The following is a 53,596-nucleotide window of genomic DNA, read 5'->3' on the forward strand; positions in this document are numbered from 1 at the left end:
CGCTCGGCCCGGGCGACCTGGAGGTGGCCGGCTATCCCGTCGGCACCGCACCCGCGGGCGTGGTCGCCGAGCCCGACCTGCTGCTCGGGCGCGTGCTCGCCGGCGCGGTGCGCCCCGGCGAGCCGCTGACCGACACCCGGCTCGTCGGGCCCGGGCTCACCACCCTGCTCCCCCGGAGCCAGGTGGCCGCCCCGGTCCGGCTGGCCGACCTCGCCGTAGCCGGGCTGGTGCGCACCGGCGACCGCGTCGACGTCCTGGCCACCGCTCCCGGTGCCGCGGAGGCCGAACTCCTCGCCGACGGCGTGCTGGTGCTCGCGGCCGGCGGGTCGGGCGAGGACCCTGCCGCCGGTCTGCTCCTGGTGGCGGTGGACCCCGCCACCGCGGCCCGCCTCGCCGCCGCGGCGACGACCGCGACGCTGACCGTCAATCTGCCGCCACCGTGACCGTCGCCGGCGCACACCGCACGCGGTTGGATGACGTCCATGATCAAGGGATTCAAGGACTTCCTGCTCCGGGGCAACGTCGTCGACCTCGCGGTCGCCGTCGTCATCGGCGCCGCCTTCACCGCGGTGGTGGGCCAGTTCACCGCCTCGTTCCTCGAGCCCCTGATCGGGCTGCTCGGCGGGGGCGGCCTGGACGGAGGCACCTTCACCGTCGACGAGCAGGTTTTCGACTGGGCCGCCTTCATCAACGCGGTCATCACCTTCGTGCTCACCGCGGCGGTCGTCTACGTCGTCGTCGTGCTGCCGATGAAGTCGATCATCGAGAGGCGCAAGCGCGGCGAGGAGGCCGGCCCCGCCGAGCCCACGCAGGTCGAGCTGCTCGTGGAGATCCGCGACCTGCTCCGTGCGCAGCAGGGCCGCGGGCCCGGCACGGACCCCTCCGGGCCAGGGACGAGCTCGCTGCCTGGGCAGCTCTAGTCGGAACCCCAGTGCGGGGGCCGGTCCTCGAGATAGCGCCGGTCGTCGTCGGAGGGGTCGCCCGGCCGCTCCCCCCAGCCCACGTCGCTGTCGTCGGGTGCCCGGCGCGTGGCCGGCGGCGGCCCGTCCGCGGCGGGGTGTCCCGCGGGCGCCAGCGGCCGGCCCAGCCCCTCCAGGACCCGCGCCGACGGCAGGGCCGCGAGCACCGCGCCCGGGACGGCGAGCTTGCTCCCCCGGGTGCCCGAGCCGACGACGACGAGGTCGGCCGCGGCGACGGCGGCGTCGACGAGCACCGGCCAGGACGACGGCAGGCCGACCGGGGTGATGCCGCCGTAGGCCATGCCGCTCTCGGCGACCGCGACGTCCTGCGGGGCGAACGAGGCCTTCCGCGCGTCGAGCTGCCGCCGTACCAGCCCGTTGACGTCGGCCCGCGTGGTCGCCAGCACCAGGCAGGCGGCCATCGTCGTCTGCCCGGCCCGGCGAGCGGCGACCACCACGCAGTTGGCCGACGCCTCCGCCGGCACCCCGTAGGCCTCGGTGAAGGCGGCGGTGTCGGCGAGGTCGTCGTCGATCTCGGCCACCCACGCCGGCCCGGCCAGCCCGCCGAGCGCGGCGGCCACCGGCGGCCCGAGCAGCTCGGGATGCTCGGTGGCGGGCAGCCAGGACAGTGTTCCCAGGACGGGCGGAGTCGGCACGCGTCGATCCTGCGCCACGCCGGTCGGCCCCCGCAGCCGGGGTCCCGTGGGCGAATACCGGCTGGAGACCGTCGGACCCAGCCGCCAGGATGTGCCCATGATCGGTCAGCTGCACTCCGTCGTGATCGACGCCCCCGACGCGCACGCCCTGGCCCGCTTCTACGCCGACCTGCTCGGGATGGAGGTGAAGGGGAACCCCGGTGACGACTGGGTGGTCATCACCGGCGCCGGCTACCGGATCGCCTTCCAGCAGGCGCCCGACCTCCGGCCGCCGGACTGGCCCGACCCCGCGCGACCGCAGCAGTTCCACCTCGACATCCGCGTCGCCGACGTCGACGAGGCCGAGCCGAAGGTCCTGGCACTCGGCGCCCGGAGGCTGCCCGGCGAGGGCGGGGACTTCCGCGTCTACGCCGACCCGGTCGGCCACCCCTTCTGCCTGGTGTGGGACGCGTGACCGACGAGCAGCCGCCTCCCCCGCCGGCCTTCGTGGCCGCCATGGGCTTCCGGACGGTGGAGAAGAGCGGCACCCGGGTGACCGGCACCGCCGAGTTCGGCCCGGAGCAGCACACGCCGTGGGGTGTGGTGCACGGCGGCGTCTACTGCGCGATCGTCGAGACCGCGGCCAGCATCGGGGCGAGTGAAGCGGTGCGCGACCAGGGCCAGTTCTCCGTCGGCGTCAACAACGACACCGACTTCATCCGGTCGATGACGGCCGGCCGGGTGGACGTCGTCGCCCAGCCCGTGCAGCAGGGCCGCACCCAGCAGCTGTGGCAGGTGACGCTCACCCGCGCCGAGGACGGCAAGCTCGTGGCCCAGGGAAAGGTGCGGCTGCAGAACGTGCCGCTCCCGTCGGCCTGATCAGCCTGCCCCCGGCCTGGTCAGCGGAGCACGGCGGGGTCCAGCACGACCCGGAACAGCGCACGCGGGTCCTGCAGCGTGGCCGGGGGGCGGGTGGCCGAGCGTGGCACCACCCGGTCCCACCGGGCCGGCCGCCGGTGCGGGAGCAGCTCGCGGCCCTGGAACAGGTAGTCGCCCACGACCTCGCCCAGTAGCAGCCCCGCCCCGTGCTCGACGGGCAGCGCCACGGGGTCCCCGGGCCGCAGATCGTCGAGGAACGCCGACAGCTGGCGTAGGTCCTTGGCCGGGCGGCGGCCCGAGATCTCCTTCGACAACGCCCGCAGTTCGGCCGGGTCGAGCCCGGTCGCGTCGACGTCGATGCCGGACTGGGTGCCCAGTCCCACCACGCCGGCGGCCAGGCAGGCCCCCAGCTCGTTGTGCGACCGGGGCCGGACGACCCACACCCGCACGCCCTCGGGCTCGGGTTCCGTCGGGACGTCGTCCGGGCCCGGCCACAGGTAGGGCAGGTCGTCCGGCTCGGGGCCGAACAGCTCGGTGAACCGGGCCCGGTAGAACCCCGGGTCCTTGGCGACGAGGTTCGACCGGTGGGAGCGGTGCAGCTCCTCGTTGCCGATCCACGAGGGGAGCAGCCCGGCGGCGGCGAGCTCGGCCTGCGACCGGCCGACGACCTCGGGGGCGAACTCGCCGATCAGCGACTCGGTGGTGTCGGCGAATCCGCGCTCCCGCCAGACCCGCACCATCGCCAGCCCGTAGCTGACCAGCGCCGGGGTCCGGCCGCGCCACATGGTCACCGCCGGGTGGCTGGCCCACCCGTAGTCGGGCAGCTCGAGGGCCCGCAGGATCTGCAGCGTCTCCACCCGCTGCTTCCCCAGCCGCGGCGAGTCCAGCAGCCGCGCGCTCTCCTCGAAGTCGGCCACCGGCACGAAGGTCTGCATCGCGCCGCTTCCTGCCCTGTCGCGTGTGCGGTCAACCGCCGAGCGCGCGGAGCGCGGCCTCCCAGCGATCCCGTCGCTCGGCCTCGGACTGGTCCCACCAGGCCGGTCCCCGCTCCCCCAGGCCGGTCTTCGCCAGCTGCACGCGGGCGCGGGCGGCGGCCACGGCGTCGTCGTCACCGGCGGCGTTCCGCACCGCGGACCGGGCCACCCCGAGGTGGTGCAGCAGCCGTCGGCGGACGTCCTCGGGCAGGGCAGGGTCCGCCGTGCGCCACCGGCGCCCGTCGACGACGACGTACCGGCCGTCGTCGGTGCGCTCGACCTCGCGGGTCATCCGGCCAGGCGGGCGGCGAGCGCCGGCAGCACCTCGCCCAGCGGCGCGTCGACCCGGACGTCGGCCTTCCCGTCCCCGCGGGTCGGCCCGACGTTGACGATCGCCACCGGGATCCCGAGCTTCGCCGCGTGCAGCACGAACCGGTAGCCGCTCATGACCGTCAACGAGGATCCGAGCACGAGCAGGGTGCCGGCCTGCTCCACCAGCGAGAAGCAGGCGTCCACGCGGTCGCGCGGCACCGTCTCGCCGAAGAACACGACGTCGGGCTTGAGCAGGTCCTCACCGCAACCGAGGCACCCGACCATCACGAAGCCGTCCAGCACCTCGTCGGGCAGCTCGGCGTCCCCGTCGGGATTGATCTCCTCGACCCGGGGACCGAAGTGGGGGTTCGCCGCCCGCAGCCGTTCGTCGAGCGCCGCGCGGCCGGCGACGTCGCCGCAGCCCAGGCACACGGTGCGGTCCAGCCCGCCGTGCAGCTCGAAGACGTCGGTCGCACCGCCGGCCTGGTGCAGGCCGTCGACGTTCTGCGTGATCAGCCCGCCGAGCAGCCCCGCGGCCTGGAGCCGACCCACGGCCCGGTGCCCGTCGTTGGGCCGCGCCTCGCGCATCTGCCGCCAGCCGACGAAGCTGCGCGCCCAGTACCGGTGCCGGCCACGGGGATCCCGGGTGAAGGTCTGGTACGTCATCGGGGTGTGCCGGCGGAGGCTGCCGGTCGCGCCCCGGTAGTCCGGGATCCCCGAGTCGGTGGACAGGCCCGCCCCGGAGAGGACGACGACGTCACCGTCGGCCACCAGGTCGGCCAGGGCGTCGAGCGAGGAGCCGACGGCGGGTGGTGCGAGGGTCACCGGCCCATGGTCCCCGCCGATCGGCGTCCGCGCCGGGATCAGCCGGCGGCGAGCTCCGCGTCGAGCCGGGTCAGCAGGTCGGCGTACACCCGGGCCAGGCCCTTCGGCGCGAAGGTGCGCTCGAAGAACCCGCCGATGCCACCGGCCCCGCTCCAGGTGGTCCGCACCCGCACGGTGCTCACGCCGGCGTCGGCCTCCGCGACCGTCCACGTGGTGACCATCGAGGAGTTCCGGTCGGTCTCCACGAGCGTGCCGGCAGCGGGCTCGGTGACGTCGATCAGCTGGTCGCGGACCCGCTTGGACGTCGCGGCGAACTTCCAGTGCACCGTCGTGCCGGCGCCCTGCCCGCCGCTGTCGACCCGGTACTCGCTGAACTGCACCGGCAGGATCCGCGGCCGCACCGCCTCGTAGTCGGCCAGCGCCGCGCTCACCCGCTCGGCAGATGCTCGGACGATGGCCTCGGAGGTCGCGACTACCTGACTCATGCCCACCATCCTCCCGCGCCGCGGGATGCCCCGGTCACGCGGTCACCACTTCGCGCGGGGGGAACAGCCGGCCGAGCACGTCGGCGAGGGTGAGCACTCCGATGACCGATCCGGCGTCGACGACGACGGCGAGGTGGTTGCGGGTCTCGCGCATCGCCTTGAGCGCGGCGTGCACCGTGGTGTCGGCGCCCAGGCTGAACACCGGCCGGGCGAAGTCCGCAGCCGGCGCCTCGTCGGCCGCGGTCAGGGTGTCGCGGACGTGCACCACGCCGGCGATGCGGTCACCGTCGCTGGTGAGGATGCGCAGGTGGCCGGTGCGCCGGGTGGCCGCCCGGACCTCGCCGGCGGTGGCACCGACGGGGACGGCGGCCAGCGGCGTGGCCGGGTCGACGAGGTCGCGCACGGTGAGCTGCTCGAGCTCCAGCACCCCGGCGATCTGCGTGGAGAAGCTGGCGTCCAGCGCACCGACGTTCGCCGAGTGCTCGACCAGGTGCCGGAGCGCGTCGGGGCTGTGGCCGACGGCGAGCTCGTCGACGGCGTCGACGCCGACCCAGCGGAGCAGCCGGTTCGCGGCCGAGTTCAGCCCGCGCAGGAGCGGCCGGAAGATGGCCATGAACCCGCGCATCGGGACGGCGAGGAGCGTGGCCGAGCGCTCGGGGTGGGCGATCGCCCACGACTTCGGCGCCATCTCGCCGACGACGAGGTGGATGAAGGTGACGACCAGCAGGGCCAGCACGAACCCGACGACGTCGGCGGCGACCAGCGGCAGCCCCCAGTCCTGGAACAGCGGCGTCAGCCAGTGGTGCACCGCGGGCTTGCTGATCGCACCGAGCGCCAGGGTGGCTGCGGTGATGCCCAGCTGCGAGCCGGCCAGCAGCAGCGTCAGCTCCGCGGAGTTGCGCAGCGCGGCACGCGCGGCGCGGCTGGTGGGGGCGGCCTCCTCGAGGCGGTGCCGCTTGGCGGCGAGCGCGGCGAACTCGACCGCGACGAAGAACGCGCTCAGCGCGACGATCACGACGGTCGCGCCGACGACGACCCAGGGGTTGTCGCTCATCGGGAGGTCTCCTCGGGGCTGACCGCGTCGTCGGCGGGGGCGGTGCGGTCGGGCAGTTCGAGGCGGACGCGGGAGGGCACGTGCCGCTCGACCTCGAGCACCTCGATGCTGAGCAGCCGCGGCTCGGGCTCGTCGGCGTGCACGAGGTCGCCCGGGTCGGGCGGCAGGTCGACGGTGAGCCGGGTGCCGGCCTCGGGCAGCGTGCCCGCGACGGCGATGACCAGCCCGGCGATCGTCTCGTAGTCGCCGCGGGGCAGGTCGACGGCCAGGGCCCGCTCGACCTCGTCGACGTGGACGTCGCCGGGCATCTCCCAGATGCCGTCGCCCTCGACCGGCACGTACTCGGGGTGCTCGTCGTCGTGCTCGTCGGTGATCTCGCCGACGAGCTCCTCGGCGAGGTCTTCCAGGGTGAGCACCCCCGCGAAGCCGCCGTACTCGTCGATCACGCAGGCCATCTGGTCGCCGGTGTCGGCGAGCTGGCGCAGGGCGTCGGGCAGCGAGGTGAAGGTGGAGACGATGAGGCAGGGGCGGGCCATGGTGGTCACCCGGGCGCCGTCGGGCTCGGTGCTGGTGAGCAGGTCCTGGAGGTGCACCACCGACACCACGTCCCCGGTCTCGGTGTCCATGACCGGGTAGCGGGAGTGGCCCTGCGCCATGAGGCCGCGCAGGTGGCCGATCGTGTCGGTCGCGGAGACCGTGCCCACCCGGGGGCGCGGGATCATCGCGTGCTCGACGCGCCGGTTCGGGAAGTCGAGGATGCGGTCGAGCATCATCGACAGCTCCGCGGGCAGGTTCCCGCTCTCCCGCGAGTCCTCGAGGATGTGCTCGAGGTCGCGGGCCGTGGCGGCGTGCTCGACGTCGTGCACCGGCTCGATCTTGAGCGCCTTGAGCAGCAGGTTCGACGCCTGGTCGAACACCCAGATCAGCCAGCCGAACAGCTTCAGGTAGAGCACGGTCGACGTCGCCAGCCAGAGCGCGACCGGCTCGGGCTTGGCGATCGCGAGGTTCTTCGGGAAGAGCTCACCGAAGAGCATCTGGACGAGGGTGGAGAACAGCAGCGCCAGGACGGCGCCGATGCCGACGCTCACCCCGGCGGGCACGTTGACGCCGCCGAGCAGCCCGCCCAGCGACTGCCCGATCAACGGCTCGGCGACGTAACCGACCAGCAGCCCGGTCACGGTGATGCCGAGCTGGGCGCCGGAGAGCATGAACGAGGTGCGGCGGGTCACCGTGAGTGCCCGCGTGGCCGCGGCGTCGCCGGCGGCGGCGCGGGCGGCCAGCGCCGAGCGGTCGACGGCCATGTAGGCGAACTCCTGGGCCACGAAGTAGCCCGTGACCGCGGTGATCGCGAGCACGACGAGCACGCCCAGGAGGAGCGAGAGGACTTCCGTCACCGGCCACGCACCCCCTCACCGGTGGAGGGAGTCGTGGCCCGGGGACTGTGACTTGTACTCATGGCTCTCTTCGACGAGGGGCGCCGACGTGCGGCGGATGCGGGGTCAACGCACGGACCCGCCACCGCGTTCCGGCCCGCTCGGCTTCCGCCAGATCGAGACGTGGCTCTCGCTGTCCCCGGTGAACGGTTCTCCGCTCCAGTCGGCGGTCCGGCGCTCGAACTCCAGGCCGGCGAGTTGCGCCATGAGGTCGCACTCGGCCGGCCAGATGTAGCGGAAGTTCGAGGCCGAGTACCGCACGCTCCCGTCGTCCCCCTGCCGGACGTAGTGGTGGGAGGTCCCCTGCTGCGTGACCAGGTCGTAGGTGTCGAAGCCCACGTGCCGTCTGCCCACGTGGAAGGGCACCGCCGCCTGCCCGGGCGGGAGGCGCCGGATGCCGGGGACCCACAGCTCGACGACGAAGCGCCCGCCCTGGCCGAGGTGGCGGGCAGCGTTGCGGAAGCAGGCGACCTGCTCGGCCTGGGTCCGCAGGTTCCCGATGCTGTTCCAGACCACGTACACGAGGGAGAACTCGCCCGGGACCGCGCTCGTCGCCATGTCCCCCACCACCACCGGGACGTCGTCCCGCTTCCCGCGGAGCTGGTCGGCCATGGGCGCGGACAGCTCGATCCCGCTCACCCGGACACCGCGGTCGGCGAGCGGGACGGCGACCCGGCCGGTGCCGATCGCGAACTCCAGCGCCGGCCCGTCGCCCGCCAGCCGCGCGAGGAGGTCGACCGCCGGGTCGAGCACCTCCGGCGCGAACATGTGGGCGGCTTCCTCGTCGTAGCGGCCGGCCGTGGCCGCGTCCCAGACGTCGCTGCTCGTCACGGACCGCAGCGTGGCCCTCGCAAGCGGCCGGAGCCACCGAATTGCCGCGCCGTCCCCAGACGGGTGCCCCCGGCAGGATTCGAACCTGCGACACACGGTTTAGGAAACCGATGCTCTATCCCCTGAGCTACGGGGGCCTCGGCCACTGGTGCCGCGAGACCGACGTCGCAGAGGCTATCCGGTGGCGATGCGGGAACCCGCCCCCGACCCGACTCGTCGGTATCGGGGAGAGACGAACCGGTTTCCACGCGTTACCGTTCGGGGGCACACGTCGAGCTCCGGCAACGTCGCCGGGGGTCACGGAAGGTGGATCGCACGCATGGAGACCACGGTGGTCGACGTCCCCGAGCGGGGACGCTTCGAGATCAGGCAGGGCGAGCGGGTCCTCGGGCTGGCCAGCTACCACGTCGACAACGGACAGATGACCCTCCCGCACACCGAGGTGGACCCCTCCATGGGTGGGCGGGGCATCGGCACGACGCTGATCGCCGGGGTCCTCTCCGCCGCTCGCGAGCGCGGGCTGACCGTGCTGCCGTACTGCTCCTTCGTGCGGCACTACATCCAGCAGCACCCCGAGCTGATCGAACTCGTCGCGGTCGACGACCGCCCGCACTTCGGCCTGGAGACCGCCGACCGCTGATCCGGCGCCCGCGGGGAGCACCTACGCTTCCGCGGATGCCCGAAGGTCACACCCTGTACCGCCTGGCGCGGGAGCAGTCGGCCCTGTTCGCCGGCCGGCCGGTGCACGTGACCAGCCCGCAGGGCCGGTTCGACGCGGGTGCCGCGCTCCTCGACGGCCGGGTGCTCGACGAGGTCTTCTCCTACGGCAAGCACCTCTTCGCCCGGTTCGGCGGCGACAGCCTGCACGTGCACCTGGGCCTGTACGGCACCTACACGACCGGGTCGGGCACCCCGCCCCCGGCCAAGGGCGCGCTGCGCATGCGCTGGGAGGCCGACGGGCCCGACGGCGCCGGGGTGTGGACCGATCTGCGCGGTCCGACGGTCTGCGAGGTGCTGCCCGCCCCCGAGGTGGCGGCGATCCTCGACCGGCTCGGGCCCGATCCCCTGCGGCCCCGTGCCGACGGCGCCCGGGCGCACCGCCGGATCGCGGCCAGCCGGACGCCGGTCGGCGCCCTGCTCATGGACCAGTCGGTCCTGGCCGGCGTCGGCAACGTCTACCGGGCCGAACTGCTGTTCCGCCACCGGGTCTCGCCGTTCCGTCCCGGGCGCGCGGTCGACGACGCCCTGTGGGCGCAGATGTGGGCCGACCTGGTGACCCTGCTGCGGGCCGGCGTCCGCATGGGCCGGATCGTGACCACCCGCCCCGAGGACCGCACCCGCCGCCGCGGAGCAGTGCAGCGCGAGGACGCGCACTACGTCTACCGCCGGACCGGCCTGCCCTGCCGCGTCTGCGGCACCGAGGTCCGCACCGAGGTCATGGTCGGACGCAACCTGTACTGGTGCCCCACCTGCCAGGCCGTCTGAGGGGCTCCCGTCCCGGCTGGGGCGCAGGTACCTTCGCGGGGATGAGCACGGGGACGGCACGGCGGGCGACGCGACGCGTCGTGGTCCTGCTCGCCGCTGTCGCTGCCGTGCTGGCGGGGGCGGGTCCCGCGGCGGCCGCGCCCACCGAGGTGGGCGTCGACATCTCCTACCCCCAGTGCGACGCCGACCTCCCCGAGGACCGCGCCTTCGCCGTCGTCGGGGTCAACGGCGGGATCGCCACCCTCGCCAACCCCTGCCTGGCCGAGCAGCTCGAGTGGTCACAGGACTCCAGCGGGGCGGCATCCGGTCAGCCGGTGACGCAGCTGTACCTCAACACCGCCAATCCCGGGCAGATGATCGAGCTGGTCACGACGTGGCCCGCCCAGGGCGCGACGCCCTACGGGGACTGCGAGGGCGGGAACTCCGCCGCCTGCTCGTGGCGCTACGGCTGGGAGCGCGCCCGCTCCAGCGTCGTGCGGTTCTTCCTGCCCGCGGCGCGCGAGGCCGGCATCGACCCCCAGCCCGGCCAGTACGTCTGGTGGCTCGACGTCGAGACCACCAACACCTGGCAGGGCGGCACGGACGACGCCCGGGCGCGCAACCTCGCGGCGCTGGAGGGCATGACCGCCTACCTCGACACCTGGGGCGCCGTCGTCGGCGTCTACTCCACCCACAAGCAGTGGCGGCAGATCGTCGGCACCGTCCCGGCCGACAGCCCGCTCGCCGGGCGGCGCAGCTGGCTGGCCGGGTCGGTCACCGCGGACGAGGCGGCGGTCGCCTGCGTGCTCCCGCCGCTGCTGCCGCGCGGCCCGGTGACGCTGAGCCAGTACGTGCCGGACGACCTCGACCTCAACCGCTCCTGCCGCTGAGGCCGGGCGCCCGGCGGATCAGACGGCGCCCTTGCCGGCGTCCCCGGCCGGCAGCGGGGTGAGCCGGCGGATGTCCGGAGCGGCGGCGAGCTTGCCGGCCAGGGCAGCGCCCAGGGTGGCCAGCGGCTCGGCGGTGCCGTGCACCTTCATCGCGTCGGCGCTCTCCCAGCGCTCCACCATCACGAACGCGCCGTCGGCCTCGTGCAGGGCGTACAGCTCGCAGCCGGGCTCGTCGTGCACCTTCGGGACGGCGGCCAGCAGCGCCTCCCGGACGGCGTCGACAGCATCGGGCTTGGGGGTCAGGGTGGCGACGACGACGATGGACATGGAGGGGCCTCCTCGAGCGACGATGATCGGGAAACCGGGCGCGCGCTCTGGTGGAGTGCCCCCGGCCGGGACAGGATGCCAGTCGTGGTCCTCGACGACGCTGCCCCTCCCCCGTCCACCGACCGTCCCCTGCGGGTGGCGATCATCGGCGCGGGTCCGGCGGGGATCTTCGCCGCCGACGCCCTCACCCGCCAGACCGACGTCCCGGTGGCGATCGACCTGATCGACCGGCTGCCCACGCCGTTCGGCCTGGTCAGACACGGCATCGCGCCCGACCACGCGAAGATGCGGGCGATCCGGGAGACCCTGCACCGCAGCCTCGACCAGCCGCTGGTCCGCTTCGTGGGCAACGTCGAGATCGGCGTCGACCTCTCCCTGGACGAGCTGCGCCGGCACGTCGACGCGGTCGTCTACACCTACGGGGCGGCGCTGGACCGGCGCCTGGGCATCCCCGGCGAGGAGCTGCCCGGCAGCCTCGCGGCCACCGACGTCGTCGCCTGGTACTGCGGGCACCCCGACGCCGACCGGACGCGGGTGGAGGCCGCCCTCGCCGGAGCCCGCTCGGTCGTGGTCATCGGAGTGGGCAACGTCGCGCTCGACGTGGCGCGGGTCCTGGCCCGCACCCCGGAGGAGCTCGAGCCCACCGACATGCCGCAGCACGTCCTCGACGCGCTGGCCGCCGCACCCGTCGAGCAGGTGACGGTGCTCGGCCGCCGCGGCCCGGCGCAGGCCTCGTTCACCACTCAGGAGCTGCGCGAGCTCTCCGACATGGCCGGGGCCACGGTCCTGGTCGACCCCGTCGACCTGGAGCTCGACCCCGGCAGCGAGGAGCGCGCCGCGGCCGACCGCGTGGTCGGCCGCAACCTCGGGGTGCTCCGCGGCTGGGCCGAGCACGCCCTCGACGCCGGCCGCATCCCGCTGCGCCTGCGCTTCTTCCGGCGCCCGGTGCGCCTGCACGGCGACGATCGGGTCACCGCCATCGAGATCGAGCGCACCGCGGTCGACGGCGACGGCCGGGCCGTCGGCACCGGCGAGCTGGAGGTACTGCCGGCCGACCTGGTGGTCCGCTCGGTGGGCTACCGCGGCACGCCGCTGCCCGGGCTGCCGCTCGACGAGGGCAACGGGACGGTGCCGCACGACGGCACCGGACGGGTGCTGCGCGACGGGCGCCCCTCGACCGGCGAGTACGTCGCCGGCTGGATCAAGCGCGGGCCCACCGGTGTCGTGGGGACGAACAAGCACGACGCCCGGGAGACGGTGGACGCCCTGCTCGCCGACGCGGTCGACGGCACGCTGGCCGTGCGCGGGGACGTCGACGACCTGGTGACGACGTTGCAGGCCCGCGGGGCCGAGCCGGTGCTCCTGGAGGACTGGCGGGCCATCGACGCCGCCGAGGTCGCGCTGGGTGCCAGCCGTGGCCGGGCCCGCACCACGATGCACGAGCGCGAGGCCCTGCTCGCCGCTGTCCGGGCGGCAGCCCCCCGCTGATCCGGACGGGTCGCCGGGAGGGGTCAGCCGAGGGCGTCGAGCAGGCCGCGCGCGGTCGTCTCGTCGGCTGCGGCGACGAACCGGATCGGCGCCCCGGCGTCCGGCCGGAGACTCAGCGGCCGCCCGTCGTGGGTGAGGGCGGTGCCCCCGGCGGCCAGGAGCACGGCCAGCCCGCCGGCCACGTCGTGCACGGTCGTGCCGCGGCGGTCGGCGTCGTGCCAGGCGGCAGCCGCGCCGTCGGCCACCAGGCACAGGTCGACGGCCGTGCACCCGGAGCGACGCCGGGCGCTGCCCGGCCGGGTGCGCACCGGCACGCCGTCGCGGCGTGCGCCGAGGGAGCACACCGCCGACCAGCGATGCCCGGAGGACAGGTCGGCGACCAGGCCCGCGACCGGCCGGCCCTCGTGCACGAGGGCAGCCGAGAACACTCGCGGCCGCACGCCGGCGACGGCCTCCCGGGTGGCGAGGGCGATCCAGGGCCGTCCTCCCGGCATCGCCGGGTCGCCGGTCCCCTCGTCGAGCACCGGCAGGCCCAATGACCCGAGGACGTCCCTCGCCGCCTGCGCGGGCCCGGTCTCGACCCGCGTGGCAGCGAGAGCGGCGAGGTGCACGAAGCGCACGGCCAGCGGGGCCCCACCCGACGGCGCAGGCACCGGGACGCACCGGTCGCTGGCCTCGTGCCGGACGCGCTGGCACCCCCAGCCCACGGCGGCGGCGAGCACGTCCGGATGGTCCAGGGGCACGCCCGCCCGGCGCACCACCACCGCCTCGGCGGTCGCGTCGTCCGGCCGGTATCGGCGCAGCAGCACGACCTGGCCCTCGGCACCGACCACGGCACCGACCAGCACCCGGGTCCCCGGCTCCAGCAGCGCCGGTGTCAGCGCGGGCGCCGACATGCCCAGCGCCTCGCCGACGGCCTCGAGGTCCGCTTCCGTGGCGGCCCGCAGGCCTGACCTCTCAGGCACGGCGGTCCACGGGGTCCGGGCTGTCGACCATCGCTGGGGACACCCCAGCAGTATCCGTGAGCGGGGTGACCGGGCTCACACGGGGGCCCCCGGCCGGCCCGGTGACCGGTCAGCCGAGCTCGAGGCCCCGCAGGGTCTGCGCGGCGAGCTGGTCACCGGCCTCGGCGCCGAGCCGGAACTGCTCGATGGCGCCGTCGTAGTCGCCGCGGTCGGCCAGCAGCACCGCGAGGTTCTGGTGGCAGTAGACGTCGCCGGCCGCGATCCCGGCACGGAACGCCTCCTCCGCGGCCTCGTCGTCCCCGAGGTCCTCGCGGTAGAGGTTGCCCAGGGGCAGCCAGGCCACCTGCTCGCCGAGCTTGGCGCCGCGCTCGAGCACCGCGCGCGCCTCCGCCCCCCGGCCGCTCTCCCGCAGCAGGTGCGCGAGGTCGGTCCGCGCCGCCGGGAAGTGGTCGGCCCCCGCACGCAGGTCGGCCTCCAGGGCGGGGTCGAGGGTGGCGCAGAACCGCCAGCAGGCGACGACGGCGGCGGCCTCGGTGTCGCCGGCTGCGGCGATCTCCTCGGCCACGGCCAGCGCCTCGTCGCGCTCGCCCTGCTCCCGGAGCAGGAAGGCCAGCTGCAGACCGCCCTCCAGGTCGCCGGCGTCGGCGGCCCCGCGGTAGGCGCGCATGGCACCGGCGAGGTCGCCCAGGTCCTCGAGCACCAGGCCGAGGTTGCGCCAGGCGTCGGCCTCGCCGCCGGCCAGCGCCACCTCGTAGGCGTCCACGGCCTCGTCCCACCGGCCCTGCGCCGCGAGGGCGTTGCCGAGGTTGAAGGCGGCGACGGTGTCGCCCTTCTCGGCGGCTCGGCGGAAGCACTGCTCGGCGTCGGCGTGCCGGCCGGCGTCGGCGAGATCGCAGCCGAGGTCGATCAACGCGTTGGTGTCCCCGGACGCCCGCAGCCGCCGGAGGCGCCTGTCGAGGTCCTCGGTCATGCCGCAGATGATCAGCCGCACCGGGGCTCCAGCGCGTCCCCCCGCGGGGGAACCTCACCCCAAGGAGAGGGGGTCAGCTGCCGAAGGCGTCTCGCCAGGCCGGCAGCAGGGTGCTCCGCGTCCACTCCAGGTACGGCTCCTGCTGGTCCCCGCCGATCTGGACGAGGGCGAGATGGGTGAACCCGGCGTCGGCGTACTCCTTCGCCGCCTCGATGACCGCGCCGACGTCGTCCCCGCACGGGATGCTGCTCTCGACGTCCTCCTCGCGGACGAACTGGGCCGCCGCGTCGAAGGCGGTCGGCCCGGGCAGTTCGGAGTTGACCTTCCAGCCGAAGCCGAACCAGCGGAACAGCGTGTGCGCCCGCGTGACGGCGGCTGCCTTGTCCGTGCCGAAGCTGATCGGCATCTGCGCGATCCGCGGCTTGCCCTCCCCGCCGGCGGCGTCGAACGCCTCGATCAGCTCGGGCTTCGGCTCGGTGGCGATCAGCGCGTCGGCGAGCTCGCCCGCGATCGTCGAGGCCTGCTTCCCACCGGAGGCGACGCCGATCGGCACCCGCTTGTCCGGGAGGTCCCAGAGCTTGGCCGACTCGACCTCGAAGTGCTCGCCCCGGAAGTTCGTGTAGCCCTCCCCGTCGAACAGCTCGTCGATGATGTGGATGGCCTCGACGAGCATCTCCTGCCGGACGTCGGCCGGCGGCCAGCCGGCGCCGACGACGTGCTCGTTGAGGTTCTCCCCCGAGCCCAGCCCCAGGGTGAACCGGCCGTCGGACAGGATCTGCAGCGTCGCCGCCTTCTGCGCCACGACCGCCGGGTGGTAGCGGAACGTCGGGCAGGTCACGTAGGTCATCAGCGGGATGCGGCTGGTGGCCTGCGCCGCGGCGCCGAGCACGGTCCAGGCGTGCGGCGAGTGACCCATCTCGTCCAGCCACGGGAAGTAGTGGTCGCTGGTGACGGAGAAGTCGAAGCCGACCTCCTCCGCGGCGACCACGTGCCGCACCAGGTCCTTCGGCCCGGCCTGCTCGGTCATCATCGTGTAGCCCAGCTGCATCGCCATGGCGCCCGGCTACCCGGGCGCCAGGACGACCAACCGGGCTACACGCGCTCGGCGCGGAGGGCCTCGCGAATCTTGGTCTTGCCGCTGGTGCGCAGCAGCGACGCCGCGTACACCCGGCCCCCGATGCGGACCACGAGCGCGACGGCCAGCGCCGCGATCAGCGCGGAGAGCCCGACCTCCCACGCCGCGACGTCCCCGGCGGCCTGCCGGACCGGCATCACCAGCGGGGAGAGGCCGGGCACGTAGGAGGTCACCACCGCGAGCCCCCCGTCGGCGTCGGCCGCCGCCTGGAGGCCGATGACGAACGCGACGACGAGGACCAGGGTCGTGGGCATGAGCACGCTGCCGAGGTCCTCCTGTCGGCTGACCAGCGACGCCGCCACGGCGAAGACGGCCGCGTAGAAGGCGTAGCCGAGCACGAACCAGGCGACGACGGCGACCGCGGTCCCGATCAGGTCGCCGGGGACCTCGACGATGTCGAAGGCCAGCGCGCCGCTCACGCCGATCACCGCGATCAGCACGATCTGGGCCAGCCCGAGCAGACCCAGGCCGAGGATCTTGCCGGCCAGCAGGTGCCATGGGCGCATCGTCGCCAGCAGCAGCTCCACCACCCTGCTGGACTTCTCCTCGACCACGCCCTGCGCCACGAACTGGCCGAACATGATCAGCAGGCCGTAGAGGATGCCGACGCCGATGATCGCGGCGACCACCCGCTGGGCATCCGCGTCGGCGTCGGGGTCCATCGAGGTGACGGCGACCTCGGGCACATCCAGCTCCGTGATGCCCGCGTCCGCCAGCTGCCCGGCGAGCGCCTGCTGAGCGACCGCGCCCTGGACGACGGCCTCGAGCGAACCGCCGGCCGACTGCTCGACCAGCAGCTCGGGGGCGTCGCCGGGGAACAGCACGCCGTCGACGTCGCCGTCCTCGATCGCCCGCTCGGCCGCGTCGCGGTCGGCCAGCTCGACGACGGTGACCTGGACGTCGAGCGCCTCGCCCTGCGCCTCCAGCACCTGCTCGATCCCCGGCTCCCCGTCGACCACCCCGATGGTGCTCGACTCCTCGCCGGAGCTCACGGCGACCTGGAAGCCCAGGAGACCGAGCAGCACGACGAGGATCACCACCGAGCTGATGACGAAGTTCCGGTCGCGGAGGCGGGCGGAGATCTCGCGCCCGGCGACCAGCTTCACCAGCGCCGCGCTGCCCAGCTCCCGGTTGCCGCTCATGCCGCCACCTCGTCGCCGGTCGGGACCGCCACGGCGCCGCGGAACAGCTCGACCAGACTCGGCCGTTGCCAGGCGAAGTGCTCCACCCGTCCGGTGCGGAGAGCAGCGGCGAGGACGGCCTGGTCGTCGGTGCCGTCGGCCAGCTCGACGATCGTGTCCCCGGCGGACTCGGAGACCACCCGGACGCCGGGCAGCGACCCGGCCCAGTCCGGTGCGGCGTCGGGGACGACGACGCGCAGCATCCGGCCGGCCTCCCGGCGGCGGAGGTCCTCGACCGTCCCGGTGGCGACCATCCGACCGCGGGCCAGGATGCCGACCGAGTCGCACAGCCGCTCGACGAGGTCGAGCTGGTGACTGGAGAACACGACCGGCACGCCCTCGCGCACCTGCCCGAGCAGCGCGTCGGCCAGCGAGTCGACGCCGACGGGGTCCAGACCGGAGAACGGCTCGTCGAGGATCAGCACCTCGGGCCGGCTCACCAGGGCGGCGGCCAGCTGCACGCGCTGCTGGTTGCCCAGCGACAGCTTCTCCACCTGGTCGGTGCGGCGCTCCCCGAGGCCGAGCCGCTCCACCCATTCCTCCGAGGCCCTGGCCGCCGCGGCGGCGTCCATGCCGTGCAGCCGGGCGAAGTAGGCGACCTGCTCGCCGACCTTCATCTTCGGGTACAGCCCGCGCTCCTCCGGCATGTAGCCGATGCGGGCACGGGTCGCCTGGTCGAGTGGCCGGCCCCGCCAGCGCACCTCACCGGCGTCGGCCCGGACGAGTCCCATGGCGATCCGCATGGTCGTCGTCTTGCCGGCACCGTTGGAGCCGCAGAAGCCGAACATCGAGCCCGGAGCGACGGTGAACCCGACGCCCTCCAGGACCCGTATGTCGCCGAAGCTCTTGTGGAGCCCGTCGAACTCGAGCACCTGTCCTCCTGCCGTCGTCGGTCGGTGCTCCCGACCGTAACGGGCTGGTCGGACAGCGCCTGACCCCTTTCGCGACCCCGGGGCGACCGGTCGCGCCCGGCGCCGGCCTGCGGTGGGATCGAGGCGTGAGCGAGGGCAACGGGATCGCGCGGCCGCCGTCGGGCCTGGACCTGGACGGCCTGCGCGGCGCGGCGGCCGGCTGCCGGGCGTGCGAGCTCTGGGAGCCGGCGACGCAGACCGTGTTCGGCGAGGGGCCGGCGACCGCGCGGATCGTGTTCGTCGGAGAGCAGCCGGGCGACCAGGAGGACCGCACCGGCGAACCGTTCGTCGGGCCGGCCGGCCGGCTGCTCGACCGGGCGCTCACCGACGCCGGCATCGACCGTCGGGACGCCTACATCACCAACGCGGTGAAGCACTTCCGCTTCACGCCGAAGGGCAAGCGACGGATCCACCGGACACCGGGTGCGGAGCACCTGCGCGCGTGCCGGCCGTGGCTGGAGTCGGAGCTCGTCGTCCTCCGGCCCGAAGTGGTGGTGGCCCTGGGCGCGACGGCGGCGAAGGCGCTCATCGCGCCGTCCTTTCGCATCACCGCCGACCGCGGCCGGCTGCTGCCCTGGACGCTGCCCGGCCTGCCGCCGTCGCCGTCTGCCCAGGAGGCGGACGACGACGAGCCCGACGAGGCGGCCCCCGCCCAGACGTGGATCCTCGCGACGACCCATCCCTCGGCGATCCTGCGCACCCCGGACGACGCCCGTGACGCGGCCTTCGCAGCCCTGGTCGACGACCTGGAGGTGGTCGCCGCCGCACTCCCCTAGACCTGAGTGCGGGAGGCGCGGAAGAGCCAGAACGACGGCACGACCACCGCGACCAGCACCATCGCCAGCACGACGATCACGCCGCCGGACACCATCGCCACGCTCACCGACGCCGCGCTGGCCAGCGCCCCCGCCCGCAGGTCACCCAGCCGCGGCCCCCCGGCGACGACGACGATGAACACGCCCTGCATGCGCCCGCGCATCTCCTCCGGCGCGGCCAGCTGCAGCATCGAGGAGCGCAGCACCGCGCTGACCATGTCTCCGGCGCCGGCCACTGCCAGGCAGAGCACGGCGAGCCAGAGGGAGTTCGCCCAGCCGAACCCGACGATCGCCACGCCCCAGACCGCGATCGCCCCGAGGACCACCGCCCCCTGCCGGTCGACCCGGGACACCCAGCCCGAGGTGAGCCCCATGAGCAGCGCGCCGATGGAGACGCCGGCGAACAACCACCCCAGGGAGTTCGGGGAGTCGGTGAACCGGGTCTCCGACAGCTCGGGGAACACCGCCTGCGGCCAGGCGAAGCACATCGCGATGATGTCGACCACGAACGTCATGAGCAGCACCGGCTGGGTGCGCAGGAAGGCGAAGCCCTCCCCCACCCCACGGATCGCCGCACCCAGCCGCAGCGGCCCGGTGTCCCGACCCGGCGGCAGCGACGGGAGCCCGCGCAGCAGGACCGCGGCGACGATGAAGCCGACCGCGTCGATCGCGTAGGTCAGGAACAGCTCGCCCATGCCGATGAGGACGCCGGCGAGCAGCGGGCCGACGATCACCGCGGCCTGGCGCACGGTCATGGACAGGGCGTTGGCCGCCGGGACGGCGTCCCGCCCGACCAGCGCCGGGATGACCGCGCTGCGGGCCGGCTGGTTGACGGCGGCGAAGCCCGAGACGCAGGCGGTGAGCACCCACAGCACCGCGAGGTTCCCCTCACCGGGGAGCAGGGCCTGGACGGCCAGCAGCACGCTGGTCACCGCGGCGCCGGCCGAGGTGATGAGCATGAGCCGGCGCCGGTCCATGGAGTCGGCGATCGCTCCGCCGAGGAGCCCGAACACGATGAGCGGGACCAGCGCCACGATCGAGGTGACGCCGACCATCAGGGAGTCGCCGGTGAGCGCGTAGACCTGGAACGGGACGGCGACCAGCGTCATCTGCTGACCGAGCATGGTGGCGGCCACGCCCCAGAACAGCCGCCGGTAGGCCGGGATCCGCAGGGGCGTCGTGTCCATCGCCCAGGAACGCCGCGCAGGAACCGGAACCGGCTCCTCCACGGCCTTTCCGCCCTCGACCGGGTCCACGGGCCCGATCGGCGGGGTGCTCACGGCGCGAGCCGCTGGACGATCCAGCCGCCTCCCTCGACATCGTCGCGCACGAACCGGATGCGGTCGTGCAGCCGGTCGGCACCGCCCTGCCAGAACTCCACCCGCTCCGGCACGACGCGGTACCCGCCCCACACCGCCGGACGGGGCACCTTGCCCTCGGGGGTCTCCTCGTCCAGCCGGCGCACCCGCTCCTCGAGCTCCCGGCGGGAGTCGACGACGGTCGACTGCAGCGAGGCGGCCGCGGCCAGCTGCGAGCCGCGCGGGCGCGGGTCCCACAGCGCATCCGAGGCGGTGTCGCCGATCCGCTCCACCCGGCCGGTGACCCGCACCTGGCGCTGCAGCGGGTGCCAGGGGAAGACCAGGGCCGCACGGGGGTTCACCGCCAGGTGCGCGCCCTTCGCCGAGGCGTAGCTGGTCCCGAAGATCAGCCCGTCGGCGCCGTACCCCTTCATGAGGACGATGCGGGCGTCGGGGGCGCCGTCCGCGTCGGCCGTGGCGAGGACGACGGCGTTGGGCTCGGGGAGCTCGGCGGCGACGGCGTCGGCGAACCAGCGGTCGAACTGCTCGACCCACGTGGGGGCGAGGTCCTCCTCGGTGAGCCGGCCGGCGTCGTAGTCCCTGCGCATGCGGGAGAGGTCGGGCACGCCGCCATGCTGACACCGTGTGCGTCCCGCGGCGCGGGAGGGCACGGCGGCGCGGGAGCGCCCGGGACGACGCCACGCCGCCGAACTCGTTCGCCGCCCCACGCCCGAACCGGCGAGCGGGCGCACGAGAATTGTCAGTGGTCGAACATACGATCGAACACAGGGGAGCCCAGTCGACCGCCGTGGCGGATGCGCCCGTGGCCGGGTGGGCGTCGGGTCCGCTGGGGGTGGTGCAGGCCGCGGACCGGGAGATCGCCCGGCTGACCGCGGTCCGGGCGCGGGCGATCGCGGAGTTCGCCGCGTCCCGGCCGGCGTCGGCCGACCGGCAGCCCGGCGAGCCCGGGGCGATGAGCGCTGAGCGCCGCGCGGCACGACCCGAGGTGCTGGCCGGGGTGAGCGAGTGGGCGGTGCCGGAGCTCTCGATCGCGCTGTCGATCAGCAAGCCGGCCGCCGGCCGGGAGCTGGAGCGGGCGATGACGCTGGTGCACAGGCTGCCGGCCACGCTGGACGCGCTGGAGTCCGGGCTGCTGCATCCCGGGCACCTGTTCCCCCTGCTGGAACGGGTCGCGGTCGTGGCCGACGACGGCATGCGCGCCGAACTCGAGCGTGACGTGCTCGCGTGGGTGGCCGCCCGGGCGGGCACGCGGCACCTCACCACCCCGCCGCAGTTGGCCGACAAGGTGCGCCGGATGGGCCTGGGCCGCGACCCGAAGCAGGAGGCCGCCGATCTGGTGGCCGCGCTGCGGGCCCGCGGCGCCTGGGTGCGCACCGACCGGCGCCCGGGGATGGCGGTGCTCGAAGCGCTGCTCACCGCGCCGGAGGCCCAGGCCGTGATCGACGCGCTGGGCCGGTACGCCGACGCCCTCGACGACGACCCCGCCGATACGCGGACCCGCGGCCAGAAGATGGCCGACGTCCTGCTGGACCTCGTGCTGCGGCCCGGTGAGTCGCAACTGCCGCCGGTGCAGGCGCAGCTGACCCTGGTCGCCGGAGTCCGCACCCTGCTCGGCGGCAACGCACCCGGCGACGTCGGCGGCGAACCGGTCCCGGCGGAGATGGTCCGCGCCCTCGCCCGAGCCCTCGGCCTCCTCAGCGACGCGCCAGCCACACCCGAGCCCACACCCGACACCGCACCGAGCACCGCGTCGCCGGTGGCCGCGCCGGCCGTGCCCTGGGACCCCACCGGACTGCCCGACGACAGTTGGCCGGAGCACGCCCGGGCCGACTTCGACCGGTGGGAAGCCGAGATCGACGCCCGCGCGATGGCCGGCGTGTGGGGCGGCGAGGACGACCCACCACCAGAGGTGCAGCAGCGCTGGTGGGACGAGGAAGCTCGCCGCAACGCCCACCAACACCCTGACCCCGAAGAACCCGACCACGACCGAGCCGACCACGCCGCCGACCCCCGCGAGGACGACGACCGGGACGAGGCGGAGCCCGATTCGGCCACGCCTCATCCCCCTGCTGCCCCGGCCGAGGGCGTGCGGGCGGCGGCACGCACCGCCGCAGAACAGGCCGGCCTCGCCCTGCTGGAGCTGGATCGAGCGCTCAACCGCGCCTCCGCGGCCGCCGGCCGGGCCTGGCTGGACGAGCGTGCCGACGACCGTGCCGCCCAGGCCCGCGGCGGACACCTCATCGACATCGCCGCCACCGACCTCGATGCCCTGCGCGCCGCCACCGTCCAGCGGCGCGCCGAACTGGCCGCGCTGCTCGACCGCACCGCCGGGGGCGCCCTCGCCGACCGGCCCCGCATCGCCGTCATCGACGAACTCACCGGAACCTTGCTCGCCCTCACCGACGCCCGCGAACTACGCCGCAGATCCCACTGCGGCCGACCGGCCTGCATCCGCAAGCCCGAGAACTGCCAGCACGACCTCACCGGCCGCCCCGGCCTCGGCCCACCACCACCCACCGACGGCCACCGGCCCGCCGCAGCACTCGACCGCTACCTCCGCGCCCGCGACTCCCGCTGCCGCTTCCCCGGCTGCCGAAGGCCCGTCGCACGCGGCGGCGAACTGGACCACAACACCCCCGCACCCCACGGACCCACCAGCGCGCACAACATGACCGGCTTCTGCACCGGCGACCACCGCGGCAAGCACCAAGCCCCCGGCTGGACCTACGACCTCACCCCCGACGGCACCCTCACCGTCACCACCCCGAGCGGGCTCGCCGCCGCCACCACACCCCCGCCCTACTGAAGGGCGGGGGAGCAGAGACCCCCTGGACCGCCCCCCTTGTGACGAAGGCGGGCTCACGGCCTAGGGTCGCAAGGCAAGCGTGCGCCATGACCCATGCGCGCACGGGTCCCGCGCGCAGAGGAGCATGCGAGATGGCCGACGACTTCGTACCCGGCCTGGAAGGCGTCATCGCCTTCGAGACCGAGATCGCCGAACCCGACAAGGACGGCGGTGCTCTGCGCTATCGCGGCGTCGACATCGAGGACCTGGTCGGCAAGGTCACCTTCGGCAACGTCTGGGCCCTGCTGGTCGACGGCAAGTTCGGCCCCGGCCTCCCCCCGGCCGAGCCGTTCCCCATCCCGGTCCACACCGGCGACGTCCGCGTCGACGTGCAGGCCGCGCTGGCGATGCTCACCCCGATCTGGGGCTACCGCCCGCTGCTGGACATCGACGCCGAGGAGGCCCGCGAGGAGCTCGCCCGGGCCGCCGTCATGGCGCTGTCCTACGTGGCGCAGTCCGCCCGCGGCATCGGCATCCCCGCCGTCCCGCAGCGCCGGATCGACGAGGCGGCCACGATCGTCGAGCGCTTCATGGTCCGCTGGCGCGGCGAGCCCGACCCCCGCCACGTCGCCGCCGTCGATGCCTACTGGACCTCGGCCGCCGAGCACGGCATGAACGCCTCCACCTTCACCGCCCGGGTCATCGCCTCCACCGGCGCCGACGTCGCGGCCTCGCTCTCCGGCGCCATCGGGGCCATGTCCGGTCCCCTGCACGGCGGCGCCCCCTCCCGGGTGCTGCACATGCTCGACGACGTGGAGAAGACCGGCGACGCCGACAAGTACGTGAAGGACCTCCTCGACCGCAAGGAGCGGTTGATGGGCTTCGGACACCGGGTCTACCGCGCCGAGGACCCCCGTGCCCGCGTGCTGCGCCGCTCCGCCGAGGAACTGGGCGCCCCGCGCTTCGAGGCCGCCCTGGCCCTGGAACAGGCCGCCCTCAAGGAGCTGCGCGAGCGGCGTCCCGACCGGCCGGTCGAGACGAACGTGGAGTTCTGGGCGGCCATCGTCCTTGACTTCGCCGAGGTCCCGAGCCACATGTTCACCTCGATGTTCACCTGTGCCCGCACCGCCGGCTGGTGCGCGCACATCCTCGAGCAGAAGAACACCGGCCGCCTCGTGCGCCCGTCGGCCCGCTACATCGGCCCCGACCCCCGCAAGCCCGACGAGGTCGAGGGCTGGGACACCATCCAGACGACGGGAACCAGCCAGCTCCCACAGGACTGACCGCCACGTCCCGTCCTGCGTCGACGGCCCGGTCCGCCCTCCTGCGGCCCCGGGCCGTCGTCGTCCGCACCGCCGACCCAGAACCGAGAGGCACGTCCCGGATGAGCATCCAGATCCCCGCCGAGCTCCTGCCCGCAGACGGCCGGTTCGGGTGTGGCCCCTCCAAGGTCCGCCCCGAGGCGCTGCAGGCCCTGGCCGGCGACGGCGCCGCGATCATGGGCACCTCCCACCGGCAGGCCCCGGTCAAGGGGCTCGTCCGCCAGGTCCGCGAGGGGCTGCGCGAGCTGTTCGACCTGCCCGACGGCTACGAGGTCGTGCTCGGCAACGGCGGGACGACGGCGTTCTGGGACGCCGCGCTCTTCGGTCTCATCCGCGACCGCGCGGCGTTCGGCACCTTCGGCGAGTTCTCCGCCAAGTTCGCCTCCGGCGCGAAGGAGGCGCCCTTCCTCGGCGACCCGGTGATCACGAAGGCCGAGCCCGGCACGCTGGCGCTCCCGACCGCGCAGGCGGGCGTCGACGCCTACGGGTGGGCGCACAACGAGACCTCCACCGGCGTCATGGCCCCGGTCGCACGGCCGGCCGGCACCGACGCCGACGCCCTCGTCCTCATCGACGCCACGTCCGCCGCCGGCGGTCTGCCGGTCGACGTCTCGCAGACCGACGTCTACTACTTCGCCCCGCAGAAGAACTTCGGTGGCGACGGCGGCCTGTGGGTCGCCCTCATGTCGGCCGACGCGCTCGCGCGGGTGGCGGAGATCAAGGGCTCCGGTCGCTGGGTCCCCGGCTTCCTGGACCTGTCGATCGCGATCGACAACTCCACCAAGGACCAGACCTACAACACCCCGGCCGTGGCCACCCTCTTCCTGCTGGCCGACCAGATCCAGTGGCTGCTGTCGCTGGGCGGCCTCTCCGGCGCGGTGGACCGCACCCGGGAGTCCTCCGGCCGGCTGTACTCCTGGGCGGAGAAGTCCCCGTACGCGACGCCGTTCGTGACCAACCCCGACGAGCGCTCCTTCGTCGTCGGCACGATCGACTTCGCCGACTCGGTCGACGCGGCCGCCCTCGCGAAGACCCTCCGCGCCAACGGCGTGGTCGACGTCGAGCCCTACCGGAAGCTGGGCCGCAACCAGCTGCGCGTGGGCATGTTCCCCTCGGTCGACCCGGACGACGTCAGCGCGCTGACCGCCTGCATCGACCACGTGGTGGAACGACTCTGACGGTCGCGGCCTGCCGCAGGAGGTGAGCGTGGTTCCCGATCCCCCCGCGGGAGCTGCCCCCGGCGACCTGTTCGCGGCCGGCGGCCAGATGGGTCGGCTCATGGCCGCCTTCGACTGGTCGACCACGTCGGTCGGCCCGGTCGAGAGCTGGTCGGCGAGCTTCCGGCACGCCGTCCGCACCGTCCTCGTGTCCCGCTTCCCCATGGTGCTGACCTGGGGACCGGAGTTCCTGCAGTTCTACAACGACGCCTACATCCCGCTGATCGGCGGGAAGCACCCCGCCGCCATGGGCCGGGACATCCGCGTCACCCAGGCCGAGAGCTGGGCAGCACTGCAGCCTCCGATCGAGCACGCGATGACCACCCTCGAGGCCTCCTGGCTGCCCGAACTGCTCCTGCCGCTCGAGCGGTCCGGCTACCGCGAGGAGACCTACTTCACCGTCTCGCACGCGCCGGCGTTCGACGACGACGGCGGGGTGGCGGGGATGCACTGCGTCTGCACCGAGGTGACCGGGCGCGTGATCGGCGCCCGCCGGCAGCGCCTGCTGCACACGCTCTCCACCGTCGGCGGTCACCTGGGCGACGAGCGGTCGTCGGTCGAGGCGATGTGCGCCGCGCTGGACGGTGAGCTCGACGTCCCGTTCGCCGCGGTCTACCTCTCCACCCCCGGGGAGTCCGCCTTCACCAGGGTCGCGACCGTGGGCTGCCACCCCGACCTCCTCCCGGGCAGCACCGGCTCCGAGGCCGACCTCGCCGCGGTCGCCGGGCGACTGGGGGCGTCCGGCGGCCCGTTCGGCGACCAGGTCACCGACGCCGTCGTCCTGCCGCTGACCACCGCCCGCGACGGCGAGCCGATGGGGGTCCTGCTGCTCGGCACGAGCCCCAACCTCGCCCTGGACGTCGAGTACCGGAGCTTCCACCAGCTCGTGGCGGGCCAGTTCGCCTCCGCCATCGCCACCATCCGGGCCTTCGCGGCCGAGCGGCAGCGCGCGGAGTCGCTCGCCGAGCTCGACCGGGCGAAGACGACCTTCTTCTCCGACGTCAGCCACGAGCTGCGCACGCCGCTGACCCTGCTCCTGGGCCCGCTCGCGGACGTCCTGGCCGACACCACCGCCCCCGTGCCCGCCGGCGCCCGGGAGGAACTCGACCTGGCGCTGCGCAACGGCGAGCGGCTGCAGCGACTGGTCAACGACCTCCTCGACTTCGCCAGCATCGAGGCCGGCCGGGCCAACCCGGTGCGGGTGCGCACCGACGTCGCCACCTTCACCGCGGAGCTCGCGGGGATCTTCCGGGCGGCCGCCGAGCGCGCGGGCCTGCGGCTCACCGTCGACTGCCCTCCCCTGGACCGGACCGCCCACGTCGACCCGCGCATGTGGGAGAAGATCGTCGTCAATCTGCTGGCCAACGCGGTCAAGTACACGTTCGTCGGTGGGATCGACGTCTCCCTGCGGGCCGACGACGCGGGCTTCCGGCTCGCCGTCGCCGACACGGGCGTCGGGATCGTCGCCGACGAGCTGCCGCACCTGTTCGAGCGGTTCCACCGGGTGCCCGGCGCCGCCGCCCGCACCCGGGAGGGCACCGGTATCGGCCTGGCGCTCGTGCACGAGCTCGCCGCGCTGCACGGGGGCGCCGTGTCGGTGACCAGCGAGGCCGGGGTGGGGAGCACCTTCACCGTCGCGCTGCCCTACGGCGTCCCGGACGCCGACGACGCCGACCGGCAGGCGGCGACGCCGTCGGCCGCCGCCCGGGGCGAGGCGGCGAGCTGGGAGGAGGACACCACCCGCCCGGGGCGGGCCACAGCGTCCGCGTCCCCGGCACGGGACGTCCTCGTCGTCGACGACAACGCCGACATGCGGGCCTACCTCACCCGCCTGCTCGGGCCGCACTGGACGGTGCGGACGACGGCGAACGGCGCCGAGGCGCTGGAGGCGGTCGCCGAGCGGCGGCCCGACATCGTCCTGACCGACGTGATGATGCCCCGCGTCGACGGCTTCGAGCTGCTGCGCGCCCTCCGCGCGGACCCGGTCACCCGCCGGATCCCGGTCATCATGCTGACCGCCCGCGCGGGCCAGGAGGCGTCGGTCGAGGGGCTCGAGGCCGGAGCCGACGACTACCTCGCCAAGCCGTTCCGGGCCGACGAGCTCATCGCCCGCGTGCGGGTCGCCCTCGAGCGCGCCGCGGACCGTGCGGCCGCCGCCCCCGTCGCCGACGGCCCGGTCGCCGACGGCCCGGCCGAGCCGCCGTCCGGCGGGTCGCCGCATGCATCGTCGTCGCGCCGGTCCCCGCGTCCCGGCCACCCGCCGGTGCCCGGCCGGGACCGCCGCAGCCACGGCGACCCCAGGATCCGGCCGCCGCGCCGGTCGCCGAGTGGCGGCTGCCGTCGACCGCGTCGTCCATCCCGGTGCTGCGCCGCGGGCTGCGCGCCTGGCTGGCGGATGCGGGTGCCGCCGAGGACCAGGCCTACGACCTCCTGCTCGCCGCCTGCGAGGCGGCGACGAACGCCATGGAGCACGCCCAGGACCCCACCCAGCCGTACTTCGACGTGTCCGCCGTCGTGGGCGGAGGCCGGGTGGAGATCACGGTGCGCGACTACGGCCAGTGGCGGGAGCGGGTGCCGAGCATGGACCGCGGTCGCGGCTCGACGCTGATCAGCGCCTTCGCCGACGTCACCGCCACGCCCAGCCCCGAGGGGACGACGGTGGTCATCCGCGCCCGACTGGCCGGTGCCGCGGTCTGATCCGTCAGGCCAGGAGCCAGGTGTCCTTGCTCCCCCCCACCGGACCACCGAGGTCCACCCGGGTCCACGGCGCCCGGAGCGCGGTCGTCCCCTCGCCCGCGGCGACCGAGAAGATCCGCAGCCGGGCGGACCGGGGCCGCAGGGCGCCGTCCACGAGCGCCGGCAGCGTCGCCTCGTCGACCGGCTCCGTGGCGACGAAGCGGTGCGGCGCCGCCTCGATCGCCGCCCGCAGATCGGCCAGCTCCCCGGCACCGCAGGTGCGCCCGTCGACGGCTCCGACGCCGCCGTACCCCGCGACCTCCTCGACCACCAGCCGATCCAGCCGGTCCAGGGCCTCGGCGAGCCGGCCGGGGTCGGCCAGCACCCACGTGGGCGGCGAGGCGAGCAGGGGCGCCTCGCCCAGGTAGAAGCCGATCATGGCCGGCACCCACGCGAAGGTGGCCGAGTCGTCGGCCAGCCCGTTGCCGGGCACGTTCACCAGCCCCAGGCGCCCGGCCCGGACCGCCTCGGTCAGCTGCAGGTCGAGGGGATGCCCGACGGCGGTGCGGTACGCGGGCAGGATCGCCTCGTCGAAACGCCGGTAGAGGACGTCGACCGGCGTCCGGTTCCCGTCCACCGTCACCTCCAGTCCGCCGTCGGCCCGCGGCCAGAGGTCCCCGGCCCGCGCCAGCGGGACGCCGAGCGCCTCGGCCAGCACGGCGTGCTCGAACCAGGAGCTCTCGCTCTCCCCCGCGGTGAGGACGGCGATCCGCGGCGGCCCCGGGGACGCGGGTGGTGCCGCCCCGGCCAGGGCCGTGCGCAGCAGCGGCAGAGCCGCACCCGGATCGCCGGGGTCACCGGCACGGAAGAGCTCCGGGACGGCGGCGCGCAGGGCGAGGCGTTCCTCCAGGGCGAAGCCGAGACCGGCCGGCGCGCAGAGGTCGTCGCCGGTCACCGTCCACCCGCCGTCGGCGGTGCGCACGAGGTCGAAGGCGGCGACGGTCGCTCGGGGTTGCCCCGGCCACGCCTGTCCGACCGCCGAGGGGCTCCGCGCGGGGTTGTGCGCCACCGCCCACTCGGGCAGCACGCCGGCGCGGACGATCTCCGGCGCCCGGTCGCGATCGCCGCGACGACGGCCGGCCGCCCGGTAGGCGTCGGCGAGGAAGGCGATCAGGGCCCGGTGACGCTGCTCGACCCCGGCCGCGAGCAGCCGCCACTGGTCGGCGGGGATCAGCCGCGGCAGCGGGTCGAGCGGCACCGGGTGCCGCTCGTGACGGCCGTCGCGCCACCTGCCCAGCGTGGCGCCGCGGGCCGCCCGCAGCTCGCCGATCGTCTGCGCCGCGGCACCGAGCCCGGCAGCACCCAGCTCCGCCAGGACCGGTTCCAGGACCGCGTAGTCAGGGCGCAGGCGGCCGTCCCCGGTCACCGCCTCGTCGGCGGTGGGCGCGGGATAGCCGGCGAACAGGCCTCCGCTCACAGCCAGCGGTCGAACCAGGCGGTGACCCGCTCGCTGAGCTCGACGAGGTGGTCGCGGCCGACGATCGTGTGGCCCTCGCCCGGGAGCAGGAGCAGCTCGCAGGGGGAACCGAGGGCGGCGAGCTCCTGGTGCGCCTGCACCGACTCGGCCACCGGCACGTTCGTGTCGCGGTCCCCGTGGGCCAGCAGCAACGGCGAGGTGACCCGGTCCAGCGCCGTGATGGGCGAGATCGCCGCGAGCATCTCGCGGTCCGCGACCGGGTCGCCGTACTCGGTGACCGAGGCCGCCGCCATCCACGGCTCGGTGCCGGCGAAGAACGTTCGGAGGTCGCTCATGCCGGCCAGGGTGGCACCGGCGGCGAAGAGGTCCGGCCAGCGGGTGAGCGCGACGAGGGCGAGGTAGCCGCCGTAGGACCAGCCGTGCGCGCCGATCCGGCCGGGCACCGCGATGCCCGCGGTGACCAGCTCGTCGACCGTCGTCCGCACGTCCTCGAAGGACGCCTCGCGGGCGGCGCCGTCGTCGGCGGTCATGAACGCGCGGCCGAAGCCACCCGAACCCCGCACGTTCGGCGCGAAGACGGTCAGCCCGGCGGCGACCAGGCACTGCGCCAGCGGGTTGAAGACCGGGCGTTCCTGCCCCTCGGGACCGCCGTGGAAGCTGACGACCGTGCGGTTGGGTGCCTGCGCGCCGCGCGGGGTGTACAGCCAGCCCGACAGCGGCATCCCGTCCGGGGCCCGGTAGTCGTACCGCTCCGGCGTCACCAGACCGGCCCGACGGGGGCGGGCGCCGGCGCTCGGCAGCGGCGCGGCCGCTCCGCCGTCCAGCGACAGCCGCCACAGCGAGCGCGGGGTGGTGGGGCCGGTGAGCTCGGCGATCACGGTGCTGCCGTCGGGGGTGAGCGACCATCCGGGCAGCACCGCGTCGGGCAGCGGGATCGAGCGCACCGGCGACCCGTCGGAGAGCGCGTGCACGACGAGTTCGCTGACGCCGCCCACGTTCCAGACGGCGAGCACCGTCCCGTCGGCGCGGAGGGCGTAGCCGTCGAGATCGGCGTCGGCGCGGGAGAGGACGGTCCGGCCGCGACCGGTGGGCCCGTCCGGACCGATCGGCACCTCGACCAGCCCGGCGCGATCGGCGAACAGCGGCCCGGGCAGCGAGGCGCGCAGGTAGACCGCCCGCTCGTCGTGGGCGAACCGGCCGTCCTCGGAGGCCACGCCGCCGGGGGCGTCGGGTGCCAGCACCGGGCGCTGGGTCCCGGTGGCCACGTCCACGGCGACGACGTGCCGGTACCCGCGAGGGCCACGACGGGCCAGGACTGTGCGCCCGTCCGCCGACACCGCGCAGACCGAGAGGAAGCCCCCGCGCGCCAGCGTCCGGCACCCGCCGGTCGCGACGTCGACGAGGACGACGTCGGCGTCCGGCCCGTTCCCGGGCGCGATCGAGCAGACGTAGGAGCCGGGGCCGGTCCAGCCACCGGCGAAGACCGTCGCGCGAGGATCGTGCCCGGCCACGAGGCGTGCCTCGCTGCCGTCGGGACGCACCACGTGCAGCTCGGCGCAGATCGACCCGCCGGGGCTGACGAGGTAGGCCAGCCAGGCGCCGTCCGGCGACCAGGCGACCGAGACCACCTCCTGGTCCGGCTGGGACAGGACCACCGGCACCTGCGCACCGTCGACCGAGGCGACCTCCAGCCGCGGGATGCCCGACCGGTCGGTGACGTAGGCGACGCACCGCCCGTCGGGGGACACCGCGGGGCACCAGGCGCCCACGGCCCCGGCGATCTGCACCAGGGCCGGCCGGGCGTCGAGCCGCGCGGACGTGGCGGGCACCAGGTCGGTCACGGGGCTGGCCATCGCACCTCCTCGGCTCTCGTAGTTCCGTCCCGGGGAGCGGAACGCGAGCGGCAGGATTCCACGCCGCGGGCCCGGTCCGGCCCTCGCGGCGAGGAACCGGCTGCGCGCCGTCGTCGTCGTTTCCCAGCCGCACCTCCCGTCCCAGCGCCCGCGGCCCACGGTGCCGCGTGCCCGTTTCCGGGAGGTGTCCCTGATGTCATCGACACGCGACGCCGGATGTCGCACCCCCCGTCCGGGGGAACGAGGACGCGCCGCGTCGGGCGAGCCTGCGGCGCGCCGCGGCGGCGCGCCGATAGCCTCGGGCTCCGGTCTCTCTCCGGACCGCTCATGTCTCCAGGAGGTCGCCCGTGCGCACGCTGCGCCTCGTGGGTCTCTCCGACGACGGATCGAGCCTGCTGCTGGTCGCCGACACCGAGGACGGCGAGGAGAAGTTCGCACTCCCCGTCGACGACCGGGTGCGCGCCGCCGCCCGGGGGGACTCCCGCCGGCTCACCCAGATCGACGTCGACCTGGGCACCGAACTGCCCCCGCGGGTGATCCAGTCACGCATCCGCGCCGGCGAGACCCCGGAGCAGGTCGCCGCCGCCACGGGGGCGCGGGTGGAGCGGATCATGCGTTTCGCCCACCCGGTGCTGCAGGAGCGCGAGCGGATCGCCGAGCAGGCCCGGGAGGCCCGGGTCCGGCTCACCGACAGCACGCCCGGGACGACGCTGCAGCAGTTCATGACCGAGCGGCTCCGGCTGATCGACACCGCCGTCGAGGCGGTGGCCTGGGACGCCTACCGCAGCGACACCGGCGCCTGGGTGGTCACCGGTGAGTGGCGGGCCGGCGAGAAGTCCGGCACCGCTCGCTGGACCTTCGACCTCCCCTCGCGCACCGTGGCGCCGCTCGACGCGGCGACCACGGACTTCGCCGAGGGCACCCGGCTGGTGCGCGTCGTCCCCGACGTGCCCACCGGCCCGCCGCCGCCGCCGCCGGCGCCGGTGCCCGCCGCCCGGCCCGTCTCGGTGCTGCGCGACGACAGCGTTCCCCCGCCCGACGCCGCCGAGGACGATTTCCCCGTGCGCGACGTGCACCCGGCCAGCGGCTCCCCCGACGACCACCGCTCGATGGAGACCTTCCTCGACGAGATCGCCGACCACGACACCGTGGTGCTCGGCCGCCCCGGCGAGGACCTCGACTCCGACGATCCGCGCGCGCGCATCCCGGCGTGGGAGGACATCGTCTTCGGGGTCCGGCGCAACCGCTGACCCGATAAGTCGGTCGCTCCTGTCGGAGGCCCGGCCTAGCCTCGATCCGCCATGGACGACGCCCGCGACACCCCGCACGCCGACCGGACCGGGTTGTCCGCGCTGCGCCTGCTCCTGCCCTACATCCGGCCCTACCGCCGGCTGGTCGCGCTGACCTTCGGTGCCGCGCTCCTGGCCACGCTGACGCAACTGGCCGTCCCGCTGATCACCGCGGCCGTCGTCGACGGACCGATCGCCGACGGCGACCGCGCCGGGCTGTGGCCGCTCCTGGGCCTGGCGCTGGCCTTCGGGATCGCGGAGGCGGTGCTGTTCTTCGTCCGCCGCTGGGCCATGAACCGCAGCTGCCTGCAGATCGAGCGCGACCTGCGCGACGCCCTCTACCAGCGGCTGCAGCGACTGCCGGTCGCCTTCCACGACCGCTGGGCCTCGGGCCAGCTGCTGTCCCGCGCGACCAGCGACATGTCCACCGTCCGCCGGTTCGTGGGGTTCGCCGCGGTCTTCCTCATCGTCAACCTGATCACCTGCGCGGTGGTCTCGGTGCTGCTGCTGCTCACCTACTGGCCGCTCGGCGTCGCCGTCCTGCTCACCACGCTTCCGCTGACCGTCCTGGCGCTGCGCTGGGAGAAGCGCTACAACCTGCAGTCCCGCCGGGTGCAGGACCAGCAGGGCGAGCTCGCGACCGACGTCGAGGAGGCCGTGCAGGGCATCCGGGTGGTGAAGTCGCTCGGCCGCAGCGGGCTGGTGTTCGGCCGCTACGACGCCAAGGCGCGTCACCTGCGCCGGCTGGAGCTGGACAAGGTGCGCACGCTCGCCCTGCTGTGGTGCGTCTTCGAGCTGCACCCGCAGGTGACCCTCGCGGTCATCCTGGTGGGCGGCGCGTTCGCGGTGAGCGGCGGCGCCCTGACCATCGGCGGGCTGGTGGCGTTCGTCGCCCTGTTCACCGTGCTGCTGTGGCCGATCCTGTCGCTGGGCTTCCTGTTCGCCTTCGCCCAGGAGACCGCCAGCGCGTGCGAGCGCATCGGCGAACTGCTCGACGAGCCGCTCACCGTCACCGACCGTCCCGGCGTTGGGCCGCGGCCGATCGGCTCCCCCGCCCGGCTCCGCTTCGAGGACGTGGGCTTCACCCATCCCGGCTCGTCCACCCCGGTGCTCGAGGGCGTCGACCTCGAGCTCGCCCCCGGTGAGACCGTCGCGCTGGTCGGCGCCACCGGATCGGGGAAGACGACCCTCACCTCGCTGGTCGGGCGGCTGCACGACGTGACCGCCGGCCGGGTCACCCTCGACGGCGTCGACGTGCGCGACCTGCCGCTGGCCCAGCTGCGCGGGATCGTCGCGGTCGCCTTCGAGGAGGCGACGCTGTTCTCGATGAGCGTCCGGGAGAACCTGACGCTGGGCCGCCCCGACGCGACCGACGCCGACGTCGCCGAGGCACTGCGCACGGCGCAGGCCGACTTCGTGCACGACCTGCCCTGGGGGCTCGACACCCGCATCGGCGAGCAGGGCCTGTCGCTGTCCGGCGGGCAGCGGCAGCGGCTGGCGCTGGCGCGGGCCGTCCTGGGCCGCCCCTCGGTGCTGGTCCTCGACGACCCCCTGTCCGCACTCGACGTGCACACCGAGGCCCTCGTCGAGCGGGCCCTGCGCGACGTGCTGGCCGGGACCACCGCCCTGGTCGTCGCGCACCGGCCCTCCACCGTCCTGCTGGCCGACCGGGTGGCGCTGCTGGCGGGCGGGCGGATCGCCGCAATGGGCACGCACTCGGAGCTGCTCGCCGAGGTGCCGGCCTACCGGGACCTGCTGGCGCAGGAGAGCGACCTGGTGGAGGCGCGACCATGACCGCGGACCAGGACCTGCCCGACCAGAGCTGGCGCGGCGTCGCCACGGAGGACTCCGACGACCTGCCCACGGGCGCCGGGATCTTCCTGCGCGACCGATCCCGGCGGCTGCTCGGCGAGCTGCTGCGGCCGCACCGGCGGGCGCTGTGGTGGCTGCTGGCGACGATCGTCGTGCAGAACGCCGCCTGGCTGGCCGGCCCGCTGCTCATCGGCGTGGGCATCGACGTCGCCGTCCCCGCGCTCATGGACGGAGACCCCTGGCCGCTGGTGTGGATCAGCACGGCGATGCTGGCCGCGGCGGGGCTGGACACCGCGCTGCGGTTCGTCTTCCTGACCCGGTCGGGCCGGGTGGGCCAGGCGATGCTGCTGACCCTGCGCCGGCGGGTGTTCACCCACGTGCAGAAGCTGCCGCTGTCCTTCCACGAGCGGTACACCTCCGGCAAGACGATCAGCCGGCTGACCAGCGACGTCGAGGCGCTGGCCGAGCTGCTCGACGAGGGCCTGGACAACCTGGTCACCGCGCTGTTCAGCGTGCTGACCATCGGCGTCGTGCTGGTCGTGCTCGACCCGCCGCTGGGCTTCGTCGCCCTGCTGGGGTTCCCCGCGCTGTTCCTGGTCGCCCGGTGGTTCCAGCGCAACAGCACCGTCGCCTACCGGCGCACCCGCGAGACGATCGCCGCCCTCATCGTCCAGTTCACCGAGACCTTCGGCGGCGTCCGGGCGGTGCAGGCCTTCCGCCGCGAGCCGCGCAACGACCAGCTGTACGCCGCGCTCAACGACGACAACCGCCAGGCGCACCACCGGGCGTTCTGGCTGATCGCCGTCTTCGTGCCGGCCGTGACGCTGATCGGGAACCTGACCACGGTCGCCGTCCTCGGTTACGGCGCGCTGCGGGTCCTGGACGGCGCGCTGGCCGTCGGGACGCTGGTGTCCTTCCTGCTCTACCTGCGGCGGTTCTTCGACCCGTTGCAGGACATCGCGATGTTCTACAACAGCTACCAGTCGGCCACGGCCGCACTCGAGAAGCTCTCCGGCGTCCTCGAGGAGCGGCCCACCGTGCCGGAACCGGCCGACCCGGTGCCGCTCCCGGCCGCCGTCGGCGAGGTGGTCCTCGACCGGGTGGGCTTCGGCTACACCGACAGCACCGTGCTGCCCGAGCTCACGCTGACCGTGCCGCCCGGCCAGACCGTCGCCCTGGTGGGCACGACCGGTGCGGGCAAGTCGACGCTGGCCCGGCTGGTCGCGCGGTTCTACGACCCCGTCAGCGGCGAGGTGCGGCTGGACGGCGTCCCGCTGCACCGGCTGTCCGACGGGGACCTGCGACGCGCCGTGGTGATGGTGACCCAGGAGAGCTTCCTGTTCTCCGGCACGGTCGCCGACAACATCGCCTTCGGCCGCCCGGGGGCCACCCGCGAGCAGATCGAGGGCGCCGCCCGGGCGATCGGGGCGCACTCCTTCATCGCCGACCTGCCCGAGGGCTACGACACCGAGGTGGACAAGCGCGGCGGGCGGTTGTCCGCCGGGCAGCGGCAGCTCGTGAGCTTCGCGCGCGCCTTCCTCGCCGACCCCGCCGTGCTGGTCCTCGACGAGGCCACCAGCTCCCTGGACGTGCCGAGCGAGCGCCTGGTGCAGCACGCGCTGCGGACCCTGCTCGCCGACCGGACGGCGCTGATCATCGCCCACCGGCTGTCCACCGTGGAGATCGCCGGCCGGGTGCTCGTGATGGAGGCGGGGCGGATCGTCGAGGACGGCACCCCCACCGAACTCGTGGCCGGAGCCGGCCGCTTCGCCGCGTTGCACCAGGCCTGGGCCGACAGCCTCGTCTGAGTGGAACACGCTGTTCGGATGGGTCGTTGCCCCGGTATGAGTGCTTCCGTGTCGATGCCGCTGGGCGGCGTCCAGGTCGGTTCCTACGACAGCTACGAGCGTGCGCAGGCCGCCGTCGACCACCTCTCCGACGAGAAGTTCCCCGTCGAGAACGTGACGATCATCGGCTCGGACCTGCGTCAGGTCGAGAAGGTGCTCGGCCGGCTGACCACCGGACGGGCGATCGGCGCCGGGGCGGCCGGCGGCGCCTGGTGGGGCCTGTTCGTCGGGTTGCTCCTGGGCATCTTCGCCCCCGACGGTGCAGGGTGGATCGGCTCCGTGCTCGCCGGCCTGCTCATCGGTCTCGTCTTCGGCGCACTGTTCGGCTGGATGGGCTACGCGGCCACCCAGGGCAAGCGCGACTTCACCAGCACCAGCCGGATCGTCGCCGCCCGCTACGACGTCATGTGCGCCCCGGCCCACGCCGAGCAGGCCCGGGAACTCCTCGCGCGGTTCAGCCTCCGCTTCTAACGGAGGGCGGCGAAGGCGACCGCGGCCGCGGCCGCCACGCCGAGTGAGTCCACCCCGGAGCGCATGGGGATGCGCGCGCGAACCCGTGCGGCCCGTTGCGCCTCCGGGGTCAGCCCGGGGCCCTCGGCGCCCAGCAGCACCGCGGTGCGCGGGTGCGCGCGCGGATCGACGTCGGCCAGGTCGACCGCGTCGTCGGCAGGGGTGAGCGCGACGGTGAGGTAGCCGGCGTCATGCAGCCGGTCCAGGCCGCCGGGCCAGTCGGGCAGCACGGCGAACGGCAACGTCAGCACGTGGCCCATCGAGACCCGCACCGACCGCCGGTAGAGCGGATCGGCGCAGCGCGGGTCCAGCAGCAGCCCGTCCACGCCCAGCGCGACCGCTGAACGGGCGATCGACCCGAGGTTCTCGTGGTCGTTGAGGGCCTCGAGGATCGCCAGGCGGCGCGGAGCCGCCGGGTCGGGGCCGCGGAGCAGCCCCCCGAGGTCCGCAGCGGGCAGTCGGTCGGCCGATGCCAGCGCGCCCCGGGTCAGCCGGAAGCCGATGACCTCCGAGAGCACCCACTTGTCGGCGACGTAGACGGGGGCGTCGGCGGGCACCCCGAGTGCCTCCACCCGGCCCGGCACCCCGAACACCGCCCGCACCCGGTAGGGCGAGAGCAGCAACCGCTCGATCGCCGCCGTGCCCTCCACGATGACCGGCGAGACGCCGGGTGGCGCACCCGCCGGCCGGTCTCCCGCCTTGAGGTCGCGGAAGTCGGCCACCCGCGGGTCCTGCGGATCGGTGATCAGGACGGGCGGGGGCATGCCGCCGATCATGCCTGCCGCGCGAGGAAGCCCATTGACGCGCCCTCGACAACTCATCTAGCGTTGAGTTCATCACTCGTTGAGTTCCGAGGAGTCGTCATGGACGCCGTCGTCGTCCGGGATCTCGTGGTCGACCGGGGACCACGCCGCGTGCTGCACGGGCTCGGTTTCACCGTCCCGCCCGGTCAGGTGACCGGGCTGCTCGGTCCCAGCGGCAGCGGGAAGAGCACGCTGATGCGGGCCCTGGTCGGCGTGCAGAAGGTGCGCTCCGGCGAGGTCACCGTGCTCGGCGAACCGGCGGGCGCCGCCGGCCTGCGCCGACGGGTCGGCTACGTGACCCAGGCGCCCAGCGTCTACGCCGACCTGACCGTGCGCGAGAACGCCCACTACTTCGCCGCCCTCTACGGCCGCGGCACCCGGGTGGCCGACGCCGCCATCGCCGACGTCGGCCTCGCCGACGCCGCCGGCCAGCTCGTCGGCGACCTGTCGGGCGGCCAGCGTGGCCGCGCCTCGCTGGCGTGCGCGCTCGTCGGCGAGCCGGAACTGCTGGTGCTCGACGAGCCGACCGTCGGGCTCGACCCGGTGCTCCGGGTCGAGCTGTGGGAGCGGTTCGCCGCCCTGGCCGCCGCCGGCACGACCCTGGTCGTCTCCAGCCACGTCATGGACGAGGCCAGCCGCTGCGACCGGCTCCTGCTGCTGCGCGAGGGCGAACTGCTGGCCGACACCACGCCGGCCCGGCTGCGCGCCGACACCGGGACCGCCGACCTCGAGGAAGCCTTCCTCCGGCTCGTCCGGGAGCAGGTGGCGGCATGAGCACCGCGATGAGCCCCGCGCTGACCGCCGCCACCACCGGGCGCGTCCTGCGGCAGCTCCGCCACGACCACCGCACCGTCGCGATGATGGTCCTGCTGCCCAGCCTGCTGCTGGGGCTGCTCTACCTGGTGTGGCAGGACGTCCCCACCGCACCGGGGCAGCCCAGCACGTTCGACCGGGTCGGGCTGACCATGCTCGGGATCTTCCCGTTCGTGGTGATGTTCCTGGTGACCAGCATCGCGATGCTGAGGGAGCGCACCTCCGGCACCCTCGAGCGGCTGCTCACCACGCCGCTGTCGCGCCTGGACCTGCTCGCCGGCTACGGCACTGCGTTCGGTCTCGCCGCCGCGGTGCAGGCAGTGGTCACCGTCACCGTGGCGACGACGCTCTACGACCTCGAGGTCGCCGGGTCCCTGGCCCTCGTCGTGCTCATCGCCGTCGTCGACGCCGCGCTCGGGGTGGCGCTGGGACTGCTGGCCAGCGCCTTCGCCCGGAGCGAGTTCCAGGCCGTGCAGTTCATGCCGGTGATCGTGCTGCCGCAGTTCTTCCTCTGCGGCCTGCTCGTGCCGCGGGACCAGATGGCCGGGTGGCTGCAGGCGGTCAGCGACGTCCTGCCGCTGACCTACGCGGTCGAGGCGCTGCAGGAGGTGGGACGCTCGCCCGAGGCCACCGGCACGATGTGGACCGACGTCGGCATCGTGGCCGGCGCCGCCGTGCTCGCCCTCGCGCTGGCGGCCGGCACCCTGCGGAGGAGGACCAGCTGAGCAGCGAGACCCGGCGTCCCGGACGGCGTCCCGGCAACCCGGACACGCGGGAGGCGGTGCTCGCCGCGGCGCGCAGCGCGTTCGGCGAGCGCGGGTTCGACGGGGCCACGATCCGCGGCATCGCGACCGCCGCCGGGGTGGATCCGGCCCTGGTCCACCACTACTTCGGCAGCAAGGACCGGCTCTTCCTCGCCGCCATCGAGGCCCCGGCCGACCCGGCCGAGCTGCTGCCCGAGGTGCTGGCCGGCGGCAGGGACCACGTCGGCGAGAACGTCGTCCGGCTCCTGCTCCGCCTGTGGGACGGACCGATGCAGCCCGCGGGGCTCGCGCTGCTCAGGTCGGCCGTGGGCAACGAGTGGGGGGCCAAGCTCCTGCGGGAGTTCCTCGTCACCCAGGTGCTGCGGCGCGTCGTCGGCAGCCTGGACCTGCCGCCCCGGGAGGCGGAGATCCGCGGCGCGCTCGTCCTCTCGCAGCTGACCGGCGTCGTACTGAGCCGCTACATCCTGCGCATCGAGCCGCTGGCCACGAGCAGCCCCGAGAACCTCGTGGCCGCGATCGGCCCGACCGTGCAGCGCTACCTCACCGGCGACGTCGAGCTGCCGGGCTGACGACCGTCAGCCGCCGGCGCGCGACATCCGGGCCAGCTGCCGCGCCTGGGCGACCAGCCGGCCGGTGGAGTCCCAGATGGTGCAGTCCTCGTCGAGCCAGCCGCCGGCGATCTGCCGGGCGCTGGTCTCCGCGAGGCACCAGCCCTCCGCGGGCAGCCCGCGGACCAGGACCTGGAGCTGCACGGTCGGGGCCCAGCCGCGGTGGCCGATCACGAACCCCAGCGGCGGCAGGACGTCGGCGAAGGTGAGCAGCGCCAGCGGGTCGGCCGGGCGGCCGTCGACGAAGCGCACCCAGGCGCGGATCACCGGCTCGTCGGACGGTTCGCCGATCGTCCACCCGGCGGTCGCGGGGTCCAGCCGGCTGTCCACGTGCCGGCTCAGGCCCGGCCGCTTGCTGGGGTCCGGGTTGAGCCGCGCGGCCAGGTCGATGCAGTCCTCCGGCGGCGGCATGACCGGCATCGGCGCGTCCTCGTACTCCGGAGCCTCGTCGCCGAGGGTGGCGGTGGTCGCCTGGACGGTGAGGGACGGCCGGCCGGCCGCGTCGGAGAGCGTGACCAGCGAGTGGGCGAGGGTCCGCCCCGCGGCACCGGGGGTGACCTTCAGCTGCACCGTGTCGGCCGCCGTCGTCCGCACGTAGCTCGCGGCCACCGCGACCGGGTGGGGGTGCGGGCTGTCCATGACCGCGGCCTGCGCCGCCACCGACAGCAGGTAGCCGCCGTTGAGGATGCCGCCGCCGACCTGCCAGGTGGGGTCGAGGTCGGCGAGGAAGACGTCCCCCTCGGTCCGGCGGACGGCGGTGGCGGTGTCGAAGTCGTACGACTGGTCATCGGTCTGCGGCACGACCGACAGAGTGCCAGGGTGGCCGTCATGGACTACACGCACCTCGGCCGCAGCGGCCTGACCGTCTCCCGCCTCTGCCTGGGGACCATGAACTTCGGCTGGCAGACCCCCGAGGCTGACTCGCACGCGATCATGGACCGGGCTCTCGCCGAGGGCGTGAACTTCTTCGACACGGCGAACGTCTACGGCCGGGACGCCGGCAAGGGCCGCACCGAGGAGGTGCTGGGCACCTGGTTCGCCCAGGGCGGGCAGCGGCGGGAGAGGACCGTGCTGGCCACCAAGGTCTACGGCAACATGACCGACTGGCCGAACGACACCTTCCTCTCGGCCCGCAACATCGTCCGCGCCTGCGAGGCCTCGCTCCGGCGCATGCAGACCGAGTGGATCGACCTCTACCAGTTCCACCACGTCGACCTGAAGACGCCGTGGGAGGAGATCTGGCAGGCCTGCGAGACCCTCGTCGCCCAGGGCAAGGTGCTCTACGTCGGCTCCTCGAACCACGCCGCCTGGCAGATCGTCGCGGCCAACGAGGCGGCGGCACGACGGAACTTCCAGGGCCTGGTCAGCGAGCAGTCGCACTACAACCTGCTCACCCGGCACGTCGAGCTCGAGGTGCTGCCGGCCGCGCGGCACTACGGCGTCGGCATCATCCCGTGGAGCCCGCTGGCCGGCGGGCTGCTGGCCGGCGTCCTGGAGAAGGCAGAGAGCGGACGGCGCAGCGACGAGCGCACCCAGCGCCGGATCGAGAAGCTGCGCCCCCAGCTCGAGGAGTACGAGGCGTTCTGCCGCGAGATCGGTGCCGCGCCGGCCGACGTCGGCGTCGCCTGGCTGCTGCACCAGAAGGCGGTCACCGCCCCCATCGTCGGGCCGCGCACCATGGAGCAGTTCGAGGGCGCGCTCACCGCGCTGGAACTGACGCTGGACGACGCCCAGCTCGGCCGCCTCGACGAGATCTTCCCGGGCTACAAGGCCGCCCCTATGGAGTACGCGTGGTGACCGGCCAGGCCGCGACGGTCTCGTGGGCCGACGCCGGTCCCAGCCGGCTCTCGACGAGCCGCACCTCGCGGACCGGCCACACCGGCCCGCGGTAGTCCGCGAGCCGGTCGGTGACCGTCCCGTCGGCCGGCTGACGCGGACGCCATCTGCCGAGGGTCAGATGCGGGCGGAACGGACGCTCCTCCACCGGCAGGTCCAGGGCGCGGGCCGCGGCGACCAGGCGCTCGGCCAGCTCGGCCAGCGGGCCGACGTCGCCGTCGACACCGGCCCAGGCCACCTGCGGACGACGGAGCGACCCGAACCGTCCCCCGCCGGCCAAGCGCAGCCGGATGGGCGGCGCCGCGGCCACGGCGGGAGTCACGGCATCGGCGAGCCCGGTGATCAGCTCGCGCGGGACCGCGCCCAGGAACAGCAGCGTGAGGTGCCAGCGCGCCGGCTCGTTCCAGCGGGGTGCCCCGGCCAGTCCGCGCAGCGACTGCACCGCTCGCTGCAGATCGGCGCGTGCGCCCTCGGGTGGATCGACGGCGAAGAACAGCCGGGCGGGGGTCAGCCGCCGACCGCCAGACCGGCCAACTGCAGCGCGGTGACCAACCGGAGCCGCTCGACGTCGCGGGCGCGCCCCGGGGGTTCGGTGGCCAGCGCGTGCGGCACGCCGAGCATGCCGGCCGCCTCGACGAGGACGTCGTCGTAGGCGGCCTGCAGGGCACGTCGACGCACCATCGGAGCTCCGGCAGGAATCAGGTCCAGCTGTCGGCCCAGCCGGCGGATGTCGGCGGCCACCGCCTCCACCGGCCGTCGTCCGGCTGCCGGGTTGTGCCGCGCGCGGCGTCGGGCGGCGCGCTCGGCCAGCCAGCGTTCCGCCGGGAGGTACCCGACGACGACGGCGCAGAGCGCGGCGAACGGGAGGCCGAGCAGGACGAGTGAGCCGGTCATGGCAACTCCGGACCGTGACGGACGGACGGCCCGACCGTACCGCGGATCAGCCGCGCGGCGGACCGGACTGGACGCCCGGCGTCCGCCCGGCGACCACCTCCTCCTCGGCGCGCTCCCGGGGCGCGAGGGCAGCTCGTTCCCCGACCTGCAACCGCACCCAGGGGCGTGCCCGCACCCGCTCCACCCGCACGGACCGCCCGCGGCCGAGCAGCAGGCCGGCGACCCCCGCGGCCACGACGACGACGCCGCCACCGAGGAGCAGCCCCCAGCGCGGCCCGAGGTGCTCGGCGATGAGGCCGATCAGGGGCGCGCCGATCGGCGTCCCGCCCATGAAGCACATGAAGTACAGCGCCATGACCCGGCCGCGCATCTGCGGGTCCACGCCCAGCTGGACGAAGCTGTTGTTGGCCACGCTGAAGACCAGCGCAGCCGCACCCGTGGGCACCAGCAGCACACCGAAGGCCACATGGCCCGGCATCAGTCCGGTGATCACGGTCAGCACGCCGAACACCAGCGCGGAGCCGACCAGGAAGCGCTGTCTGGGTCGCTGGCTCCGCCGCGTGGAGAGCAGCGCACCGCTGAGCGAACCGATCGCGAACACCGTGGAGAGCAGACCGAACGCCTCGGCGCCCAGGCCGAACTCCGCCCGGGCCATCAGCGCGATGGTGATCTGGTAGTTGAAGCCGAAGGTGCCGACGACGAACGCCAGCCCCATCGCCAGCATCAGGTCCCGATGGGCCCAGGCGTAGGCCGCCCCCGCACGCAGCTGTCCCTTGCCCCGTGCCACCCGGTCGCTGGGCCGGAGCTCGTCGGCGCGCATGGAGCCCAGGGCGAGGATGGTGAAGCCGAAGCTGGCCGCGTTGATGAAGAAGGCCGGGGCCGTGTTCCCCGAGGCGGCGCCGATCAGGAGACCCGCCACCGCCGGGCCCGCGAGTCGGGCACCGTTGAAGATCGTCGAGTTGAGACTGACCGCGTTGGTCAGCAGCTCGGGCCCCACCATCTCCGAGACGAATGCCTGCCGGACGGGGGCGTCGATCGCCGCGGCCGCACCCAGGCCGCTGGCGAGCACGAAGACGTGCCAGAGGGCCACCGCGTCGGTGACCACCAGGACGGCGAGGATCAGCGCGAGCAGACCCATGGCGGCCTGGGAGATCTGCAGCAGCCGGCGCTTGGGATAGCGGTCGGCGAGCAGCCCGCCGTAGGGGCTCAGGAGCACGGTGGGGGCGAACTGCAGGGCGGTGATGAGCCCGAGGGCGACCCCGCTGTCGTCGGTGAGCTGCAGGACCAGCCAGTCCTGGCCGATCCGCTGCATCCACGTCCCGGTCTGGCTGACCAGGTTCGCCGACGCGTACCGGCGATAGTTGCGCACGCGCAGGGCGCGGAACATGCCACCGCGGGCCCGTCCCTGCTCGGCGCTCCGGGCGGGGCTCGTCCGGGTCACCCGCTGACCAGCTTGTCGATGATCGTGGCCGCCTCCCGGAGCGCGCCCCGTTCCTCCGGCGTCAGCTCCTGCAGCCGCCCCGACAGCCAGGCCTCGCGGGCCCGCCCCTCGGCGGCGAGCATCTCCCCGGCCCGGTCGGTGAGCCCGAGGACGACCTGCCGCCGGTCGGTCGGGTGCGGTGTGCGCGTGACCAGACCCATGTCCTCCAGCGCCACCACCACCCGGGTCATCGAGGGCGGCTGGACCCGCTCGTGGGCGGCCAGCTCCCCCGCGCTCATGGGCCCGTGGCGCTTGAGCGTGGACAGCGCCGACAGGTGCGTGAGCGTCACCGAGGTGTCGACGCGCTGGTTCCGCAGCCGTCGCGCGAACCGCATGACCGCCAGCCGCAGTTCATGGGCGAGCGCCGCGGTGTCCAGCGTCGTCCGACTCACGATAGTTAGCGTACCTCACTAACGGCCGGGGTGACCGACGAGAAGGGCCCCGTCACCGGTGGGTGACGGGGCCCTGCGAGGGGGACCTCGCTCAGACGATCTGCTGGATCGGTTCCAGGGCGAAGTAGATGACGAACATGACCGCGATGATCCACATCAGCGGGTGGATGTCCTTGCGCCGCCCGATGACCAGGCGCAGCAGCACGAAGCTGATCACGCCCGCCCCGATGCCGTTGGTGATCGAGTACGTGAACGGCATGAGCGCGATGGTGAGGAAGGCCGGGATGACCAGGGACATGTCGTCCCACGCCAGGTGCCGGATCTGGGTGATCATCAGCGCGCCGACGATGACCAGGGCCGGGGCCGCGGCCTCCGACGGCACGGCCAGCACCAGCGGGCTGAAGAACATCATGAGCAGGAACAGCGCGCCGGTGACGACACTGGCCAGGCCGGTGCGCGCGCCGTCGGCGACGCCCGCGGTGCTCTCGATGTAGGTCGTGTTCGACGAGACGCTGCCCGCGCCACCGGCGGCGGCGGCCAGCGAGTCGACGAGCAGGACCGGCTGGGACCTGGGCAGGTTGCGGTTCTCGTCGAGCAGGTCACCCTCGGCGCCGACGGCGGTCACCGTGCCCACGGTGTCGAAGAAGTCCGCGATCATGATCGAGAACACGATCAGCAGCGCGGCGATGATGCCGATGCGCTCGAACCCGCCGAACAGCGAGAAGTTGCCGAGCAGCGACAGGTCCGGGGTGCTCACGACGTCGTCGGGCAGCGCCGGCGTCTGCAGCGCCCAGCCACGCGAGTTGACCTCCTCGCCGCCGGCCGTCCGCGGACCGACCTCCGCGATCGCCTCGACGACGATCGCGAGCACGGTGGTCGCCAGGATGCCGATCAGCAGGGCGCCCTTGACCTTGCGCACGACCAGCACGGCGGTGAGCAGCAGACCGATGACGAAGACCAGCATCGGCCAGCCGGCCAGCCCGCCGTCGACGCCGAAGCTGATCGGCGTTCCCTGACCCGCGCGGACGATGCCGGCGTTCGCCAGGCCGATGATCGTCAGGAAGAACCCGATGCCGACGGCGATCGCGACCTTCAACTGAGCCGGGATCGCCTCGAACACCGCTCGCCGGAACCCGGTCAGCACCAGGACGGTGATGATCAGCCCCTGGAGCACGACGAGGCCCATGATCTCGGGCCAGGACAGCTGGGTGGCGGCGAAGACGGCGACGATGGCGTTGATGCCCAGTCCGGCGGCCAGCGCGAGGGGGTAGCGGCCGACGATGCCCATGACGATCGTCAGCGCACCCGCGATCAACGCGGTGACCGCGGCGATGCCCTGGAACGGCAGCACGGTCCCCTCGACGTCGGCTCCCTGCGTGCCGTCCAGGCCCGGGATGCTCGTGAGGATGATCGGGTTGAGCAGCACGATGTAGGCCATCGTGAAGAAGGTCGTCAGACCGCCGCGGACCTCGCGGGACAGCGTCGAGCGTCGGGCGGTGATCTCGAAGTAGCGGTCCAGGCCGTTCTTCGGCTTGGCCCGCGGCCCCTCGCTGCGGTGCGGGGTACCCGGGTCCGCGGCGACGTCCGCCGGTGTGTCACCGGGGGCGGTGCTGCCCGCGGACGGGCCGAACTTCTCTGCCATGACGACTCCACGACGAATGGCCGGGCGGGCGAGTGGCGGGGGAAGCGCGCGTCTGCCGGCCGGGGTGCGATCTGGAACGAGCGGCGACAGCGTGCCACATGATCATTTCGTTTCTGCAACAGCTGAGGAAGGCGGGGTGTGAGCCTCGTCGCGTCCTACAGTCGGGGCGTGCCGTCACCGACCAAGCAGGCCCCGCCGCCGCTGCAGGTGGACACCGCCCGCGTCGTCCTCGCCGGGATCGGGGTGTGGGCGGTCGCCCTCGTCGTCGTGCTGCTGCTGGGCGACCGGGTCGACCGGATGTGGACCTGGACCTGCCTGGCCGCCATCGCCCTCGCCGTCCTGGGGCTGGCCATCATGCGCTGGCAGGGCCAGCTCGGCCGGAAGGACTAGTCGGTCAGGACGTCGTAGGTCCCGGTGTCGTAGCGCGCGGACCGGACCACCTCGGTGGGCTCCACGACGACGAGCGTCGCCTGGCTGTGCGCTCCACAGCCGTAGTCGGCGGCGACGACCCGTCCGTCCGCCGGGGCGTAGAGGTTGCCGCACGCGCCGACCCGCTGGCGGAGCGACCCGGCCAGGGGCAACCAGAAACCGCAGGTGCCGCACGGGCCGGGGGCCGAGCGGGCCATCGCCGAGCCGGGACCGAAGTCACCGCCGCTCCAGCGGGCGACCGCCTCGGCGCGGCCCTCCGCCGACATGACCCGCTCGCGACCGAGACCGAGCTCGGAGGCGACGATCCGGCCCTCGGGATCGTCCGCGGAGTCGTCGTCGGCCGTGTACGCCGGCACGAGCCGCGGGTCGTCCTCGGTGGAGGGCAGCACGTCGCCGACGGAGAGGTCGCCGGGCCGCAGCCGCTCGTGCCACGGCACCCAGGCCGGGGCGAGCAGCGCCTGGTCACCGGGCAGCAGCACGACCTCGTCGACGGTCACCGCGTCGTCGCCGGGCACCACGGCCACGGTCACCGCCCAGTGCCAGCCCACGTATCCGGGCAGCCGGCTGGCGAAGCTGTGGGTACCGGCCGCGCCGAGCGCCTCGGGCTCGACCCCGTCGACGACGGGCGGGTCGACCTCGGGGGTGAGACCGAGGTGCTCGCCGACCAGGTCGGGATCACCCGCGGTCTCGGCCGCCGCGGCGCGGGCCAGCTCGACCGCGTCGGCGAGGGGCCCCGGGTCGGCGGATGCGGACCAGCGGGCGGCGGAGGACTCGGACACGACGCCATCATCCCTGAGAGGCGCCCCCGGCGGTGCGGCCGACCCCCCACGGCGAGGGATCGGGCCGTCCGCGGCGGCCGGTGCGGCACCATGGACCCGTGCCTGCCTCCCGCCGTCCCGGTGCGCGTCGGCGAGGCTCGTCCGCCGAGGACCGGATGGACACCGCACCGGTGGACGCACCTCGCGTCACGGTCACCCGCGTGGCGATCTCGCGCAGCAGGGAGCTCTCCCGCGCCGCCGCCCGCCGGGTGCAGGCGGCCAGCGAGGCGGACGGCGCCGATTCCAGCGGGCTGAGCCGGCTGCTGTGGGTCAACGCCCTGCACATGGCCGGCGACGCCCTCATCGCCGTCTCCCTGGCCGGCACGCTGTTCTTCGCGGCCACGACCGACGCCCAGCGCGGCAACGTGGCGCTGTACCTGCTGGTGACCATGGCGCCCTTCGCGGTGCTCGCCCCGGTCATCGGCCCGCTGCTGGACAGGCTGCAGCGCGGCCGGCGGTGGGCGCTGGCCGGCAGCTCGTTCGGCCGGGCGGCGCTCGCGATCTTCATGGCGGCGCACTACGACGACCTGCTGCTCTACCCCGCGGCCCTGGGCGTCCTGGTGCTGTCGAAGGCGCACAACGTGCTGCGCGCCGCCGTCGTCCCCCGCGTCCTGCCGCCCACGCTGTCGCTCACCTCGGCCAACGCCCGGCTGTCGGTGTTCGGACTCGCGACGTCGGGTGTCGCCGGGGCGATCGGCGCCGGGGTGGCCTGGGCCCTGGGCTTCGAGCCCGAGCTCTGGGTGACCGCCGCGGTCTTCACGACGTCGGGTGTGCTCGCCACGCGGCTGCCGCGGCACGTCGACGTCCCCACCGGGGAGCTCCCGGCCGACGTGCTGAGCACCGCGGAGATCCCGGTGGCCGGCCGCCGGCGCCGGCGGGTGAGCCCGCACGTGGTGCTGGCGCTGCGCGCGACGGCGGCGCTGCGCGGGTTGAGCGGCTTCCTCACGATCTTCCTGGCCTTCCTCGTGCAGGCCGAGTTCGCCGACGGGTGGACGGCGACGCTCGCGCTCGGCGGCGTGGCCGTCGCCGCGGGCGCCGGGAGCTTCCTCGGCACGGCCGCCGGCTCCCGGCTGGGCACCGCCGCGCCGGACCGCGTCGTGCTGTTCGCGGCCGGCACCGCGGCCGCCGTCACCGTCCTCGCGGCCGTCTTCTACGGCTTCGGCATGGCCGTCCTCGTCGCGGGCGTCGCCGCGGTGACCAACGCGCTCGGCAAGGTCTCGCTGGACGCGATCATCCAGCGGGAGGTGCCCGAGAACCTGCGCGCCTCGGCCTTCGCCCGCTCGGAGACTGTGCTGCAGCTGGCGTGGGTCGCCGGCGGCGGGCTGGCGATCGCCCTGCCGACCACCGGATGGATCGGCTTCACGGTGGCCGCGGCGCTGCTCGTGCTCGCCGTCGGCCTGGTGCTCTGGAGCCTGGTCGGCGGCCGGCCCTCCCCCGCGCCGGTGTCGCCCGACGCACCGACGAGCCCGCTGGGGACCCGATGACCGTGACACCGACGAACGCGATCCGCCTGCTGCCGGCCCTGGTCCTCCTGCTCGCCGGCTGCGCGAGCGGCGAGGACGGCCCCGGCGAGGTCCGCGTCCAGGCGGGCGCCCAGGACGTGCAGGCGCAGGCGGTGCAGGGCTGCGAGGGCGGCGACCCGGTGCGCTACGACACCCAGCCGCCGGTCGTCGAGGTGCCCCCGGACACCGAGATCACGCTCACCGTGCCCGCGTCGGTGGCCGAACGCGGCTGGGCCGTCCAGTTCTACGACGAGAACCTCGAGGAGGCGATCAACGAGCCGCTCGACGTCCCCGACGGCGAGGCCAAGGTCTCCGTCGTCAGCAGCGCCGACGCCGTCCCGCCGGCGTTCTACCTGCTCGTCATCGAGAACAAGGGCGGCGACTGCGGTGCGTGGTCGCGCGCCTGGCCGGTCGGCTTCATCCGCGCCGGCTAGCTAGCCCTCGAGGTCGGCGGCGACGGCGCGGAGCACCGAGGCGACCTTGCGGGACTCCGCGCGGTCGGGGTGACGGCCGTGCCGCAGCCCCTCGCCGACGTCGTCGAGGAGCTTGATCAGGTCCTCGATGATCGGGACCAGCTCGTCGGGCTTCTTCCGGCTCTTCGCGGCGACCGAGGCCGCCACCGAGGGCAGCGGGTCGAGGATCCGCACCTGGAGCGCCTGGTCCCCCCGGCGGCCGGCGACGATGCCGAACTCCACCCGCTGACCGGGCTTGAGCTCGTCGGTCCCGGCGGGGAGGGCGTCCTTGTGGACGAACACGTCCGGGCCGTCCTCGCGCGCGAGGAAGCCGAAACCCTTCTCCGGGTTGAACCACTTGACCTTGCCGGTGGGCACGCTCGATCCCTCAGTTCCTCGCTGGCACGGCTCGCGGCCGACGACGACGGCGACGCTCGGGCACCAGATTAGCCGTCGACCCCGCGCCGCCGGACCGGCGTTTTCCCTGCGCCGGGCCGGGTCAGCGCCGATCCAGCTCGGGCACCACCGCGAGCCGGCCCAGCAGCTGCAGGAAGACCACCGCGAAGTCGTTGCCGGCCACCTCGCGTTCCACGAGCACCCAGTCGACCTGTTCGCGCAGCGCGCGGGCCACCGGCAGCATCCGGGCGAAGTCGCAGTAGTGCTCGTCGAGAGCCATGAGCTTGGTGACGAGGATGTCGGTGGCCGCCAGCACCGGCATCTGCACCGACAGCACGGGCAGCACGTCGGCCCGGTCGATGAGGTCGGTCTCGACCGGGTGGCCGCAGGTCCGCCACAGGACGTCGATGAAGACGTCGTCGCGCTCGACCTTGAGCAGCCAGTCCTCGGCCGGGTCGACGACCTGCAGGCCGGCGTCGGCGAGGACCTTGGCCGTCCGCTCGGCCTCGGCGGCCGGCACGAGGAAGTCGGCGTCGTGGTCCGGTTCAGGGGCGCCGCGCACCCAGGCGGCGTAGCCGCCGCACAGGGCGAAGGGCACCCCGCCCTCCTTCAGCGCCACCGCCGTGCGCTTGAGGAGATCGCGGACGTTCTCGGGCGGGTCGGGTTCCGGGGAGCTCGGCACGGGCTGCTGCTACCCGCTCATCCGGGGATACGCACGGTAGATCCGCGACCTGCGGGGCACTGGAGCCTCCGTGCGCATCGCGAGCTTCAACATCCTGCACGGCCGCTCCCTCGACGACGGCCGGGTCGACGTCGACCGGCTGGCCGCGGCGGTGAAGTCCCTGGACGCCGACGTGCTGGGCCTGCAGGAGGTGGACCGCGACCAGCCCCGCTCGCTCGGCGCCGACCTCACCTCCGTCGCCGCCGAGGCGATGGGCGCCGTCGACCACCAGTTCGTGGCCGCCCTCTCCGGCACGCCCGGCGGCACCTGGATGGCCGCCACCGGCGACGAGCAGCCGGGCTCGGCGAGCTACGGCATCGCGCTGCTGTCCCGCTATCCCGTCGTCTCGTGGCGGGTGGTGCGGCTGCCACCGCTGCGGGCGAGCGTGCCGCTGTGGTCGGAGCAGACCAACCGGCCGTTCCTCGCCCGCGACGAGCCCCGGGTGGCGGTCGCCGCCGTCCTCGACGGGCCGGACGGCCAGCTCACCGTCTGCAACACGCACCTGACGTTCATCCCGGGGTGGAACCGGGTGCAGCTGGGCCGGCTCATGCGCTCGCTGGAGGGCACGCGCGAGCCGCTGGTCCTGATGGGCGACCTGAACATGCAGCGCCGGCAAGCCGTGCGCACCACCGGCCTCGCCTCGATCGCGGCGGCGCCGACCTTCCCCGCTGCGCGCCCTTCCCGTCAGCTGGACCACGTGCTGGTGCGGGGCCGGCTGCGGGCGACGGGGCCGGCCGAGGCGGTGCAGTTGCCGCTGTCGGACCACCGCGCGCTGGCGGTGACCTGCGAACAGTTCTGACCTGGGCGGACACGGGTCGCGCGCTGGTGCGGCCCGGTAGATCATGTCGCCATGGCAGCCACCGGGACGACCCGCCTGTTCACCCTGCTCGCCACCGTCGTCCGCGTCGTGGCGGCGGTGATCGGCGCGCTGATCCTCGCCCACGCGGTATTCGTGTTCTTCGAGGCCAACCGGGACAACGCGCTGGTGGAGTTCACCGAAGGCTTCCGCGACAGCTTCGGCTGGTTCACCAAGGACCTGTTCCAGCCCGACGACGCGAAGATCGGCGAGACGATCAACGACGCCCTCGCCGCGATCATCTGGGTGGTGGCCGGCAGCCTGATCTCGAAGCTGATCGTCCGGCTCGCCCCGACCTCCAGCGCCAAGGCCTGACCAGGGTTCTGTGCACTGACCCCCGGGGCGGTCAGTGCACAGAACGCCCGGGGATCAGCGGTTCTCGGCGAGCTGGACGCCGGCCCGGTTGGGCTTGTCCGTCGGGTGCGCGTAGCGGACGCGGTGGGCCGGCAGCGGGAAGTCGTGGTCCTGCCCGAACGGCGACAGACCCCCGGCGACCGAGGCCGAGAGCTCGGTCAGCGGCGGGCCGCCGTCCTCCGACTCCCCCCAGGTGGGCTCCACCAGGTGGGCGTTCTTCGCCTTGCGCTTCGACATCGTGCCTCCGTCAGCTCCGTGCACCGGCCGGGTGCACCACGTGTGCCCATCTTCGCCGACCCCATACCCGCGATGCACGGCACCGCCCCTCCGGGCGGGGGATGTCGCACCGTCCGGGCAGGCGGGGCACCCCTCCGGGGCGGCGACGTAACGTGGACCGGATGCCCACCGACCCCCCGGCGACCCTCGCCGCCTGGCTGCGCACCCGCAGCGACGACCAGCTGGCCGCCCTGCTGGCGGCGCGGCCCGACGTCGCGCGCCCTGCCCCGTCGGACGTCGTCGCCCTGGCCGGCCGGCTGGCCGTGCCGGTGTCGGTGGACCGTGCGCTGGACGAGCTCGACGCCACGACGCTGCAGGTGCTGGACGTGGTCCTGCTCGCCCCGACCGACGGCGTCCCGCCCGACGAGCTGATCGCCGCGCTGCCCGACCTCCCCGACGACGTGCTGGAGACGGCGCTGACGGCGCTGACCGACCGGGCGCTGCTGTGGGGCGACGACGTCCTGCGCGCGCCGGACCCGGTGCGCCGCGCCGTGCGGCACCCGGCCGGGCTGGGCCGCCGGGCGGTGGACCTGCGGGTGCAGCTCCCCGCTGACCTGCCCTCGGCCCTGGCCGAGCTGCCTCCCGAGGAGCGGGGGGTGCTCGAACGGCTGGCCGGCGACCGCCCGGTGGGACACCTGCCCGAGACCGCCGGTGGGGCGAACTCCCCCGCCCGGAGCCTGCTGCAGCGGGGGCTGCTCGCGCGCATCGACGCGCTCAACGTCGAGCTCCCGCGGGAGATCGGCCTGGAGCTCCGGGGGCCGCACCCGTACGGACCACCGCGGCTGCGACCGGAGCCGGCGGTCGTGACGCGGGACCGCACCGCGGTGGACCGGCAGGCGGCCGGTGCGGCGCTGGAGTCGGTGGGCCGGATCGGCGAGCTGCTCGTGCTCCTGGAGGACGAGCCGGCGGGGCTGCTGCGCAGCGGGGGCGTCGGGGTCCGCGACCAGAAGCGGCTGGCGCGGGAGCTGCACGTGGCCGAGCCCGAGGTGGCCTGGCTGCTGGAGCTCGCCCTGGCGGCCGGCCTGCTCGACGTGGGCGGTCCGCACCGGGACGAGTGGCTGCCCACCCGCGCGTACGACATCTGGCGCGAGCAGGACCTCGCCGACCGGTGGGCGGTCCTCGCGTGGGGCTGGCTGACCGGGGGCCGGCTGCCCGGCCTGGTCGGGCAGCGGGACATGGCCGGCAAGGCGGCCAATCCCCTGTCCCCCGACCTCGTGCGGCACACCGCGCCGGCGATCCGCCGCTCCGCCCTCGCGGTGCTCGCCGAGTACCCCGAGGGCGCCGGCCTGACGGCCGACGACCTGGTCGCCCTGCTGCGCTGGCGCACCCCGCGCCGCGCCGACCGGCTCGCGCCCGTCCCGGGGATGCTCGCCGAGGCCGCCCGTCTCGGCGTCGTCGTCGGCGGGGTGCTGTCGGGGGGCGGGCGGGGGCTGCTCACCGGCGGCGAGGACGCCGCGGCGCTGCGGATGCGCGGCCTGCTGCCCGAACCCGTCGACCACGTGCTCGCCCAGCCCGACCTCTCGCTGATCGCCCCCGGACCGCTGGTCGCCGACCTCGCCGACACCCTCGCGGTGGTGGCCGACGTCGAGTCCTCGGGCGGCGCCACGGTCTTCCGGGTCTCGGAGTCGAGCGTGCGCCGGGCCCTGGACGCCGGGTGGTCGGCCCCGGACCTGCACGACTTCTTCACCCGCGCCTCGCGCACCCCGGTGCCGCAGGCGCTGGACTACCTGGTCGACGACGTCGCGCGGCAGCACGGCCGGCTGCGGGTCGGCGCCATCGAGAGCTACGTGCGCTCCGACGACCACGGCCTGCTCTCGGAGGTGCTCAACGACCGGCGGACGGCGGCCGCCGAGCTGCGCCGGCTGGCGCCGGGTGTGCTGGTGAGCGGCCTGGGTGCCGACGAGGTGCTGACGGTGCTCC

Annotated in this window: 56 protein-coding genes, 1 tRNA gene and 1 pseudogene; 28 read left to right on the top strand and 30 right to left on the bottom strand. The window is 74.5% G+C overall.

Features of this window, described 5'->3' with window-relative positions; genetic code table 11:
- The coding region (locus BN344_RS06110) for an RcpC/CpaB family pilus assembly protein (RefSeq protein ID WP_051515582.1) at window positions 1–443 on the top strand (443 nt) is incomplete at its 5' end.
- A gap of 39 nt (window positions 444–482) precedes the next feature.
- Window positions 483–920 carry a large conductance mechanosensitive channel protein MscL gene (gene mscL, locus BN344_RS06115; protein ID WP_051515583.1) on the top strand — a complete coding sequence of 146 codons (438 nt, stop codon included), beginning with the start codon at window positions 483–485 and terminating at the stop codon, window positions 918–920.
- Here mscL and BN344_RS06120 read toward each other — a convergent pair.
- Window positions 917–1,615 carry a YbaK/EbsC family protein gene (locus BN344_RS06120; protein ID WP_040337372.1) on the bottom strand — a complete coding sequence of 233 codons (699 nt, stop codon included), beginning with the start codon at window positions 1,613–1,615 and terminating at the stop codon, window positions 917–919. The two genes, mscL and BN344_RS06120, sit on opposite strands and share 4 nt — an antisense overlap.
- A gap of 97 nt (window positions 1,616–1,712) precedes the next feature.
- On the opposite strand from BN344_RS06120, the gene BN344_RS06125 reads away from it, so the two are divergent.
- A complete protein-coding gene (locus BN344_RS06125) occupies window positions 1,713–2,069 on the top strand; it encodes a VOC family protein (protein WP_040337373.1) in 357 nt (118 codons plus the stop codon).
- Window positions 2,066–2,473 (top strand): PaaI family thioesterase, encoded by a 408-nt coding sequence (locus BN344_RS06130; RefSeq protein WP_040338034.1) that lies wholly within the window; start codon window positions 2,066–2,068, stop codon window positions 2,471–2,473. Before BN344_RS06125 ends, BN344_RS06130 begins: the two co-directional genes overlap by 4 nt.
- Window positions 2,474–2,493: 20 nt before the next feature.
- On the opposite strand, the gene BN344_RS06135 is transcribed toward BN344_RS06130, so the two are convergent.
- The 8 genes from BN344_RS06135 to BN344_RS06170 all read right to left on the bottom strand — a co-directional run bounded on the left by BN344_RS06135 (window position 2,494) and on the right by BN344_RS06170 (window position 8,524).
- Window positions 2,494–3,408 (bottom strand): MSMEG_6728 family protein, encoded by a 915-nt coding sequence (locus tag BN344_RS06135; RefSeq protein ID WP_040337374.1) that lies wholly within the window; start codon window positions 3,406–3,408, stop codon window positions 2,494–2,496.
- 31 nt (window positions 3,409–3,439) lie between these two features.
- Window positions 3,440–3,739, bottom strand: coding sequence for a hypothetical protein (locus tag BN344_RS06140; protein WP_040337375.1), 300 nt, complete (start codon window positions 3,737–3,739; stop codon window positions 3,440–3,442).
- Entirely contained in the window at window positions 3,736–4,584 is an 849-nt protein-coding gene (locus BN344_RS06145) for an NAD-dependent protein deacetylase (RefSeq protein WP_040337376.1), read from the bottom strand. The genes BN344_RS06140 and BN344_RS06145 overlap by 4 nt, the downstream gene beginning before the upstream one ends.
- 38 nt (window positions 4,585–4,622) lie before the next feature.
- Window positions 4,623–5,069: an SRPBCC family protein gene (locus BN344_RS06150; protein ID WP_040337377.1), complete on the bottom strand. Its 447-nt coding sequence runs from the start codon at window positions 5,067–5,069 to the stop codon at window positions 4,623–4,625.
- Window positions 5,070–5,103: 34 nt separating this feature from the next.
- A complete protein-coding gene (locus tag BN344_RS06155) occupies window positions 5,104–6,123 on the bottom strand; it encodes a hemolysin family protein (RefSeq protein WP_040337378.1) in 1,020 nt (339 codons plus the stop codon).
- A complete protein-coding gene (locus BN344_RS06160; protein WP_040337379.1) occupies window positions 6,120–7,517 on the bottom strand; it encodes a hemolysin family protein in 1,398 nt (465 codons plus the stop codon). The genes BN344_RS06155 and BN344_RS06160 overlap by 4 nt, the downstream gene beginning before the upstream one ends.
- 105 nt (window positions 7,518–7,622) lie before the next feature.
- On the bottom strand, window positions 7,623–8,387 hold the full coding sequence (locus BN344_RS06165; RefSeq protein ID WP_040337380.1) for a class I SAM-dependent DNA methyltransferase: 765 nt from the start codon (window positions 8,385–8,387) through the stop codon (window positions 7,623–7,625).
- Between the two features lie 64 nt (window positions 8,388–8,451).
- A tRNA-Arg gene (locus BN344_RS06170) sits at window positions 8,452–8,524 on the bottom strand.
- Between the two features lie 182 nt (window positions 8,525–8,706).
- Here BN344_RS06170 and BN344_RS06175 point away from each other — a divergent pair.
- Genes BN344_RS06175 through BN344_RS06185 form a run of 3 tightly spaced genes read left to right on the top strand, consistent with a single transcriptional unit; the run spans window position 8,707 to window position 10,741 of the window.
- Window positions 8,707–9,027, top strand: a complete 321-nt coding sequence (locus BN344_RS06175) for a GNAT family N-acetyltransferase (protein ID WP_040337381.1) — start codon at window positions 8,707–8,709, stop codon at window positions 9,025–9,027.
- A 35-nt stretch (window positions 9,028–9,062) separates the two neighbouring features.
- Window positions 9,063–9,872, top strand: coding sequence for an Fpg/Nei family DNA glycosylase (locus BN344_RS06180; protein ID WP_040337382.1), 810 nt, complete (start codon window positions 9,063–9,065; stop codon window positions 9,870–9,872).
- A gap of 41 nt (window positions 9,873–9,913) precedes the next feature.
- Window positions 9,914–10,741: a glycoside hydrolase family 25 domain-containing protein gene (locus tag BN344_RS06185; RefSeq protein ID WP_040337383.1), complete on the top strand. Its 828-nt coding sequence runs from the start codon at window positions 9,914–9,916 to the stop codon at window positions 10,739–10,741.
- A gap of 18 nt (window positions 10,742–10,759) precedes the next feature.
- Here the strand turns inward: BN344_RS06185 and BN344_RS06190 are convergent, their stop codons facing one another.
- Window positions 10,760–11,068 (bottom strand): putative quinol monooxygenase, encoded by a 309-nt coding sequence (locus BN344_RS06190; RefSeq protein ID WP_040337384.1) that lies wholly within the window; start codon window positions 11,066–11,068, stop codon window positions 10,760–10,762.
- 84 nt (window positions 11,069–11,152) lie between these two features.
- On the opposite strand from BN344_RS06190, the gene BN344_RS06195 reads away from it, so the two are divergent.
- On the top strand, window positions 11,153–12,556 hold the full coding sequence (locus tag BN344_RS06195; RefSeq protein WP_231486524.1) for an FAD-dependent oxidoreductase: 1,404 nt from the start codon (window positions 11,153–11,155) through the stop codon (window positions 12,554–12,556).
- A 23-nt stretch (window positions 12,557–12,579) separates the two neighbouring features.
- Here the strand turns inward: BN344_RS06195 and BN344_RS06200 are convergent, their stop codons facing one another.
- From BN344_RS06200 to BN344_RS06220, 5 genes are all read right to left on the bottom strand, one after another.
- A complete protein-coding gene (locus tag BN344_RS06200; RefSeq protein ID WP_040337385.1) occupies window positions 12,580–13,521 on the bottom strand; it encodes an inositol monophosphatase family protein in 942 nt (313 codons plus the stop codon).
- Between the two features lie 109 nt (window positions 13,522–13,630).
- Entirely contained in the window at window positions 13,631–14,491 is an 861-nt protein-coding gene (locus BN344_RS06205) for a tetratricopeptide repeat protein (RefSeq protein ID WP_040338036.1), read from the bottom strand.
- Window positions 14,492–14,564: 73 nt separating this feature from the next.
- Entirely contained in the window at window positions 14,565–15,545 is a 981-nt protein-coding gene (locus BN344_RS06210; RefSeq protein WP_081788386.1) for a TIGR03557 family F420-dependent LLM class oxidoreductase, read from the bottom strand.
- A gap of 38 nt (window positions 15,546–15,583) precedes the next feature.
- The gene (locus tag BN344_RS06215) at window positions 15,584–16,768 is read right to left on the bottom strand and encodes an ABC transporter permease (protein WP_051515586.1); all 1,185 of its coding nucleotides are present in this window, start codon (window positions 16,766–16,768) and stop codon (window positions 15,584–15,586) included.
- Window positions 16,765–17,679: an ABC transporter ATP-binding protein gene (locus tag BN344_RS06220; protein ID WP_040337386.1), complete on the bottom strand. Its 915-nt coding sequence runs from the start codon at window positions 17,677–17,679 to the stop codon at window positions 16,765–16,767. The genes BN344_RS06215 and BN344_RS06220 overlap by 4 nt, the downstream gene beginning before the upstream one ends.
- A gap of 125 nt (window positions 17,680–17,804) precedes the next feature.
- Between BN344_RS06220 and BN344_RS06225 the strand changes: the two genes are divergently transcribed.
- Window positions 17,805–18,494, top strand: a complete 690-nt coding sequence (locus BN344_RS06225) for a UdgX family uracil-DNA binding protein (RefSeq protein ID WP_040337387.1) — start codon at window positions 17,805–17,807, stop codon at window positions 18,492–18,494.
- Here BN344_RS06225 and BN344_RS06230 read toward each other — a convergent pair.
- On the bottom strand, window positions 18,491–19,813 hold the full coding sequence (locus tag BN344_RS06230) for an MFS transporter (RefSeq protein WP_231486526.1): 1,323 nt from the start codon (window positions 19,811–19,813) through the stop codon (window positions 18,491–18,493). The two genes, BN344_RS06225 and BN344_RS06230, sit on opposite strands and share 4 nt — an antisense overlap.
- On the bottom strand, window positions 19,810–20,457 hold the full coding sequence (gene pdxH / locus BN344_RS06235) for a pyridoxamine 5'-phosphate oxidase (RefSeq protein ID WP_155858769.1): 648 nt from the start codon (window positions 20,455–20,457) through the stop codon (window positions 19,810–19,812). Before pdxH ends, BN344_RS06230 begins: the two co-directional genes overlap by 4 nt.
- A gap of 182 nt (window positions 20,458–20,639) precedes the next feature.
- Here pdxH and BN344_RS18930 point away from each other — a divergent pair, with 182 nt between their 5' ends.
- The 5 genes and pseudogenes from BN344_RS18930 (at window position 20,640) to BN344_RS20630 (ending at window position 27,873) form a co-directional block, all read left to right on the top strand.
- Window positions 20,640–22,658 carry a 13E12 repeat family protein gene (locus tag BN344_RS18930; protein ID WP_231486528.1) on the top strand — a complete coding sequence of 673 codons (2,019 nt, stop codon included), beginning with the start codon at window positions 20,640–20,642 and terminating at the stop codon, window positions 22,656–22,658.
- 131 nt (window positions 22,659–22,789) lie between these two features.
- Window positions 22,790–23,920 (top strand): citrate synthase 2, encoded by a 1,131-nt coding sequence (locus BN344_RS06245; RefSeq protein WP_040337388.1) that lies wholly within the window; start codon window positions 22,790–22,792, stop codon window positions 23,918–23,920.
- 101 nt (window positions 23,921–24,021) lie between these two features.
- Window positions 24,022–25,137 carry a phosphoserine transaminase gene (gene serC / locus BN344_RS06250; protein ID WP_040337389.1) on the top strand — a complete coding sequence of 372 codons (1,116 nt, stop codon included), beginning with the start codon at window positions 24,022–24,024 and terminating at the stop codon, window positions 25,135–25,137.
- Between the two features lie 853 nt (window positions 25,138–25,990).
- Window positions 25,991–27,235, top strand: a pseudogene (locus BN344_RS20625) (hybrid sensor histidine kinase/response regulator); the annotation flags it as partial.
- Between the two features lie 302 nt (window positions 27,236–27,537).
- The gene (locus BN344_RS20630) at window positions 27,538–27,873 is read left to right on the top strand and encodes an ATP-binding protein (protein ID WP_231486531.1); all 336 of its coding nucleotides are present in this window, start codon (window positions 27,538–27,540) and stop codon (window positions 27,871–27,873) included.
- 4 nt (window positions 27,874–27,877) lie between these two features.
- Here the strand turns inward: BN344_RS20630 and BN344_RS06265 are convergent, their stop codons facing one another.
- The gene (locus tag BN344_RS06265) at window positions 27,878–29,329 is read right to left on the bottom strand and encodes a circularly permuted type 2 ATP-grasp protein (RefSeq protein ID WP_040337390.1); all 1,452 of its coding nucleotides are present in this window, start codon (window positions 29,327–29,329) and stop codon (window positions 27,878–27,880) included.
- Window positions 29,326–31,182: a S9 family peptidase gene (locus BN344_RS06270; RefSeq protein WP_051515589.1), complete on the bottom strand. Its 1,857-nt coding sequence runs from the start codon at window positions 31,180–31,182 to the stop codon at window positions 29,326–29,328. The genes BN344_RS06265 and BN344_RS06270 overlap by 4 nt, the downstream gene beginning before the upstream one ends.
- A 347-nt stretch (window positions 31,183–31,529) precedes the next feature.
- Between BN344_RS06270 and sepH the strand changes: the two genes are divergently transcribed.
- The 4 genes from sepH to BN344_RS06290 are packed head-to-tail and all read left to right on the top strand — an operon-like array spanning window position 31,530 to window position 36,601.
- Window positions 31,530–32,432: a septation protein SepH gene (gene sepH / locus BN344_RS06275; RefSeq protein WP_040337391.1), complete on the top strand. Its 903-nt coding sequence runs from the start codon at window positions 31,530–31,532 to the stop codon at window positions 32,430–32,432.
- Window positions 32,433–32,483: 51 nt separating this feature from the next.
- Window positions 32,484–34,265 carry an ABC transporter ATP-binding protein gene (locus BN344_RS06280; protein WP_040337392.1) on the top strand — a complete coding sequence of 594 codons (1,782 nt, stop codon included), beginning with the start codon at window positions 32,484–32,486 and terminating at the stop codon, window positions 34,263–34,265.
- Window positions 34,262–36,091, top strand: a complete 1,830-nt coding sequence (locus BN344_RS06285; protein WP_040337393.1) for an ABC transporter ATP-binding protein — start codon at window positions 34,262–34,264, stop codon at window positions 36,089–36,091. The genes BN344_RS06280 and BN344_RS06285 overlap by 4 nt, the downstream gene beginning before the upstream one ends.
- A 54-nt stretch (window positions 36,092–36,145) precedes the next feature.
- On the top strand, window positions 36,146–36,601 hold the full coding sequence (locus BN344_RS06290) for a YflT domain-containing protein (protein WP_231486629.1): 456 nt from the start codon (window positions 36,146–36,148) through the stop codon (window positions 36,599–36,601).
- On the opposite strand, the gene BN344_RS06295 is transcribed toward BN344_RS06290, so the two are convergent.
- A complete protein-coding gene (locus BN344_RS06295; protein WP_040338045.1) occupies window positions 36,598–37,404 on the bottom strand; it encodes a TrmH family RNA methyltransferase in 807 nt (268 codons plus the stop codon). The genes BN344_RS06290 and BN344_RS06295 overlap by 4 nt on opposite strands.
- Before the next feature lie 99 nt (window positions 37,405–37,503).
- Here BN344_RS06295 and BN344_RS06300 point away from each other — a divergent pair, with 99 nt between their 5' ends.
- Genes BN344_RS06300 through BN344_RS06310 form a run of 3 tightly spaced genes read left to right on the top strand, consistent with a single transcriptional unit; the run spans window position 37,504 to window position 39,589 of the window.
- The gene (locus tag BN344_RS06300; protein ID WP_040337395.1) at window positions 37,504–38,217 is read left to right on the top strand and encodes an ABC transporter ATP-binding protein; all 714 of its coding nucleotides are present in this window, start codon (window positions 37,504–37,506) and stop codon (window positions 38,215–38,217) included.
- Window positions 38,214–38,981, top strand: a complete 768-nt coding sequence (locus BN344_RS06305; RefSeq protein WP_197022243.1) for an ABC transporter permease — start codon at window positions 38,214–38,216, stop codon at window positions 38,979–38,981. Before BN344_RS06300 ends, BN344_RS06305 begins: the two co-directional genes overlap by 4 nt.
- A gap of 56 nt (window positions 38,982–39,037) precedes the next feature.
- The gene (locus BN344_RS06310) at window positions 39,038–39,589 is read left to right on the top strand and encodes a TetR/AcrR family transcriptional regulator (protein ID WP_081788389.1); all 552 of its coding nucleotides are present in this window, start codon (window positions 39,038–39,040) and stop codon (window positions 39,587–39,589) included.
- A 6-nt stretch (window positions 39,590–39,595) separates the two neighbouring features.
- Here BN344_RS06310 and BN344_RS06315 read toward each other — a convergent pair whose 3' ends face one another.
- Entirely contained in the window at window positions 39,596–40,429 is an 834-nt protein-coding gene (locus BN344_RS06315) for an acyl-CoA thioesterase (RefSeq protein WP_040337396.1), read from the bottom strand.
- Between the two features lie 27 nt (window positions 40,430–40,456).
- Here BN344_RS06315 and BN344_RS06320 point away from each other — a divergent pair, with 27 nt between their 5' ends.
- Window positions 40,457–41,425 (top strand): aldo/keto reductase, encoded by a 969-nt coding sequence (locus tag BN344_RS06320; RefSeq protein WP_040338048.1) that lies wholly within the window; start codon window positions 40,457–40,459, stop codon window positions 41,423–41,425.
- On the opposite strand, the gene thpR is transcribed toward BN344_RS06320, so the two are convergent.
- The 5 genes from thpR to BN344_RS06345 all read right to left on the bottom strand — a co-directional run bounded on the left by thpR (window position 41,406) and on the right by BN344_RS06345 (window position 45,872).
- Window positions 41,406–41,975: an RNA 2',3'-cyclic phosphodiesterase gene (thpR, locus tag BN344_RS06325; protein WP_040337397.1), complete on the bottom strand. Its 570-nt coding sequence runs from the start codon at window positions 41,973–41,975 to the stop codon at window positions 41,406–41,408. The two genes, BN344_RS06320 and thpR, sit on opposite strands and share 20 nt — an antisense overlap.
- Window positions 41,972–42,358, bottom strand: coding sequence for a hypothetical protein (locus BN344_RS06330; protein WP_040337398.1), 387 nt, complete (start codon window positions 42,356–42,358; stop codon window positions 41,972–41,974). The genes thpR and BN344_RS06330 overlap by 4 nt, the downstream gene beginning before the upstream one ends.
- A 46-nt stretch (window positions 42,359–42,404) precedes the next feature.
- Window positions 42,405–43,799, bottom strand: a complete 1,395-nt coding sequence (locus tag BN344_RS06335) for an MFS transporter (RefSeq protein WP_231486534.1) — start codon at window positions 43,797–43,799, stop codon at window positions 42,405–42,407.
- Window positions 43,796–44,230: a MarR family winged helix-turn-helix transcriptional regulator gene (locus BN344_RS06340; RefSeq protein WP_040337399.1), complete on the bottom strand. Its 435-nt coding sequence runs from the start codon at window positions 44,228–44,230 to the stop codon at window positions 43,796–43,798. The genes BN344_RS06335 and BN344_RS06340 overlap by 4 nt, the downstream gene beginning before the upstream one ends.
- A 91-nt stretch (window positions 44,231–44,321) precedes the next feature.
- Window positions 44,322–45,872, bottom strand: a complete 1,551-nt coding sequence (locus tag BN344_RS06345) for an NCS2 family permease (protein WP_040337400.1) — start codon at window positions 45,870–45,872, stop codon at window positions 44,322–44,324.
- Window positions 45,873–46,040: 168 nt separating this feature from the next.
- On the opposite strand from BN344_RS06345, the gene BN344_RS06350 reads away from it, so the two are divergent.
- Window positions 46,041–46,262, top strand: coding sequence for a DUF2530 domain-containing protein (locus BN344_RS06350; RefSeq protein ID WP_040338050.1), 222 nt, complete (start codon window positions 46,041–46,043; stop codon window positions 46,260–46,262).
- Here the strand turns inward: BN344_RS06350 and BN344_RS06355 are convergent.
- The gene (locus BN344_RS06355) at window positions 46,259–47,080 is read right to left on the bottom strand and encodes a DUF3027 domain-containing protein (protein WP_040337401.1); all 822 of its coding nucleotides are present in this window, start codon (window positions 47,078–47,080) and stop codon (window positions 46,259–46,261) included. The genes BN344_RS06350 and BN344_RS06355 overlap by 4 nt on opposite strands.
- Window positions 47,081–47,235: 155 nt before the next feature.
- On the opposite strand from BN344_RS06355, the gene BN344_RS06360 reads away from it, so the two are divergent.
- Both BN344_RS06360 and BN344_RS06365 read left to right on the top strand, forming a co-directional pair.
- On the top strand, window positions 47,236–48,603 hold the full coding sequence (locus BN344_RS06360; RefSeq protein WP_155858770.1) for an MFS transporter: 1,368 nt from the start codon (window positions 47,236–47,238) through the stop codon (window positions 48,601–48,603).
- Complete coding sequence (locus BN344_RS06365; RefSeq protein WP_155858771.1) at window positions 48,600–49,055, top strand: DUF2771 family protein; 456 nt, start codon at window positions 48,600–48,602, stop codon at window positions 49,053–49,055. Before BN344_RS06360 ends, BN344_RS06365 begins: the two co-directional genes overlap by 4 nt.
- On the opposite strand, the gene BN344_RS21260 is transcribed toward BN344_RS06365, so the two are convergent.
- Window positions 49,056–49,451: a cold-shock protein gene (locus BN344_RS21260; protein ID WP_040337402.1), complete on the bottom strand. Its 396-nt coding sequence runs from the start codon at window positions 49,449–49,451 to the stop codon at window positions 49,056–49,058.
- A 121-nt stretch (window positions 49,452–49,572) separates the two neighbouring features.
- Entirely contained in the window at window positions 49,573–50,151 is a 579-nt protein-coding gene (locus BN344_RS06375; RefSeq protein ID WP_040337403.1) for a hypothetical protein, read from the bottom strand.
- A gap of 70 nt (window positions 50,152–50,221) precedes the next feature.
- On the opposite strand from BN344_RS06375, the gene BN344_RS06380 reads away from it, so the two are divergent.
- Entirely contained in the window at window positions 50,222–50,989 is a 768-nt protein-coding gene (locus BN344_RS06380) for an endonuclease/exonuclease/phosphatase family protein (protein WP_040337404.1), read from the top strand.
- Window positions 50,990–51,040: 51 nt separating this feature from the next.
- On the top strand, window positions 51,041–51,361 hold the full coding sequence (locus BN344_RS06385; RefSeq protein ID WP_051515590.1) for a hypothetical protein: 321 nt from the start codon (window positions 51,041–51,043) through the stop codon (window positions 51,359–51,361).
- A gap of 54 nt (window positions 51,362–51,415) precedes the next feature.
- Here BN344_RS06385 and BN344_RS06390 read toward each other — a convergent pair whose 3' ends face one another.
- Window positions 51,416–51,637, bottom strand: a complete 222-nt coding sequence (locus BN344_RS06390) for a hypothetical protein (protein WP_040337405.1) — start codon at window positions 51,635–51,637, stop codon at window positions 51,416–51,418.
- Between the two features lie 161 nt (window positions 51,638–51,798).
- On the opposite strand from BN344_RS06390, the gene BN344_RS06395 reads away from it, so the two are divergent.
- A partial coding sequence (locus BN344_RS06395) for a helicase-associated domain-containing protein (RefSeq protein ID WP_051515705.1) occupies window positions 51,799–53,596 on the top strand: 1,798 nt, incomplete at its 3' end.

The sequence above is a fragment of the Candidatus Blastococcus massiliensis AP3 genome (genome assembly GCF_000582785.1).
Classification (GTDB): domain Bacteria; phylum Actinomycetota; class Actinomycetes; order Mycobacteriales; family Geodermatophilaceae; genus Blastococcus; species Blastococcus massiliensis.

Excerpts from the sequence above, each read along its gene's own strand:
- mscL (WP_051515583.1), top strand. The coding sequence starts at position 483 with ATGATCAAGGGATTCAAGGACTTCCTGCTCCGGGGCAACGTCGTCGAC.
- BN344_RS06125 (WP_040337373.1), top strand. The coding sequence starts at position 1,713 with ATGATCGGTCAGCTGCACTCCGTCGTGATCGACGCCCCCGACGCGCAC.
- BN344_RS06135 (WP_040337374.1), bottom strand. The coding sequence starts at position 3,408 with ATGCAGACCTTCGTGCCGGTGGCCGACTTCGAGGAGAGCGCGCGGCTG.
- BN344_RS06140 (WP_040337375.1), bottom strand. The coding sequence starts at position 3,739 with ATGACCCGCGAGGTCGAGCGCACCGACGACGGCCGGTACGTCGTCGTC.
- BN344_RS06150 (WP_040337377.1), bottom strand. The coding sequence starts at position 5,069 with ATGAGTCAGGTAGTCGCGACCTCCGAGGCCATCGTCCGAGCATCTGCC.
- BN344_RS06155 (WP_040337378.1), bottom strand. The coding sequence starts at position 6,123 with ATGAGCGACAACCCCTGGGTCGTCGTCGGCGCGACCGTCGTGATCGTC.
- BN344_RS06175 (WP_040337381.1), top strand. The coding sequence starts at position 8,707 with ATGGAGACCACGGTGGTCGACGTCCCCGAGCGGGGACGCTTCGAGATC.
- BN344_RS06180 (WP_040337382.1), top strand. The coding sequence starts at position 9,063 with ATGCCCGAAGGTCACACCCTGTACCGCCTGGCGCGGGAGCAGTCGGCC.
- BN344_RS06185 (WP_040337383.1), top strand. The coding sequence starts at position 9,914 with ATGAGCACGGGGACGGCACGGCGGGCGACGCGACGCGTCGTGGTCCTG.
- BN344_RS06190 (WP_040337384.1), bottom strand. The coding sequence starts at position 11,068 with ATGTCCATCGTCGTCGTCGCCACCCTGACCCCCAAGCCCGATGCTGTC.
- BN344_RS06205 (WP_040338036.1), bottom strand. The coding sequence starts at position 14,491 with ATGACCGAGGACCTCGACAGGCGCCTCCGGCGGCTGCGGGCGTCCGGG.
- BN344_RS06210 (WP_081788386.1), bottom strand. The coding sequence starts at position 15,545 with ATGGCGATGCAGCTGGGCTACACGATGATGACCGAGCAGGCCGGGCCG.
- BN344_RS06215 (WP_051515586.1), bottom strand. The coding sequence starts at position 16,768 with ATGAGCGGCAACCGGGAGCTGGGCAGCGCGGCGCTGGTGAAGCTGGTC.
- BN344_RS06245 (WP_040337388.1), top strand. The coding sequence starts at position 22,790 with ATGGCCGACGACTTCGTACCCGGCCTGGAAGGCGTCATCGCCTTCGAG.
- serC (WP_040337389.1), top strand. The coding sequence starts at position 24,022 with ATGAGCATCCAGATCCCCGCCGAGCTCCTGCCCGCAGACGGCCGGTTC.
- BN344_RS06270 (WP_051515589.1), bottom strand. The coding sequence starts at position 31,182 with ATGGCCAGCCCCGTGACCGACCTGGTGCCCGCCACGTCCGCGCGGCTC.
- BN344_RS06280 (WP_040337392.1), top strand. The coding sequence starts at position 32,484 with ATGGACGACGCCCGCGACACCCCGCACGCCGACCGGACCGGGTTGTCC.
- BN344_RS06285 (WP_040337393.1), top strand. The coding sequence starts at position 34,262 with ATGACCGCGGACCAGGACCTGCCCGACCAGAGCTGGCGCGGCGTCGCC.
- BN344_RS06290 (WP_231486629.1), top strand. The coding sequence starts at position 36,146 with ATGCCGCTGGGCGGCGTCCAGGTCGGTTCCTACGACAGCTACGAGCGT.
- BN344_RS06295 (WP_040338045.1), bottom strand. The coding sequence starts at position 37,404 with ATGCCCCCGCCCGTCCTGATCACCGATCCGCAGGACCCGCGGGTGGCC.
- BN344_RS06300 (WP_040337395.1), top strand. The coding sequence starts at position 37,504 with ATGGACGCCGTCGTCGTCCGGGATCTCGTGGTCGACCGGGGACCACGC.
- BN344_RS06305 (WP_197022243.1), top strand. The coding sequence starts at position 38,214 with ATGAGCACCGCGATGAGCCCCGCGCTGACCGCCGCCACCACCGGGCGC.
- BN344_RS06320 (WP_040338048.1), top strand. The coding sequence starts at position 40,457 with ATGGACTACACGCACCTCGGCCGCAGCGGCCTGACCGTCTCCCGCCTC.
- BN344_RS06330 (WP_040337398.1), bottom strand. The coding sequence starts at position 42,358 with ATGACCGGCTCACTCGTCCTGCTCGGCCTCCCGTTCGCCGCGCTCTGC.
- BN344_RS06345 (WP_040337400.1), bottom strand. The coding sequence starts at position 45,872 with ATGGCAGAGAAGTTCGGCCCGTCCGCGGGCAGCACCGCCCCCGGTGAC.
- BN344_RS06360 (WP_155858770.1), top strand. The coding sequence starts at position 47,236 with ATGGACACCGCACCGGTGGACGCACCTCGCGTCACGGTCACCCGCGTG.
- BN344_RS06365 (WP_155858771.1), top strand. The coding sequence starts at position 48,600 with ATGACCGTGACACCGACGAACGCGATCCGCCTGCTGCCGGCCCTGGTC.
- BN344_RS06385 (WP_051515590.1), top strand. The coding sequence starts at position 51,041 with ATGGCAGCCACCGGGACGACCCGCCTGTTCACCCTGCTCGCCACCGTC.
- BN344_RS06390 (WP_040337405.1), bottom strand. The coding sequence starts at position 51,637 with ATGTCGAAGCGCAAGGCGAAGAACGCCCACCTGGTGGAGCCCACCTGG.